Origin of the sequence: Micromonospora sp. CA-248260 (assembly GCF_050942205.1) — a bacterium.
Classification (GTDB): domain Bacteria; phylum Actinomycetota; class Actinomycetes; order Mycobacteriales; family Micromonosporaceae; genus Micromonospora; species Micromonospora antibiotica.
In genome coordinates, this window is record NZ_CP192021.1 from 3079212 (window position 1) to 3136258 (window position 57047).

General features: G+C 74.1%; 50 protein-coding genes, 2 pseudogenes and 1 riboswitch (1 of these 53 only partly in view). Of the genes and pseudogenes, 26 read left to right on the plus strand and 26 right to left on the minus strand.

Translation table 11 applies throughout. The annotated features are described in order from the left end of the window. Positions 1-30 precede the first annotated feature (30 nt). Positions 31-2409: an ATP-binding cassette domain-containing protein gene (locus ACQP2H_RS13625; RefSeq protein ID WP_433233057.1), complete on the plus strand. Its 2379-nt coding sequence runs from the start codon at positions 31-33 to the stop codon at positions 2407-2409. A gap of 248 nt (positions 2410-2657) precedes the next feature. Here the strand turns inward: ACQP2H_RS13625 and ACQP2H_RS13630 are convergent, their stop codons facing one another. Further along, positions 2658-3839 carry an ROK family protein gene (locus tag ACQP2H_RS13630; protein WP_219461234.1) on the minus strand — a complete coding sequence of 394 codons (1182 nt, stop codon included), beginning with the start codon at positions 3837-3839 and terminating at the stop codon, positions 2658-2660. A gap of 79 nt (positions 3840-3918) precedes the next feature. On the opposite strand from ACQP2H_RS13630, the gene ACQP2H_RS13635 reads away from it, so the two are divergent. After that, positions 3919-5256, plus strand: a complete 1338-nt coding sequence (locus ACQP2H_RS13635; protein WP_219461236.1) for a glycoside hydrolase family 43 protein — start codon at positions 3919-3921, stop codon at positions 5254-5256. A gap of 56 nt (positions 5257-5312) precedes the next feature. Here ACQP2H_RS13635 and ACQP2H_RS13640 read toward each other — a convergent pair whose 3' ends face one another. Next, complete coding sequence (locus ACQP2H_RS13640) at positions 5313-6344, minus strand: sigma-70 family RNA polymerase sigma factor (protein ID WP_219469930.1); 1032 nt, start codon at positions 6342-6344, stop codon at positions 5313-5315. Positions 6345-6424: 80 nt separating this feature from the next. Here ACQP2H_RS13640 and ACQP2H_RS13645 point away from each other — a divergent pair, with 80 nt between their 5' ends. The 13 genes from ACQP2H_RS13645 to ACQP2H_RS13705 all read left to right on the plus strand — a co-directional run bounded on the left by ACQP2H_RS13645 (position 6425) and on the right by ACQP2H_RS13705 (position 23175). Further along, entirely contained in the window at positions 6425-7255 is an 831-nt protein-coding gene (locus tag ACQP2H_RS13645) for an alpha/beta fold hydrolase (RefSeq protein ID WP_219461240.1), read from the plus strand. Between the two features lie 128 nt (positions 7256-7383). Then, on the plus strand, positions 7384-10464 hold the full coding sequence (locus ACQP2H_RS13650) for a VWD domain-containing protein (protein ID WP_433233060.1): 3081 nt from the start codon (positions 7384-7386) through the stop codon (positions 10462-10464). Between the two features lie 359 nt (positions 10465-10823). Continuing rightward, positions 10824-11654, plus strand: coding sequence for a DUF1684 domain-containing protein (locus tag ACQP2H_RS13655; RefSeq protein ID WP_219461243.1), 831 nt, complete (start codon positions 10824-10826; stop codon positions 11652-11654). A 31-nt stretch (positions 11655-11685) separates the two neighbouring features. Then, entirely contained in the window at positions 11686-12225 is a 540-nt protein-coding gene (locus ACQP2H_RS13660) for a flavin reductase family protein (RefSeq protein WP_219461248.1), read from the plus strand. A gap of 523 nt (positions 12226-12748) precedes the next feature. After that, complete coding sequence (locus tag ACQP2H_RS13665; protein ID WP_219461252.1) at positions 12749-14380, plus strand: ABC transporter substrate-binding protein; 1632 nt, start codon at positions 12749-12751, stop codon at positions 14378-14380. Beyond that, positions 14377-15306, plus strand: a complete 930-nt coding sequence (locus ACQP2H_RS13670; protein ID WP_357533775.1) for an ABC transporter permease — start codon at positions 14377-14379, stop codon at positions 15304-15306. Before ACQP2H_RS13665 ends, ACQP2H_RS13670 begins: the two co-directional genes overlap by 4 nt. Positions 15307-15308: 2 nt before the next feature. After that, positions 15309-16202: an ABC transporter permease gene (locus ACQP2H_RS13675; RefSeq protein ID WP_357533773.1), complete on the plus strand. Its 894-nt coding sequence runs from the start codon at positions 15309-15311 to the stop codon at positions 16200-16202. After that, positions 16202-17836, plus strand: coding sequence for a dipeptide ABC transporter ATP-binding protein (locus ACQP2H_RS13680; RefSeq protein ID WP_433233063.1), 1635 nt, complete (start codon positions 16202-16204; stop codon positions 17834-17836). The genes ACQP2H_RS13675 and ACQP2H_RS13680 overlap by 1 nt, the downstream gene beginning before the upstream one ends. Before the next feature lie 15 nt (positions 17837-17851). Further along, on the plus strand, positions 17852-19060 hold the full coding sequence (locus tag ACQP2H_RS13685; RefSeq protein ID WP_219461260.1) for an LLM class flavin-dependent oxidoreductase: 1209 nt from the start codon (positions 17852-17854) through the stop codon (positions 19058-19060). Between the two features lie 17 nt (positions 19061-19077). After that, positions 19078-20433 carry an NtaA/DmoA family FMN-dependent monooxygenase gene (locus ACQP2H_RS13690; RefSeq protein WP_219461274.1) on the plus strand — a complete coding sequence of 452 codons (1356 nt, stop codon included), beginning with the start codon at positions 19078-19080 and terminating at the stop codon, positions 20431-20433. After that, complete coding sequence (locus ACQP2H_RS13695) at positions 20430-20954, plus strand: GNAT family N-acetyltransferase (RefSeq protein WP_219461277.1); 525 nt, start codon at positions 20430-20432, stop codon at positions 20952-20954. The genes ACQP2H_RS13690 and ACQP2H_RS13695 overlap by 4 nt, the downstream gene beginning before the upstream one ends. Then, positions 20951-22018 (plus strand): LLM class flavin-dependent oxidoreductase, encoded by a 1068-nt coding sequence (locus ACQP2H_RS13700; RefSeq protein ID WP_219461281.1) that lies wholly within the window; start codon positions 20951-20953, stop codon positions 22016-22018. Before ACQP2H_RS13695 ends, ACQP2H_RS13700 begins: the two co-directional genes overlap by 4 nt. A gap of 17 nt (positions 22019-22035) precedes the next feature. Next, positions 22036-23175: an LLM class flavin-dependent oxidoreductase gene (locus tag ACQP2H_RS13705; RefSeq protein ID WP_433233066.1), complete on the plus strand. Its 1140-nt coding sequence runs from the start codon at positions 22036-22038 to the stop codon at positions 23173-23175. 69 nt (positions 23176-23244) lie between these two features. On the opposite strand, the gene ACQP2H_RS13710 is transcribed toward ACQP2H_RS13705, so the two are convergent. Continuing rightward, on the minus strand, positions 23245-23811 hold the full coding sequence (locus tag ACQP2H_RS13710) for a hypothetical protein (protein WP_433233068.1): 567 nt from the start codon (positions 23809-23811) through the stop codon (positions 23245-23247). Between the two features lie 171 nt (positions 23812-23982). On the opposite strand from ACQP2H_RS13710, the pseudogene ACQP2H_RS13715 reads away from it, so the two are divergent. From ACQP2H_RS13715 to ACQP2H_RS13725, 3 genes and pseudogenes are all read left to right on the plus strand, one after another. Then, positions 23983-25050 (plus strand): annotated as a pseudogene (locus ACQP2H_RS13715) (PQQ-dependent sugar dehydrogenase); the annotation flags it as partial. A gap of 207 nt (positions 25051-25257) precedes the next feature. Next, positions 25258-25515, plus strand: coding sequence for a cellulose binding domain-containing protein (locus ACQP2H_RS13720; protein WP_308290707.1), 258 nt, complete (start codon positions 25258-25260; stop codon positions 25513-25515). 119 nt (positions 25516-25634) lie between these two features. Beyond that, on the plus strand, positions 25635-27338 hold the full coding sequence (locus ACQP2H_RS13725) for a hypothetical protein (protein WP_219461290.1): 1704 nt from the start codon (positions 25635-25637) through the stop codon (positions 27336-27338). Positions 27339-27355: 17 nt separating this feature from the next. Here ACQP2H_RS13725 and ACQP2H_RS13730 read toward each other — a convergent pair whose 3' ends face one another. The 5 genes from ACQP2H_RS13730 to ACQP2H_RS13750 are packed head-to-tail and all read right to left on the minus strand — an operon-like array spanning position 27356 to position 33070. Further along, positions 27356-28771, minus strand: coding sequence for a DUF6297 family protein (locus tag ACQP2H_RS13730; protein ID WP_433233070.1), 1416 nt, complete (start codon positions 28769-28771; stop codon positions 27356-27358). Position 28772: 1 nt separating this feature from the next. Beyond that, positions 28773-29390, minus strand: a complete 618-nt coding sequence (gene ccmA, locus ACQP2H_RS13735; RefSeq protein WP_307799071.1) for a heme ABC exporter ATP-binding protein CcmA — start codon at positions 29388-29390, stop codon at positions 28773-28775. A gap of 58 nt (positions 29391-29448) precedes the next feature. After that, positions 29449-30372, minus strand: coding sequence for a carbohydrate ABC transporter permease (locus ACQP2H_RS13740; protein ID WP_357533764.1), 924 nt, complete (start codon positions 30370-30372; stop codon positions 29449-29451). Beyond that, complete coding sequence (locus ACQP2H_RS13745) at positions 30369-31394, minus strand: ABC transporter permease (protein ID WP_357533762.1); 1026 nt, start codon at positions 31392-31394, stop codon at positions 30369-30371. Before ACQP2H_RS13745 ends, ACQP2H_RS13740 begins: the two co-directional genes overlap by 4 nt. Further along, positions 31391-33070 (minus strand): extracellular solute-binding protein, encoded by a 1680-nt coding sequence (locus tag ACQP2H_RS13750; RefSeq protein ID WP_219461303.1) that lies wholly within the window; start codon positions 33068-33070, stop codon positions 31391-31393. The genes ACQP2H_RS13745 and ACQP2H_RS13750 overlap by 4 nt, the downstream gene beginning before the upstream one ends. A 231-nt stretch (positions 33071-33301) precedes the next feature. On the opposite strand from ACQP2H_RS13750, the gene ACQP2H_RS13755 reads away from it, so the two are divergent. Next, the gene (locus ACQP2H_RS13755; RefSeq protein ID WP_433233073.1) at positions 33302-33832 is read left to right on the plus strand and encodes an adenylate kinase; all 531 of its coding nucleotides are present in this window, start codon (positions 33302-33304) and stop codon (positions 33830-33832) included. Between the two features lie 67 nt (positions 33833-33899). On the opposite strand, the gene ACQP2H_RS13760 is transcribed toward ACQP2H_RS13755, so the two are convergent. From ACQP2H_RS13760 to ACQP2H_RS13770, 3 genes are all read right to left on the minus strand, one after another. After that, on the minus strand, positions 33900-34727 hold the full coding sequence (locus tag ACQP2H_RS13760) for a hypothetical protein (protein ID WP_357533759.1): 828 nt from the start codon (positions 34725-34727) through the stop codon (positions 33900-33902). Beyond that, positions 34717-35229 carry an RNA polymerase sigma factor gene (locus ACQP2H_RS13765; RefSeq protein WP_208566224.1) on the minus strand — a complete coding sequence of 171 codons (513 nt, stop codon included), beginning with the start codon at positions 35227-35229 and terminating at the stop codon, positions 34717-34719. The genes ACQP2H_RS13760 and ACQP2H_RS13765 overlap by 11 nt, the downstream gene beginning before the upstream one ends. 128 nt (positions 35230-35357) lie before the next feature. Further along, positions 35358-35996 carry a hypothetical protein gene (locus ACQP2H_RS13770; RefSeq protein ID WP_219461313.1) on the minus strand — a complete coding sequence of 213 codons (639 nt, stop codon included), beginning with the start codon at positions 35994-35996 and terminating at the stop codon, positions 35358-35360. A gap of 286 nt (positions 35997-36282) precedes the next feature. Between ACQP2H_RS13770 and ACQP2H_RS13775 the strand changes: the two genes are divergently transcribed. Continuing rightward, positions 36283-36804, plus strand: coding sequence for a GNAT family N-acetyltransferase (locus ACQP2H_RS13775; protein WP_357533754.1), 522 nt, complete (start codon positions 36283-36285; stop codon positions 36802-36804). A 117-nt stretch (positions 36805-36921) separates the two neighbouring features. Then, on the plus strand, positions 36922-37536 hold the full coding sequence (locus ACQP2H_RS13780; RefSeq protein WP_433233076.1) for a dihydrofolate reductase family protein: 615 nt from the start codon (positions 36922-36924) through the stop codon (positions 37534-37536). A 118-nt stretch (positions 37537-37654) separates the two neighbouring features. On the opposite strand, the gene ACQP2H_RS13785 is transcribed toward ACQP2H_RS13780, so the two are convergent. The 11 genes from ACQP2H_RS13785 to ACQP2H_RS13835 all read right to left on the minus strand — a co-directional run bounded on the left by ACQP2H_RS13785 (position 37655) and on the right by ACQP2H_RS13835 (position 46594). Continuing rightward, entirely contained in the window at positions 37655-38437 is a 783-nt protein-coding gene (locus ACQP2H_RS13785; RefSeq protein ID WP_357533751.1) for an ankyrin repeat domain-containing protein, read from the minus strand. Between the two features lie 10 nt (positions 38438-38447). Next, positions 38448-39107 (minus strand): TOPRIM nucleotidyl transferase/hydrolase domain-containing protein, encoded by a 660-nt coding sequence (locus ACQP2H_RS13790; RefSeq protein WP_308290708.1) that lies wholly within the window; start codon positions 39105-39107, stop codon positions 38448-38450. Positions 39108-39176: 69 nt separating this feature from the next. Beyond that, positions 39177-39794: a histidine phosphatase family protein gene (locus tag ACQP2H_RS13795; protein WP_357533747.1), complete on the minus strand. Its 618-nt coding sequence runs from the start codon at positions 39792-39794 to the stop codon at positions 39177-39179. Next, positions 39791-40606, minus strand: a complete 816-nt coding sequence (locus ACQP2H_RS13800) for a CbtA family protein (RefSeq protein ID WP_219461329.1) — start codon at positions 40604-40606, stop codon at positions 39791-39793. Before ACQP2H_RS13800 ends, ACQP2H_RS13795 begins: the two co-directional genes overlap by 4 nt. After that, the gene (locus ACQP2H_RS13805) at positions 40597-40800 is read right to left on the minus strand and encodes a CbtB domain-containing protein (RefSeq protein WP_208566216.1); all 204 of its coding nucleotides are present in this window, start codon (positions 40798-40800) and stop codon (positions 40597-40599) included. Before ACQP2H_RS13805 ends, ACQP2H_RS13800 begins: the two co-directional genes overlap by 10 nt. A 60-nt stretch (positions 40801-40860) precedes the next feature. Further along, positions 40861-40929: riboswitch (cobalamin riboswitch) on the minus strand. 161 nt (positions 40930-41090) lie between these two features. Continuing rightward, positions 41091-42572 carry a PepSY-associated TM helix domain-containing protein gene (locus ACQP2H_RS13810; RefSeq protein WP_357533744.1) on the minus strand — a complete coding sequence of 494 codons (1482 nt, stop codon included), beginning with the start codon at positions 42570-42572 and terminating at the stop codon, positions 41091-41093. A gap of 94 nt (positions 42573-42666) precedes the next feature. Beyond that, a complete protein-coding gene (locus ACQP2H_RS13815) occupies positions 42667-43224 on the minus strand; it encodes a copper resistance CopC family protein (RefSeq protein WP_357533742.1) in 558 nt (185 codons plus the stop codon). Between the two features lie 19 nt (positions 43225-43243). Then, on the minus strand, positions 43244-44455 hold the full coding sequence (locus ACQP2H_RS13820; RefSeq protein WP_219469933.1) for a Dyp-type peroxidase: 1212 nt from the start codon (positions 44453-44455) through the stop codon (positions 43244-43246). 23 nt (positions 44456-44478) lie between these two features. Next, positions 44479-45078: a copper chaperone PCu(A)C gene (locus ACQP2H_RS13825; RefSeq protein ID WP_357533740.1), complete on the minus strand. Its 600-nt coding sequence runs from the start codon at positions 45076-45078 to the stop codon at positions 44479-44481. Between the two features lie 94 nt (positions 45079-45172). After that, on the minus strand, positions 45173-45958 hold the full coding sequence (locus ACQP2H_RS13830) for a zf-HC2 domain-containing protein (protein WP_433233080.1): 786 nt from the start codon (positions 45956-45958) through the stop codon (positions 45173-45175). Positions 45959-46024: 66 nt separating this feature from the next. Beyond that, the gene (locus tag ACQP2H_RS13835) at positions 46025-46594 is read right to left on the minus strand and encodes a sigma-70 family RNA polymerase sigma factor (RefSeq protein WP_208566211.1); all 570 of its coding nucleotides are present in this window, start codon (positions 46592-46594) and stop codon (positions 46025-46027) included. Positions 46595-47020: 426 nt separating this feature from the next. Between ACQP2H_RS13835 and ACQP2H_RS13840 the strand changes: the two are divergent. From ACQP2H_RS13840 to pdxY, 3 genes and pseudogenes are all read left to right on the plus strand, one after another. Then, positions 47021-47296, plus strand: a pseudogene (locus tag ACQP2H_RS13840) (copper resistance protein CopC); the annotation flags it as partial. Positions 47297-47814: 518 nt separating this feature from the next. Beyond that, positions 47815-48924 (plus strand): hypothetical protein, encoded by a 1110-nt coding sequence (locus tag ACQP2H_RS13845; RefSeq protein ID WP_433233082.1) that lies wholly within the window; start codon positions 47815-47817, stop codon positions 48922-48924. A 192-nt stretch (positions 48925-49116) separates the two neighbouring features. Next, a complete protein-coding gene (gene pdxY, locus ACQP2H_RS13850) occupies positions 49117-49968 on the plus strand; it encodes a pyridoxal kinase PdxY (protein WP_433233084.1) in 852 nt (283 codons plus the stop codon). A gap of 47 nt (positions 49969-50015) precedes the next feature. Here the strand turns inward: pdxY and ACQP2H_RS13855 are convergent, their stop codons facing one another. After that, positions 50016-50501 carry a hypothetical protein gene (locus ACQP2H_RS13855; protein WP_433233086.1) on the minus strand — a complete coding sequence of 162 codons (486 nt, stop codon included), beginning with the start codon at positions 50499-50501 and terminating at the stop codon, positions 50016-50018. A 337-nt stretch (positions 50502-50838) separates the two neighbouring features. After that, positions 50839-51396 (minus strand): hypothetical protein, encoded by a 558-nt coding sequence (locus ACQP2H_RS13860; RefSeq protein WP_433233088.1) that lies wholly within the window; start codon positions 51394-51396, stop codon positions 50839-50841. A 738-nt stretch (positions 51397-52134) separates the two neighbouring features. Between ACQP2H_RS13860 and ACQP2H_RS13865 the strand changes: the two genes are divergently transcribed. Beyond that, positions 52135-52887, plus strand: a complete 753-nt coding sequence (locus ACQP2H_RS13865) for a hypothetical protein (protein ID WP_219461353.1) — start codon at positions 52135-52137, stop codon at positions 52885-52887. On the opposite strand, the gene ACQP2H_RS13870 is transcribed toward ACQP2H_RS13865, so the two are convergent. Then, a complete protein-coding gene (locus ACQP2H_RS13870; protein WP_433233089.1) occupies positions 52833-54971 on the minus strand; it encodes a hypothetical protein in 2139 nt (712 codons plus the stop codon). The two genes, ACQP2H_RS13865 and ACQP2H_RS13870, sit on opposite strands and share 55 nt — an antisense overlap. Before the next feature lie 282 nt (positions 54972-55253). Between ACQP2H_RS13870 and ACQP2H_RS13875 the strand changes: the two genes are divergently transcribed. After that, complete coding sequence (locus ACQP2H_RS13875) at positions 55254-56744, plus strand: S8 family serine peptidase (protein ID WP_433233090.1); 1491 nt, start codon at positions 55254-55256, stop codon at positions 56742-56744. A gap of 129 nt (positions 56745-56873) precedes the next feature. Here the strand turns inward: ACQP2H_RS13875 and ACQP2H_RS13880 are convergent, their stop codons facing one another. Then, positions 56874-57047 carry the 3' end of a ricin-type beta-trefoil lectin domain protein gene (locus ACQP2H_RS13880; protein ID WP_363819342.1) on the minus strand. The gene runs 1305 nt beyond the window's last position, so only the last 174 of its 1479 coding nucleotides appear in the window; the start codon falls outside the window, past its right edge — the gene reads right to left on this strand; its stop codon occupies positions 56874-56876.

Here is a 57047-nt window from a genome sequence, read left to right on the forward strand (position 1 = left end):
GGTGGCCCGTCCGATGGTGGGAGAGACGCGATGACGGACGACCGCTCGCCCGGGCCGTACGGTGCCGACAGCCATGATCTGATCCGGGTGCAGGGCGCGCGGGTGAACAACCTGCGCGACGTCGACGTGGAGATCCCGAAGCGCCGGCTGACCGTGTTCACCGGGGTCTCCGGGTCGGGCAAGAGCTCGTTGGTGTTCGGCACCATCGCCGCCGAGTCCCAGCGGTTGATCAACGAGACCTACAGCGCCTTCGTGCAGGGCTTCATGCCGACGTTGGCCCGACCCGAGGTCGACGTGCTCGACGGGCTGACCACGGCGATCATCGTGGACCAGGAGCGGATGGGGGCGAACGCCCGCTCCACCGTCGGCACCGCCACCGACGCCACCGCCATGCTGCGCATCCTGTTCAGCCGGTTGGGGCAGCCGCACATCGGCCCGCCCAACGCGTACTCGTTCAACGTCCCCTCGGTCCGGGCCAGCGGCGCGATCACGGTCGAGCGGGGCGCGGGCCGGACGAAGACCGAGAAGGCGACCTTCCACCGTCTCGGCGGCATGTGCCCGCGCTGCGAGGGGATGGGCGCGGTCACCGACATCGACCTGTCGGCGCTCTACGACGACAGCAGGTCGCTCAACGAGGGCGCGCTGACCATCCCCGGTTACAGCATGGACGGCTGGTACGGCCGGATCTTCCGGGGCTGTGGCTACTTCGACCCGGACAAGCCGATCCGCAGGTACACGAAGACCGAGCTGCACGACCTGCTGCACCGGGAGCCCACCAAGATCAAGATCGACGGCATCAACCTGACGTACGCCGGGCTGATCCCGCAGATCCAGAAGTCGTACCTGGCCAAGGACGTCGACACCCTGCAACCGCACATCCGGGCGTTCGTGGAACGGGCGGTGACCTTCACGACCTGCCCCGACTGCGCCGGCACCCGCCTCGGCCCGGAGGCCCGGTCGTCGAAGATCGGCGGGAAGAACATCGCCGACGTCTGCGCGATGCAGCTCAGCGACCTCGCCGGCTGGCTGCGCGGCCTCGCCGAACCCTCGGTGGCCCCACTGCTGGCCGGGCTGCAACGGCTGCTCGACTCGTTCGAGGAGATCGGCCTCGGCTACCTGTCGCTGGACCGCCCCGCCGGCACCCTGTCCGGCGGGGAGGCGCAGCGGACCAAGATGATCCGCCACCTGGGGTCCTCGTTGACCGACGTCACCTACGTCTTCGACGAGCCCACCGTCGGGCTGCACCCGCACGACATCCAGCGGATGAACGGTCTGCTGCTGCGGTTGCGGGACAAGGGCAACACGGTGCTGGTCGTGGAGCACAAGCCGGAGACCATCGCGATCGCCGACCACGTGGTCGACCTCGGCCCGGGTGCCGGCTCGGCCGGTGGCGAGGTGGTCTTCGCCGGCACCGTCGCCGGGCTGCGCGCCAGCGGCACCCTGACCGGGCGGCACCTGGACGACCGGGCCGCCGTGAAGCCGGCGGTGCGCACCCCGTCGGGCGTCCTCCCGGTACGCGGCGCGGACACCCACAACCTGCGCGACGTCGACGTCGACATTCCGCTGGGCGTGCTGGTGGTGGTCACCGGGGTGGCCGGGTCGGGCAAGAGTTCCCTGATCCACGGCTCGGTGGCGGGGCGCGACGGGGTGGTGGCGATCGACCAGGGGGCGATCCGGGGGTCGCGGCGCAGCAACCCGGCGACGTACACCGGACTGCTCGACCCGGTCCGCAAGGCGTTCGCGAAGGCCAACGGGGTGAAACCCGCCCTTTTCAGCGCCAACTCCGAGGGGGCCTGCCCCGGCTGCAACGGCGCCGGTGTCATCTACACCGACCTGGCGATGATGGCCGGGGTCGCCACCGTCTGCGAGGAGTGCGAGGGCCGACGGTTCCAGGCCGCCGTGCTGGAATACCGCCTCGGCGGTCGGGACATCAGCGAGGTGCTCGCGATGTCGGTGACCGAGGCGGCGGAGTTCCTCGGTGCGGGCGAGGCGCGTACCCCGGCGGCGAGCGCCGTCCTCGGCCGGCTCGCCGACGTCGGGCTCGGCTACCTGCGCCTCGGCCAGCCGCTCACCACGCTCTCCGGCGGTGAGCGGCAGCGGCTCAAGCTCGCCACCCGGATGGCCGACAAGGGCGGCGTCTACGTCCTCGACGAGCCGACCACCGGGCTGCACCTCGCCGACGTGGCCCAGCTGCTCGGCCTGCTCGACCGGCTGGTCGACGCCGGCACCTCGGTCATCGTCGTGGAGCACCACCAGGCGGTGATGGCACACGCCGACTGGATCATCGACCTCGGTCCCGGCGCGGGCCACGACGGCGGGCGGGTCGTCTTCGAGGGCACCCCCGCCGATCTGGTCGCCGCCCGCTCCACCCTGACCGGCGAACACCTCGCGGCCTACGTCGCCCGCTGACGCCGCCCTGCCCTGCCGGGACCACCCCCGGCCGGCTCGCCCTGCGCCCGCCGGGCCGCGCGTGACCGGGGCCTGCCGGGCTGGGTCGCGGGGACGGTCCGGCCGGTGCGGGTCGCGGGGACGGTCCGGCCGGGGCGGGCGGGGCGCGGACCCGACGGTGCCGGGGGCGGCGGGGAGCAGCCGCCTCCGGCACCGGGGGCGTCAGGGCATCGACGGACCTGGTCGACGCGGCGTCGCCGCGCGGCGGGCTAGCGTCCCCTGGTGAGGAAGCCCTCCAGGGCGAGGGTGGCCGCGCCGAGGCTGACGGGGTTGCCGGCGACGGGGGAGCGGACGATTTCGGTGGCGGCGAGCGGGCGGCGCAGCGCGTGCTGGGCGACGACGGTGCGGACCTCGTCGCGCAGCCGGTCGCCGAGCCGGTCGGCGACCCAGCTGCTGAGCACGACGACCTCCGGGTTGATCAGGTTGACCAGGTCGGCGACGGCGACGCCGAGGTAGCGGGCGGTCTCGGCGACCACCTTGGCGGCGGTGGGATCGTCGGCGGCCAGTGCGGCGGCGAGGGCGTCGAGGGTGGCGGTCTGGTCCTCGGGGTGCAGCAGCGGGCTGGTCGGGGCCAGGTCGCGCAGGGTCTGCATGATGCCGGGTGCACCGACGTACGCCTCCACGCAGCCCCGGCTGCCGCACCGGCACAGCCGCCCGTCGAGGACCAGGGTGGTGTGCCCCCACTCGCCGGCGCTGTTGCTGCCACCCCGGTAGAGGGTGCCGCCGAAGGCGAGGCCCGCGCCGACCCCGGTGCCCAGGTTGATCACGGCGACGTCGTCGCGGCCCCGGGCGGCCCCGGCCCACAGCTCGGCGAGCACCGCCGCGCGCAGCGGGTTGTCCAGGTGCAGCGGCAGTGCCAGGCCGTCGGCGAGCAGGTCCCGCAGCGGTACGTCGTGCCAGTCCCAGTTCGGTGCGAACACCGACACGCCGCCCTCCCGGTCGACCTGCCCGGGGACGCTGACGCCGACGCCGAGCACCCGGGCGTCGGTGCCGGCCAGGACGGCGTCGACACCGCTGACGATGTGCCGGACCACCTGGTGGGGGCGGCGTTCCAGCGGGTGCAGTGGCTCCTCGGCCCCGGCCAGCCGGGTCAGCGTGGTGTCGAAGAGGTCGACGTGCACGTACGTCTCGGCGACGTCGACGCCGACGAGCAGTCCGCCGTGCGGGTCGGCGGTGACCAGGCCACGGGGCCGGCCGCCACCGGAGTCCTCCCGGCCTGCTTCGGTGAGCAGCCCGAGGGCGGTGAGTTCGCCGACCAGGGTGGCGACGGTGCCGAGGCTGAGGCCGGTGTCGGCGGCGAGGCGTTGCCGGCTGGTGGTGCCGGCGGCGACGACCTGCTGGACGACGGTGAGGCGGTTGGCGGAGCGGATGTCGCGGGAGGTCCGGGCCATGGCTTATCGCAACACTTACGAAAACCCTTGGCAATAGTGCAGGATGACAACCGTCGATTTATGGGGAAGAGGTGTGTCGATGGGACGTCTCCGTTACGCCGCTCTGGCGGCGGTGCTCTGCATGCTCGGTGGCCTGCTGGTCGCCGCACCCGCGCGGGCCAACGCCGCCGGGCCGGTCCCGCACTACCTGATGACCGCGTTCACCAACAGCAGCGAATCCAACATGTACGTCTACGACTCGGCCGACGCCACCCGGTTCACCCTCCAGCGGGCCAACGCCTACACCCCGCCGTCCGGGCTGGTCCGCGACCCCAGCGTCATCCGGCACACCGACGGCTACTACTACCTCGTCTACACCACCGGCTGGACCGGCAACACCATCGGCATCGCCCGCAGCAGCGACTACCTGACCTGGACGTTCCAGCGCAACGTCACCATCTCCGTCGCGCCGGCCAACGGCAGCACCTGGGCCCCGGAGTGGTTCGTCGACAGCGACGGCAGCGTGCACGTCGTCGTGTCCGTCTCGCAGACCGGCACGGCCGGGCAGTTCCAGCCGTACCGGATCACCGCGACGAACGCGGCGCTGTCGGCGTGGAGCGCCCCGGCGGCACTCGCCGGCATCGGCACCAACCACATCGACAGCTTCATCGTCAAGGTCGGCAACACCTACCACAACTTCATGAAGAACGAGACCACCAAGTACATCGAGCACGCGACCGCCCCCGCGCTGACCGGCCCGTGGAGCTGGGTCGGCACCGGCAACTGGGCCGGTTGGGGCTCCGGCCTGGAAGGCCCCGCCCTGGTCCGGCTGCCCGACAACCGGTGGCGCATCTACTTCGACCAGTACGGCGCCGGCCGCTACTACTCCGCCGACAGCAGCGACCTGTACGGCTTCACCGGCAAGACCGAACTGGCCGGGCTGTCCGGCACGGTGCGCCACTTCACCGTGCTGAGGGAGAGCGTCGGGGACAGCTCCGCCCCGCCCACCGGCAACCGCTCGCTGCGCTCGGCGAACTTCCCCGACCGCTACGTCCGCCACCGCGACAACGTCGCCCGCATCGACGTGCTGGGCAGCGGCAGCCCGCTCGCCGACCGGCAGGACGCCACCTTCCAGATCGTCCCCGGGCTGGCCAACGCGTCCTGCTACTCGTTCCGCGCGGTCAACGGCTCCTACCTGCGGCACTGGGACTTCACGATGCGGCTCGCCGGTAACGACGGCAGCGCCGTCTTCGCCGGGGACGCCACCTTCTGCAGCCGCACCGGGCTGGCCGGGGGCGGCAGCTACTCGTTCGAGTCGTGGAACCACCCCGGCCGCTACCTGCGCCACTACGACTACGTGCTGCGGGTCGACCCGTACGCCGCCGGCAGCACCTTCGCCGGGGACGCCTCGTACACCCTCACCACGCCGCTGGCCTGAGCCCGGCGCGGGGCCGGCCGGTGGGCGCAGCCACGTCCACCGGCCGGCCCCGGCCGTCAGCGGGTGGCGGGCAGGCCGAACGCCGGGAACAGGGTGTCGTCGAGGAACGAGACGAGCTGGGCGATCCGGCCGTCGCGCACCGTCAGCACCGTGATCGACCACGGCAGGTAGGGGCCGGTGTCGCCCGTGCGCAGATAGTTGGCCACCGCCGGTTGCCCGTTGGCCGCCACCGACACGTGTCGCCAGCTGCCACAACTGCCCAACGGCATGGTCCGGGCGAAGTCCAGCACCGCGTCGCGGCCGGCGTACCAGTGCGGCAGCGGTGGCATCGACCAGGTGACGTCCTCGGTGAGCAGGGCGACCAGGGCGTCGGCGTCGCCGTTCTCCAGGGCGGCGGCGTAGCCGGCGGCGACCTCCCGCAGCCGGGCGTCACCGAGCGTGCGGAGGGTCCGCTGCTGGCTGCGGGCCGGCACCCGCTCGGCGACGACCCGGCGGGCCCGCGCCAACGCCGAGTTGACCGAACCGGTGGAGGTGCCCATCATGGCGGCGATCTCGGCGGCGGTGAAGCCGAGCACGTCGAACAGCAGCAACGCGGCGCGCTGGTTGCCGGGCAGGTGTTGCAGCGCGGCGACGAACGCCAACTCGACGGCCTCCCGCTGCTCGTAGCGGGCGTCGGGGGCGGCCGGGCCGGCGACCAGGGCGGCGTCGGGATACGGGCCGAGCCACCGGACGTGGTCGGCGGCGGCGCTGCCCGGCACGGCGTGTTCGCTGGCCGGCCCCAGGTCGACAGGCAACGCCCGCCGGCCCCGCCCGGTGGACAGGTCCAGGCAGGTGCGGGTGGCCACGGTGTAGAGCCAGGTCCGCAGCGAGCTGCGCCCCTCGAACCGGGGCAGCGCCCGCCAGGCCCGCAGCAGCGCCTCCTGCAACGCGTCGTCGGCGTCGTGCGGGGAACCGAGCATCCGGTAGCAGTGCGCGTGCAGCTCCGGCCGCAGCGGCGCGACGAGCGCGGTGAACGCGGCGTCGTCCCCGCCCCGGGCCCGGGTCAGCGTCGCCTCGTGGTCGTCGGCCGTGATGTCGGCGAGAATCATGCTCACGACCGACGATTCTGCCCCACGCCGGGAGTCTGCACCGTGTAAGAGCCGCACGTCACGACCCGGAGGACCCGATCATGAGCAGTCCCACCACCATCCCGGTGACCACCGCCACCCTGTCCGTCCCCGACGGGACCCTGCACTTCGAGGTACGCGGCCAGGGCCCCCTGGTGGCGCTGGTCGCCGCCCCGATGGATGCCCGGGCGTTCGCCCCGCTGGCCGACCTGCTCGCCGCCGACCACACCGTGCTCACCACCGACCCGCGCGGCATCCGCCGCAGTCGGCTGCACGACCCGGAGCAGGACTCCACGCCCGAACTACGCGCCGACGACCTGGCCCGGCTGCTGGCCCACCTCGACGCCGGCCCGGCGACGGTGCTCGGCTCCAGCGGCGGCGCGGTCACCGTGCTGGCGCTCGCCCACGCCCACCCGCAGGCGGCGCACACCGTGATCGCCCACGAACCGCCGCTGCTGCTCCTGCTCGACGACCGCGAGGAACTCCTCGCCCGGGAGGACGACATGGTCGCCACCTACCGGCGCGGGGACCGGCTGGGCGCCTGGCGGAAGTTCCTCGCCAACGCCAACATCGCCATGCCGGAGGAGATGATCCAGGGCATGTTCGGCCGCGACCCCGACCCGCAGGACGCCGCCGACGAGCGCTACCAGTACCTGCACACCCTGCGCGGCACGACCCGCTACCAGCCGGACGTCGCCGCGCTGCGCGACGGACCCACCCGGGTGCTGGTCGGCCTCGGCGAGGAGTCGGCCGGGGAACTGTGCGACCGCAGCTCCCGGGCGTTGGCCGCCGCGCTGGGGGTGCCACCCACGATGTTCCCCGGCGGGCACATCGGCTTCACCGACGACCCCGCCGGCTTCGCCGCCCGGCTGCGCGAGGTGATCGCCTCGTGACGGTGGGGCGTCCGTAGGTCGACGGTCCGGCCGGAGTGACCCGCGTACCGTAGGACCGGCCGGGGCGGCGGCGACCGATGCACGACAGTGGCGCGGGCGGTGGGCGTCGCGGTCCTAGAGTGCCGCGCATGAAGCTGATCGTGCGACTCGCCGGCGGGTTCGCCGTCCTCGTGGCGGCGTTGGCGGCGGGGCCGGGGGCGGCCTGCGCCGCGCCGGCCGACGGAGGTCTCGGGCTGGACCTGCGGACCACCGCCCCGCGGTACGCCCCGGGCGAAGCGATCCGGTTGACGCTCACGGTCACCAACGCCACCGGCGCGGCCTGCGGCCTGGCCACCGTGGCCGACGGCACCGTGCAGGTGACCTCGGTCCGCCGCGACGGTCAGGAACTGGTGCCGGCGCTGGGCCGCAGCTTCTACGGCGACGGCATCGGTGCCGCCGCCACCGCCGGCACGACGACCGTGGAACCCGGTGCGAGCGTGGCCGTGCCGCTGGCCGGCACCCGGATGCACGACGGCACCGACGCCGGTGCCGTCGTGCTGCGGTCGGTGGCGGCGACCCCGGACGGCGGCGGGTTGGACACCCTCTGGCCGGTCGGGGCACCCGGGGTTTACGAGGTGACGGCGAGCTGGACGGCGCTGCCGGTGACCGGTCTCGACACCCCGTGCACGGGCGCGACGGCGCTGCGGACCACCAGCTTCACCGTCGGCGACGACCCGGCCGGCCGGGGGTGGTGGCCCTGGCTGCTCGGCGGGGCGGTGCTGCTGCTGGTCGTCGTGGGCGGGCTGGCCGTCCTGCTCCTGCGGCGTGGTCGCCGTCGCCCGACGCTCGTCGTGGCGCTGCTGCTCGTCGGCGTCGGGACCGCCGTCGGGGGCACCGGTGGGCCGGCCCGGGCCGACTACCAGGTCGACCCGAGCGCCGGGGTGCCGGTCAGCGGCGTCGACTTCCAGGCGGCGGTCGACGGCTGCCTCCAGGGGTTCGCGGCGGCCGGCGGTGACCCGGCGGGCATCCTGCCCCGGCTCAAGGACACCAAGACCCCCCGGGTGCGGATCATCCCCACCCCCGGTGGGTCGGGGTCCTTCGAGACTCCCACCAGCAAGGACGGCAAGGGCTCGTCCACGGTGACCTGGAACCCGACCTCGGTCGACCCGTACGGCGACGGGATCGCCCGGGACCCGTGCGCGGCGCTCTACCACGAGCTGAACCACTCCGACGACATCTCCCGCGACGCGGTGCCGCAGGGCGACTGCGGTGGCACCGGGATCAAGACCGCCGAGGTCAAGGCGACCCTGGCGGAGAACAGGTACCGGGCGGCCAAGGGTCTGCCGGCGCGCACCGAGTACGACGGCAAGACCCTCCCGAAGAGCCTCGACGAGTGCAGGAAGCCCGCGAAGAAGACTCCACCGCCGAAGGGCCCGGTCAAGCTCTGCGAGGACGGGGGCGACTGCGGCGGCACCAACGGCGACCCGCACCTGGTCACCTTCGACCGGCACTACTACGACTTCCAGGCCGTCGGCGAGTTCGTGCTGGTCGGCTCCACCTCGGGTGCCCCGCTGGCGGTGCAGGTCCGGCAGACGCCGATGGGCGACTCGCGGACGGTGTCGGTCAACACCGCCGTCGCCGTCCGGATCGGCGCCCACCGGGTCGCCCTCACCCTGGTCGACGGCGACACCGAGGTACGCGTCGACGGTGCCGTCCGCGTCCCGCCGCCGGGGGAGACGGCCCTGCCCGGCGGTGGCACGCTCACCCGCCGTGACTCCGACACCGGTGCCGCCGACGGCTACGACCTGGGTTGGCCCGACGGCTCCGCCGCCGCCGTCGACCAGATCGGCCCCTACGGCTACCGGGTGCTGACGAAGCTGGCGGCGAGCCGGGCGGGGAAGGTCCGGGGACTGCTCGGCGACTTCGACGGCGACCCGACCGACGACGTCGCCGCGCCGTCCGGTGCCGCCCTGCCCCAACCCGCGCCGTTCGCGAAGCTCTACCCGTCGTACGCGGACAGTTGGCGGGTCACCCGGGACAGTTCCCTGTTCAGCTATCCCGACGGCCAGGACACCGGGTCGTTCACCGATCGCGGCTTCCCGGAGCGGGCGGTGACCCTCGACGACCTCGACCCGGCCCGGCGGGCCGCCGCCGAGCAGGTGTGCCGGTGGGCCGGGATCACCGATCCCTGGCAACTCGCCGAGTGCGTCTTCGACGTGGCCGTGACCGGCCGTCCCGAGTTCGCGGTCAGCGGCGTCGGCACCGAGCGGATCGCCCCGCCGGCCGACGCGCCGATCGCCGCGACACCGATCGCCACCGGCGCGCTGACCCCGGGCGGCGACCCGCTGACCTTCCGCGGCCGGGCCGGCGACGCCGTGTTCGTCGACGTCAGCGCGCCCGGCCTGGCGGACCGCTGCTCCCCGTACCGGCTGCTCGACCCGACCGGGACGGAGCTGGCCAGCGGCTGCAACATCGACGGACGCGGCCTCGTCGACCGCACCGAACTCACCCGCGACGGCAACTACACGGTGGTGGTCGACGCCGCCGCCGGGGGCACCGGTCGGGCGGCCGTGCGGGTCTACGCGGCCCGGGACGTCACCGGCACCCTGCGACCGGACGGGCCGGCGGTCCCGGTGACGATCGCCGGGCCGGGCGGCCGGGCCCGGTACCGGTTCACCGGCGTCGCCGGCCAGCGGGTCTTCGTCGAGGTGCCGGAGAGCACCCTGCCGGACCAGTGTTCCCCGTTGGAGCTGCGCGATCCGGACGGACAGCGGCTCAGCAGTGGCTGTGTCGTCAACGGCACCGGCGACATCGACGGCACGGTGCTGCCCGCCGACGGCACGTACACCGTGCTGGTGGACCCGGTGGACCGTACCGTCGGCACGGTGGCGCTGCGGCTGTTCGTCACCGGGGACCGGTTCGACCCGATCGCGCTCGACGGACCGCCGGTCGTCGCCACCGTCGACCGGCCCGGCGCGGTGCTCGGCTACCGGTTCACCGGTACGGCCGGCACGTCGGTGACCGTGACGGCCACCGACGCCACCCTGCCGGACCAGTGCTCGCCGCTGGAGCTGCGCGACCCCGACGGGGTGCCGGTGGGCACCGGCTGCGTGGTCAACGGTGCCGGTGGCATCGACGCGACCGTCCTGCCGGCCACCGGTGTCTACACCGTCGTGGTGGACCCGTCCGGGGCGGCCACCGGCACCGTCACCCTCACCCTGCGACAGTGACCTGAGGGCGAGGGTCGGCAGGTGAGGGTGGCGTGGACCGCGTGACGCCCACGGAGCGGACGGCTCTGGGCCGGGGCTTGAAATCCTATCGCATTGATAGGAAAATGAGGCCATGCTGCGCGTTCGGCTATTCACCTCCCGCCGGGTCGTCGACCTGATGCGGGTCGCCGCGCAGCGCTGTCCCGGCACGCCCGTCGCGGCCTGACCGGCCGCGCCGCCGCCGTGCCGGTCATCCGCTGCCGGCCCCGGTCACCGGCCGGTGACCGGCTTCAGCCCCGTCAGCCCTCCAGCCCGCGCGTGGCCGCCCGGCCCGCCCGGCACTTCTTCCACGACCTCGTCGTCCGACCGGGGGAGTCCCGATGACCGACACACCGACCGACACCGCCGCCTTCGTCCGCGACTGGCAGGACTGGCACCGACGGCACGAGGAGGCGTTGGCGGCCCCGCACGGTTTCCTCGCCGTGACCGGGCTGCACTGGCTCACCTCCCGGCCGCAGCGCTTCCCCGACCTGCCGGGGCGCTGGCACACCGGTGACGAGGGGGTGGTCGTCGAGCTGGCCGACGGCGAGCAGCTCACCATCGACGGGCAGCCGGTGCGGGGCCGGCACGGGTTCGCGTCGATCGCCGAGCGCGGCGGGCTCACCGTCGGGATCGAGGGCGGGGTGCTGGAGGTGGCCCGTCGGGGCGGCCGGGACATCCTGCGACCCCGCCGCCCCGACCACCCGCTGCGCACCGGTTTCCGGGGCACCCCGGCCTACCCGCCGACGCCGCGCTGGGTCCTCGACGGGCGGTACGTGCCGTTCGACGCACCCCGGCCGACCACAGTCGGCGCGGCGGTGGAGGGGTTGGCACACGTCTACGACGCCCCCGGTCGGATCGAGTTCAGTGTCGACGGGGTGCCGTTGAGCCTGACCGCGTTCGACGGCTTCACGCCGGGCAGCCTGTCGGTGCTGTTCACCGATGCCACCTCCGGGGTCACCACCTACCCGGCGAACCGGTCGCTGGCCGTCGACGCCCCCGACGCCCAGGGGTGGGTGACGCTGGACTTCAACCGGGCGACCAACCTGCCCTGCGCCTACACCGACTTCGCGACCTGTCCGCTGCCGCCGGTGGAGAACCGGCTGCCGGTCGCCGTCGACGCCGGCGAGAAGCTCCCGTACGAGCGGCACGCGTCCGCCGGGCAGCCGTGACCCGCCGATCCGCGCGCAGGAGGTCCCCCCGATGACCGAGCCCGACAATCGTCCACCGCCCGTCGACGCCGATGCCGACGCGCTGCGTACGCTGCTGCGCCATCAGGCCAGCACCGTCGTGGTGGTCACCGCACCCGGTGCCCCGGCGGTCGGCTTCACCGCCACCTCGTTCACCTCGGTGTCACTGGCCCCGCCGATCGTCTCGTTCTGTCTGAATCTCGGCGCGTCGAGCTGGCCCACGGTGGCCCGGAGCCGGCACGTGGTGGTGCACCTGCTCGCCCACCACCAGCAGGAGCTGGCCCGTACCTTCGCGACCAGCGGCATCGACCGGTTCGCCGCGCCGACCCGCTGGCGGACCGGGCCGGAGGGTGCGCCGATTCTCGACGACACCCTGGCCTGGCTGCTCTGCCGGGTGGTCGAGCGGGTGGTCGTCGGCGACCACGCGATCGTGCTCGCCGAGCCGGAGCTGATCCAGCACGCCGACGTGGGTTCGCCGCTGCTCTACCACCGGGGTCGTTACGCCGGCCTGGCCGGTGGTCCGGACGGCGTGACCCGCCGCCCCGCCGCCTGACCGGCGCGGGCCCGACCGGGGTGACCGGCCGGGCCCGGGTCGCGGCCGATGGCTGCCGTGCCGGGTGCCGATGGCGTCCCTGCCGCTGGTCCCGGTGTCGGCGTCACCCGTCCGGGACCCGGGGTGGGTCCCGCCTCGGGTCGTCGCACGAGACACAATCCCCGTAAATCCTATAGCTTTAGTAGGGTATGCGTCAACGGATCGACACCTCCGGGTGCGATAGCCGACATCCGCCGCGCGATTCGTTGACACCGGCGACGCCCGACGGTGGACTCGGCCCATGTCCAGCGAGCTGCGGTTGACGATCCGCGGCCACATCGACTTCGGTCGGGTGTGGTCGAGTTCCTGTCTGGCCTGACCCGGCACCCACACCCGTACCCGACGCGCCGCACCGGCCCGCCGAGGTGGGGCTCACCGCCGAGCTGACCGCCGCACCCCTTCCCCGACACCCCACCGGCCCGCGCACCCTGCCCGGCCGGATGTCGGCGTACCCCTCCCGCCTGTCTGGACAGGAGACCCCGCCATGTCCGTCCGCCCCCTGCGGACCCTCGCCGCCGTCGTGCTCGTCCTCGCCGCCGGCTGCGCCACCACCACCGACCCGGCCGTCGAGGCCGTCGGACAGCCCCGCTCCGGCGGCGCCCTCACCTGGGCCGTGGAGACCGAACCGATCACCCTCAACCCGCACCAGTACGCCCAGGCCAAGGCCCGCCTGCTGGTGTGGAACAGCTTCGAGTCGCTGCTCACCTACGACGACCGGGGCGCCCTGGTGCCCTGGCTGGCGACCGGCTGGCAGGCCACGCCCGACGGGCTGAACTACACCCTGCCGTTGCGCGCCGGAGTGACCTTCACCGACGGCACCCCGTTCGACGCCGTCGCCGTCAAGGCCAACATCGACAAGCTCCGCGAACCCGGGTACGCGCCCGCCGTGGCCGCCGTGCAACTGCGCCACCTCAAGGCCGTCGAGGTCGTCGACCCGCGCACCGTACGGCTCACCCTGACCGCCCCCGACGTGCTCATCCTCGACTTCCTCGCCTCCCCGCAGGGCGCCCAGGTGTCTCCGAGGTCGCTGCGGGAGGCCAGGAACCTCAAGGCCGGCGGCGTCGACGTCGTCGGCACCGGACCGTTCGTGCTGGACCGCTACGTCCCCGGCCAGGAACTGCACTACCGGCGTAACCCCGGCTACGACTGGGCGCCACCCACCGCCGCCCACACCGGGCCGGCCCACCTCGACGAGATCACCTACCGGTTCCTCAAGGAGTCCGCGGTCCGGGTCGGCGCCCTCACCGCGCAGCAGGTGCAGCTCATCGAGGGGGTGCCCGCCACCGACCAGCCACTGATCACCGGCAACCCCCGGCTGCGGCTGACCCGTCAGCTGAACTCCGGCTCCGCCTACTCGTACTACCTCAACGTCTCCCACGCCCCCTTCGACGACCTGCGGGTCCGACAGGCGTTCCGGGAGGCCCTCGACGTCGACACCGTGCTGGCCTCGGTCTACCGGGACACCGCCACCCGGGCGTGGAGCGTGGTCAGCCCGTCCAGCCCGCTGTACGACAAGCGGCTGGAGGGCAGCTTCGGCGGTGACACCGCCAGGGCCAACCGCCTGCTCGACCAGGCCGGCTGGGGGGCCCGCGACGCCGACGGCTACCGCACCCGGGACGGCCGGCGGCTCACCGTACGGCTGGTGCAGGCCGCCCCGTACGTGCGCGACCGCCGCGACGTGCTCGCCCAGGCAGTGCAGGCGGCGGTCAAACAGAGCGCCGGCATCGACCTGAAGGTCGCCGTGGTCGACCAGGGCACCGCCCAGCAGGCGTTCGAGCGCAACGAGTACGAGGTCTTCGACAACTCCCGCGCCGACACCGACGCCGGCGCGGCGCTGAACCTGCTGCTGCACTCCGGTGGCGGCATCAACCGCACCCGGATCAACGACCCGCAGCTCGACCGGCTCCTGGAAGCCGGGCAGGCCACCGCCGACCCGACCCGTCGGGCCGCCGGCTACGCCGACCTGCAACAGCGGGTCGTGGCCGACCAGGCGCTCGCCCTGCCGCTCTACGCCCCGGCCGACCAGATCGCCGCCAGCACCGCCGTGGGTGGGGTGCGGTTCGAGCCCACCGCCGGGGTGCCCGCCAGCGCGTACGACCTGTGGATCGCGCGATGAGCCTGCTGCGGGCGGTGGCCCGCCGTGTGGTCGCCGGTCTGGTCGTGTTGTGGGCCGCCGCCACCGCCGCCTACCTGGCGCTGCTGGCCGCGCCGGGGGACACCGTGGACAGCATCGTGGGCGACGGCGCGGACACCCCGCAGATCCGGGCCCAGGTCATCGCCGAGTGGGGTCTGGACCGGCCGGCGGTCGGGCAGTACCTCGACTACCTGTGGCGGCTGGCCGGGGGTGACCTGGGCCGCTCCTACCTGCGGCAACGCCCGGTCGCCGAGGTCATCGGCGAGCAGCTCGCCCCCACCGCGACGCTCGCCGTCGCCGCCGCCGGCCTCGGGGTGCTGCTGGCCGTGGCGGTGGTGGTCGGCACCGCCGGCCGTCGTCGCCGGTGGCCGCGCCGGGTCAGCTCCGCAGGCGAGCTGCTGCTGGTCTCCACCCCGCCGTTCCTGATCGGCCTCGTGCTGCTCAGCGTGCTGTCCTTCCGGTACGGGCTGTTCCCCGTCTCCGGCGACCAGGGGCCGGCCGCCCTGGTGCTGCCGGCGGTCACCCTCGCGCTGCCCATCGCCGGTCTGCTCGCCCAGGTGCTGCGCGACGGCCTGGACCGGGCACTGGACGAGCCGTTCGTGCTGACCGCCCGGGCCCGCGGGGTGCGGGAGCGGACGGTGCTGCTGCGGCACGCGCTGCGGCACGCGCTGCTGCCGGCGGTCACCCTCGCCGGCTGGCTGTTCGGCATCCTGCTCGGCGGCGCGGTCATCGTCGAGCAGGTGTTCGGTCGACCCGGCCTCGGTCAGGTCACCCTGAGCGCCGTGACCGGCAAGGACATGCCGGTCGTGCTGGCCGTGGTGACGCTCTCCGCCGCCGTCCACGTGCTGGTCAACACCGCCGCCGACCTGACCTACCTGCTCGTCGACCCGCGCCTGCGAAGGAGCTGACGATGACCGTCACCCTGGGCACCACGCCCACCGCCGAGAAGGCGGCCACCCTCGCCGCCCACCCACCCGCACCGGTACGCCGACGCCGGGGCCGACCCCGACCGGGACTGCTCGTCGCCGGGGCGTACCTGGGCCTGCTGGTCGTCGCGGCGGCCGTGCCGGCGCTGCTGGCCCCCGGCGACCCGATCGCCGCCGACCCGCGCGCCGCGCTGGCCGCCCCGGACGCGGCGCACTGGCTCGGCACCGACCACCTCGGCCGGGACGTCTGGACCCGGGTGGTGCACGGCGCGGGGCACTCGCTGACCATCGGGCTCGCCGCGACCGCGATCGCGGTCACCGGCGGGGTCCTGCTCGGACTGCTCGCCGGGCTGGCCCACCGGTTCGCCGACGAGACGCTCAGCCGCAGCTTCGACGCGCTGTCGGCGTTCCCGCTGCTGCTGCTGGCGCTGCTGCTGATCACGGTCGCCGGCCCCGGTACGGCCAGCCTGATCGTCGCCATCGGCATCGCCACCCTCCCGCACCACGCCCGGGTGGTACGCGCACAGACCCTGCTGGTCCGTCGGGCCGGCTACGTCGAAGAGGCGGTCAGCTTCGGCCTGTCCCGGCCACGTCTGGTGCTGCGGCACGTGCTGCCCAACGTGCTCGGCCCGGTCCCGGTGCTCGCCGTGATCGGGCTCGGCGAGGCGATCCTGGCCGCCGCCGGCCTCAGCTTCCTCGGCCTCGGCCCGCAACCGCCGTCACCCGAGTGGGGCGCGATGCTCTCCGAGGGGCGCAACTACCTCCAGGTGGCCTGGTGGATGACGGTGCTGCCCGGTGCGGCGGTCACCGCGACGGTGGTGGCGTTGACCGTCGTCGGCCGGCACTGGCAGGCCCGCTTCGACGGGCGGCGACCCTGATGGCCGCGCTGCTCGCCGTCGAGGACCTGCACGTCACCTTCGACACCCCGACCGGCCCGGTGGAGGCGGTCCGGGGCATCGGCTTCACCGTCGGGGCCGGCGAGTGTGTCGCCGTCGTGGGAGAGTCCGGCTCGGGCAAGAGCGTCACCGCCCGTACCCTGGTCGGCCTAGCCGGTGCCGGCGCCCGGGTCCGCGCCGCCCGGCTCGACCTCGCCGGCCGGGACGTGCGGGGCTACCGACCACGGGACTGGCAGCGGGTGCGGGGCCGGCTCGCCGGGCTGGTGACACAGGACGCGCTGGTCTCCCTCGACCCGCTGCGCACGGTCGGCGCGGAGATCGGCGAGGTGCTCGCCGCGCACGACATCGTCGGTCGGCGGGAACGCGTCGGCCGGGCCATCCACCTGCTCGACCAGGTGCACGTGCCCGAACCCGGACGGTGGGCCCGGCAGTACCCGCACCAGCTCTCCGGCGGGCTGCGGCAGCGGGCGCTGATCGCCTCGGCGATCGCCGGGGAACCCGCCCTGCTCATCGCCGATGAGCCGACCACCGCGCTCGACGTCACCGTGCAGGCGCAGATCCTGCGGCTGCTCGCCGAACGGCGGGACACCGGCGTCGGCCTGCTGCTGATCAGTCACGATCTGGCGGTGGTCGCCCAGGTGGCCGACCGGGTCCTCGTGATGCGGGACGGCCGGATCGTCGAGCACGGTCCGACCGGCCGGCTGCTGCGGGCCCCGCAGCACCCGTACACCCGGCAGTTGCTCGCGGCGGTGCCGTCGGCCTCGTCGCGGGGACGTCGACTCGGCGAACCGGCCCGGGTCCGCGACGACTGCGCCGTGCCGGTGCTGCGGCGCACCCCGCTGCCGGCGCGGCCCGTCGTCCGTCCCGACGACACCGTGCTCGACGCGGTCGGCCTGACCCGGCGGTACGGCCCGCACACCGTCGTGCGGGACGTCTCGTTCAGCGTGGCCCGGGGCGAGACGCTGGGGCTGGTGGGCGAATCGGGCTCCGGCAAGAGCACGATCGCCCGGCTGGCCGCCGGACTGCTCACCGCCGACGCCGGCGCCGTCACCTTCGAGTCGGCCCGGTGGTCCGGGGTGCCGGAGCGGGCCCGCCGTCCGCTGCGCCGCCGGTTACAGCTGATCTCCCAGGACCCGCTGGGCTCCTTCGACCCCCGCTACACCGTCGGCCGGGTGGTCGCCGAGAACCTCGACCCGGGTCCGGACCGGACCGACCGGGTGCTCGCCCTGCTGCACCGGGTCGGCCTCGGCCCGGACCTGCTCCACCGGCACCCCCGGTCGCTGTCCGGCGGGCAACGGCAGCGCGTCGCCATCGCCCGGGCCATCGCCCCCCGACCCAGCCTGATCATCTGCGACGAGCCGGTCTCCGCCCTCGACGTCTCGATCCAGGCCCAGGTCCTCGACCTGCTGGCCGAGTTGCGCGCCGCCGACGGCACCGCCCTGCTGTTCATCTCCCACGACCTCGGCGTGGTGCACCACCTCGCCGACCGGGTGCTGGTCCTGCACGACGGTGTGGTGGTCGAGCAGGGCCCGGTCGGTGACGTCTTCAGCTACCCCCGGCACGACTACACCCGGTCCCTGCTCGACGCGTTGCCCACGCTCGTCACCGCCGGCTGACCGTAGGAGGAACCCATGCCCGATCCCACCCTGCACCTGGCCGTGGCCCTCGACGGTCTCGGCTGGCACCCCGCCGCCTGGCGGCTGTCCCACGCCGACCCGGCCGGGCCGCTGTTCCCCCGCTGGTGGTCCGCCCTGGTCGGACAGGCCGAACAGGCCGCCCTGGACCTGGTCACCATCGAGGACTCGCTGGACCTGCAGTCGTCGCTGCCCGACGGGCCGGACGGTCGGACCGACCAGGTCCGGGGTCGCCTCGACGCGCTGCTGGTCGCCGCCCGGATCGCCCCGTCGACCCGGCACATCGGGCTGATCCCGACCACCAGCGTCACCCACACCGAGCCGTTCCACGTCTCCACCGCGGTGGCCACCCTCGACCACGTCAGCGGCGGGCGGGCCGGCTGGCGGCCCCGGGTCTCCGCCCGCCACAGCGAGGCCGCGCACTTCGGCCGGCGTGACCTGCCCCCGCTGGACCCGACCCGGTCCGACGACCCACGGACCGTACGCCTCGTCGGTGACCTGTTCGCCGAGGCCGCCGAGGCCGTCGAGGTGGTCCGGCGGCTCTGGGACAGCTGGCAGGACGACGCGGAGATCCGGGACGCCCCGACCGGCCGGTTCATCGACCGGGACCGGCTGCACCACACCGACTTCACCGGCCGGTGGTTGTCCGTCAGAGGACCGTCGATCGTGCCCCGGCCGCCGCAGGGGCAGCCGGTGGTCGCCGTGCTGGCCCACTCGACGGTGCCGTACGCGTTCGCCGCCCGGCACGCCGACGTCGTCTTCGTCACCCCCACCGACGCCGCACACGCCGAGGCCGTCGTCACCGAGGTCCGGGCGACGGAGGAGACCGTCGGCCGGTCCGGCCCACCCCTGCGGATCCTCGCCGACCTGGAGGTGCTGCTCGACGACACCCCGCAGCTGGCCCGGCGTCGGCGGACCCGGCTGGACGAGTGGCACGGCGCGGAGTTCTCCTCGGACGCGGCGAGCTTCACCGGCAGCCCCGGACAGCTCGCCGACCTGCTCGCCGACTGGCGGCGGGCCGGGGTGCAGGGATTCCGGCTGCGGCCCGCCGTGCTGCCCGACGACCTCACCACGATCACCCGGGCGCTGGTGCCCGCGCTGCGGGACCGGGGCCTGTTCCGTGCCCGCTACCCCGGCGGAACGCTGCGCGACCTGCTCGGCCTGCCCCGGCCGGCCAACCGGTACGCCGTCGCGGGCCCCCGCTGATCCCAGGAGACGACCCCGTGCCCAAGCAGATCATCCTCGCCGCGCACTTCCCCGGCGTGAACAACACCACCGTGTGGAGCGACCCGGCCTCCGGCAGCCACATCGACTTCGCCTCCTTCGTCCATCTGGCCCGCACCGCCGAACGGGGCCGGTTCGACTTCTTCTTCCTGGCCGAGGGGTTGCGGCTGCGCGAACAGCGCGGCCGGATCCACGACCTGGACGTGGTGGGCCGGCCGGACACCCTCACCGTGCTGGCCGCGCTCGCCGCCGTCACCACCCACCTGGGGCTGGCCGGCACCCTGAACACCACCTTCCGGGAGCCGTACGAGCTGGCCCGGCAGTTGGCCACCCTGGACCACCTCTGCGCCGGGCGGGCCGCCTGGAACGTGGTCACCACCTCCGACGCGTTCACCGGGGAGAACTTCCGCCGGGGCGGCTACCTCGACCGGTCGCTGCGCTACGAACGGGCCGCCGAGTTCGTCCGGGTCGCCCGGCGGTTGTGGGAGTCGTGGCCGGCGGACGCGATCGTCGGCGACCGTGCCGCCGGCCGGTACGTCCGCGCGGCCGACCCGGGGGCCTTCGTCCACCACGGCGACCAGTTCGACATCGCCGGGCACTTCACCGTGCCGCGCAGCCCGCAACTGCACCCGGTGATCCTCCAGGCCGGCGACTCGCCCGAGGGCCGGGAGTTCGCCGCATCCAGCGCCGACGCGATCTTCTCCCGGCACGGCACCCTGGAGGACGGTCGGGAGTTCTACCGGGACGTGAAGGCCCGACTGGCCCGGTACGGCCGCACCCCCGACGACCTGAAGATCATCCCGGGGGTGACCTTCGTGCTCGGCGACACCGACGCCGAGGCCCAGGAACGCGCCCACCACATCCGCCGCCAGCAGGTCAGCCCGCAGACCGCGATCCTGCTGCTGGAACAGCTGTGGAACCGGGACCTGTCCGGGTACGACCCGCACGGCCCGCTGCCGGCCGAGGACCCCGACGTGGACGGCGACGCGATCAGCCGGGGCCGGGCCGGCATGTACCCGGACCCGGTCGGCACCGCCCGGCAGTGGCGGGCGCTGGCCGAGGAGAAGGGACTCGGCATCCGCGACCTGATCATCGAGGTCACCGGCCGGCAGTCCTTCATCGGCACCCCGCAGCGGGTCGCCGAGCGGATGAACCACTTCGTGCAGTCCGACGCCGCCGACGGGTTCATCCTGGTGCCGCACCTGACCCCGGGCGGGCTCGACGAGTTCGTCGACCGGGTCGTCCCGCTGCTCCAGGAACGCGGCGTGTTCCGTACCGAGTACACGTCCACCACCCTGCGTGGGCATCTCGGCCTGCGGCCGGCCCGACCGGCCACCCGGGTCGGCGCGGCGTGACCGGCCCGGTGGCGTCGACGCCGGTTACCGTCTGCCGGCTGCGCTGGGACGACCCGGACGCCGTGGCGCTGCGCGCGGCGATGACCGGGGAGCTGCGCCAGCGCTACGCCGACCGTCCGCACGACCCGATCCACCTGCCCCCGGCACGGGTGCTCCTGCCGGGCTCGGTGGCCTGGACCGGGGTGGCGTACACCGCCGACGCCACCCCGGTCGGGCACGCCGCGCTGCGCTGGTGCGGCCCCGACCTGGAACTGAAACGGATGTACGTGGCGCCCGCCCACCGGGGGCGGGGCATCGCCGACCAACTCCTGGACGCCGCCCGGGAGGCGGCCGGGCGGTTCGGTGCCGGCCGGATCGTGCTCCAGACCGGCGACCGGCAGCCCGACGCGGTCCGCCGCTACCTTCGGGCCGGCTACCGACCGGTCCCGGTCTTCCCGCCGTACGACGCGTTGCCCTACTCCCGTTGCTACGCCCTGGTGGTCCACCCCATCCCTCCCCGGAAGGCCCCGGTCCCGGCATGAAGTTCCTGCTGATCACCCTGATCACCCACCTGCCCGACCCCGTCACCGGGCGACGCCGCAGCACCACCGAACGGTTCCGGGAGGTGGTCGACACCGCCGTGCTGGCCGAGGAACTGGGCTTCGACGGCTACGGCGTCGGCGAACGGCACGAACGCCCCTTCATCTCCTCCTCGCCGCCGGTGGTGCTCAGCCACATCGCGGCGCGGACCAGCACCATCCGGCTCTTCACCGCCGTCACCACGCTGAGCCTGCTCGACCCGGTCCGCGCCTACGAGGACTACGCCACCCTCGACCACCTCTCCGACGGTCGGCTGGAGCTGATCATCGGCAAGGGCAACGGCGCCGCCCAGGCCCAGCTGTTCCACGTCACCGCCGAGGACCAGTGGGACCGCAACCGGGAGAGCTACGAGCTGTTCCGCCGGCTCTGGCGGGAGGACCGGGTCACCTGGTCGGGCCGGTACCGCCCGGCGCTGACCGAGGCCGAGACCTGGCCCCGTCCGCTGCAACCGGCGATCCGGGTCTGGCACGGCAGCGCCACCAGCCGGGAATCGGTCGACCTGGCCGCCCGCCACGGCGACCCGATCTTCTCCGCCAACGTCACCAACCCGGTCGAGCCGTACGCCGAGCTGGTCCGGTACTACCGGCAGCGGTGGGTGCACCACGGCCACGATCCGGCGGACGCCCTCGTCGGGGCCGGCACCGCCGGGTTCTACGCCGCCCGCACCTCGCAGGAGGCGGTCGAGACGTACCGGCCGATCTTCGACGCCCGGCTCGCTGCGTTCCGCCGGCTCGGCGTGGAGCCGGTCTTCCCCACCATCGCCGACGCCGTCGCCCGCAGCTCCCTGCTGGTGGGCAGCCCGCAGCAGATCGTCGACAAGGTGCTGCGCCACCACGAGCAGCTCGGGCACGAGGTGATCCACCTCCAGGCCGACCCCGACGGGCTGACCGACAAGGCCCACCGGCAGAGCCTGGAGCTGTTCCAGGCCGAGGTGGCGCCGGTGCTGCGTCGGGAGATCCCCAGCCGCCCCTTCCGCCCGCCGGCGACCGCCGTCGCGTCGCGCTGACCAGAAACGGGACCCCCATGTCATCGACCGCGCTGTCCGTGCTCGACCTGTCGCCGGTGCCTGCCGGCGGCACCGTCACCGACGCCCTGCGGCACACCGTGGACCTGGCCCGCCGGGTCGAGCAGTTCGGCTACCGCCGCTACTGGCTGGCCGAGCACCATCTGGCCGCCGGGGTGGCCAGCTCCGCCCCGACCGTGCTCATCGGGCAGGTCGCCGCGGCCACCAGCGTGCTGCGGGTCGGCTCCGGCGCGCTGCTGGTGGGGCACCGTACCGCCCTGTCGGTGGTGGAGGAGTTCGGCACCCTCGCCGCCCTGCACCCGGGCCGCATCGACCTCGGCATCGGCCGGTCCGGACCGCCCCGCGCCGACGCCACCCGGGAACCCGTCCCGCCACCGACCGGGGCCCGGGTGGTCGACGGGCTGCTGATCCCCGCCCCGTTCTCCTACGCTCACCTCGTCGGCGCACCCCGGTACGCCCTCGCCACCGCGCTGCTGCACCAGGCCGGTGCGCAACCACCCGCGTTCGCCGGACAGCTCGACGACATCCTCGCGTTGCTGCGTGGCGACTACCGGGACGCCGACGGCCTCGACGCGCACGCCGTGCCGGGGGAGGGGGCGGATCTGCAGGTGTGGCTGTTGGGCAGCAGCGGTGGGGAGAGCGCTCGGCTGGCCGGGGCGTGGGGCCTGCCCTTCGCCGCGAACTACCACGTCAGCCCCGCGGCGGTGCTCGACGCGGCCGAGGCGTACCGGGCCGCGTTCCGGCCGTCGGCGGCGCTGGCCGAGCCCTACCTGGTGGTCTCGGCCGACGTGCTGGTCGCCGACACCGACGCCGAGGCGCGTCGGCTGGGCAGCCCGTACGGGCACTGGGTGCGCAGCATCCGTGGCGGCGACGGCGCGATCCCGTACCCGAGCCCCGAGCAGGCCGCCGCGCTGCCGTGGAGCGACGCCGACCGGCAGCTCGTCGCCGACCGGGTGGACACCCGGTTCGTCGGCGCGCCGGAGACGGTCGCCGCCCGGTTGCGCACCCTGCGGGACGTCACCGACGCCGACGAACTGCTCATCACTACGATCACCCACGACCACGCCGACCGGGTGCGGTCCTACCAGCTGCTGGCCAAGGAGTGGGCCCAGTCCGGCGACACCGGCCGGGCCCGGTAGCACGACGGTGCGCTCACCCCGGCCCGGACGGGGACCACGGATTGGGGGTGTCCGGGTCGGGGTGTCGCGTCAGGTCATCGTGCTGAGCAGCCCGACCTCCGGATGCAGGACGCCGTCCTGGCCCAGCGACCGGAAGTCGGCCTCGACGGCGGCCCGCTCCAGCCGGCCCGCCCGCACCGCGTGGTAGCGCACGACCGACCAGAGGAAGACGTCGAGGGTGTCGAAGCGGGTGCCGCCCTCGACGACCTCCTCCTCGTGGAACCAGAGGCCGACCTGCCCGTCGGCGAGGACCACGTGCAGGTTGCCGCCGCCGTCGGCACCGACGGAGTAGACGTCGTCGTCGGCGAGCGTCGGTTGGTAGTCGGCGTCGAGGAGTTGGCAGTCGTTGCCGGCGAAGTCGAACCCGTAGGACCAGTCGTAGATGTCGAGGAACTGGGGCATCCGCCCGGACCGGACGCGGTGGTCGAAGGCCGCCAGCGCCGTGGCGGCCGGGGATGGGAGGCGGGCGAGCAGCGACGTCACCGGGCGGGTCCCGGCGGGAACGGTGACGGGCGGCCGGTCGGCGAACCACCGGGCGAGATCGGCGTCGAGGTCCCGCTCGACGTAGCCGGTCAGATCGTCAGGGGTGAGGGTCACCGGCGGATGCTAACCGCCGACCCCCGACAGGCTCGCCCGCCGGACCCGGGGCCAGCGGCAGGGTCGTCGACGAGCGTCGGTTTCGTCCACCGCTGCGGCTTTCACCGAGGTCGGGCTATATTGACGCAAGTCACTACTGCTCTGGAGGTGCCCGACGTGAGAGTCCGTTCGATGGTGGCGGCAGCGGTCGCGGCGGGGCTGGCGGCCACCGGCGTCGGCACCGCCACGCTCGCCGGGGCCGCGCCGGCCGACCCGGCCCCGGCCGCCCCGACCCTGGCCGTCGGCGACTTCGACTTCACCCGCCCCCAGGTGGTCGCCACCGGCCTGACGGTGCCCTGGGGGATGGACTTCCTGCCCGACGGCAGCGCCCTGACCGCGCTGCGCAACTCCGGCCAGGTGGTACGGGTCCGACCCGGTCAGGCCCCGGAACAGGTGGCCCAGATCTCCGGCGTGAACGCCAGCGGCGAGGGCGGCCTGCTCGGCCTCGCGGTCTCCCCGGGGTACGCCCAGGACGGCTACGTCTACGTCTACCTCACCACCACCACCGACAACCGGATCGTCCGGTTCCGGCTCAGCGCCCCGCAGAACCAGGAGCCGGTCCTCACCGGACTGGCCCGCTCCACCATCCACAACGGCGGGCGGATCGCCTTCGGCCCGGACGGGATGCTCTACGCCGGGGTCGGTGACGCGGGGCAGACGGCCAACGCGCAGAACCCGCAGAGCCGCAACGGCAAGATCCTCCGGATGCGTCCGGACGGGTCCGCGCCGTCGGACAACCCGACGGCCGGCTCCCTGGTCTACAGCCTCGGGCACCGCAACGTGCAGGGCCTGACCTGGGACGCTCAGGGGCGGCTCTACGCCGCCGAGTTCGGGCAGAACACCTGGGACGAGGTCAACCTCATCGTGGCCGGCGGCAACTACGGCTGGCCCACGGTCGAGGGGCGGGCCAACGACCCACGGTTCCGGGACCCGCTGCTGGTCTGGACGACCGCCGAGGCGTCCCCGAGTGGCGCGGCGGTCGCCGGCAACCGGCTCTTCGTCGCCGCCCTGCGCGGCACCCGGCTGTGGACCGTGCCGCTCACCGGCACCGGCGGGGTCGGCACCCCGGCCGCCGAGCTGACCGGCGCGTACGGTCGCCTGCGTACCGTGGAGTACGGGCCGGACGGCTGGCTCTGGGTCACCACCAGCAACCGGGACGGGCGTGGCACCCCGGCGTCGACCGACGACCGCATCCTGCGCTTCCCGCCGAAGGACACCACCCCGCCCCCCACCAGCCAGCCACCCACCACCCCGCCCCCGACGACGCCTCCGCCCACCACGCCTCCGCCGACCACGCCCCCGCCCACGACGACGCCGCCTCCGCCCACGACGCCGGGCACCCCGCCGCCCGTCTCCTGCCGGGTCGTCTGGCAGCCCAACCAGTGGAACGGCGGGTTCACCGCCGAGGTGTCCATCACCAACCTGGGTTTCCCGGTCACCAGTTGGACGTTGACCTGGTCCTTCGCCGCCGACCAGCGGATCACCAACGCCTGGAACGCGCAGGTCACCCAGTCCGGGTCCGCGGTCACCGCGCGTAACGCCGCCTGGAACGGCAGCGTGCCGCAGAGCGGCACGGTCAGCTTCGGCGTCCAGGGCACCTCCGGCGCGAGCAACCCACGCCCGGCCGCGTTCCAGTTCAACGGGGGAGTCTGCCTGGTCCAGTGATCCACGACGGGGCCGGTCCGGGGCACCCCGGACCGGCCGCCGTCCGCCGTGCCACCCGGCCCGTCCGGGCGACGCGGTCGCGTCGTCGCCGACACCCCGGCGTCGGTCGGACCGGGGCAATGTGCCGGATTCGCCGACGCCGGCCGTCGTTCCGGTGGAGCCTGCGAGGGACGCTATCGCGCACGGTGCGGCGGAACGGGGTGGTCTTGAACCGAAGGTTCGTCGGGCTGCTGCTGGTGACCAGCCTGGTGCCGATGATCGAGGCCACCGTGCTGGTCGCCCTCGGATTCCGGGCCGCCCAGGGCATCCCCCCGCAGCTCACCGCCCTGTGGCCGTACGACACCTACCACGACCTGCGGTGGCTCTACGTCTACCACCGGTCGTGGTGGGAGTTCGCGCTCTGGCTGACCTACGTGCTGGTCGCCCGGGGCCTGTTCACCACCGGCCTGGTGCTGCTGGCCTGGCCGGCCGGGGTGCCCCGGCCGCCACTGGGCTGGCTGCTGCGCCGCAACGTCGTGCTCGGCGTGCTGGTCGGCGGGTTCGTCGCGCCCTGGGCGGCGATCTCGGTGGCGGCGTCGGTGGTCGCCCTGTCCTGGGTGCTGCTGGCGTCGCTGCTGCCGATGTTCCTGCTCGCGCCGTTCCTGCAACGGGTGGCCGTGGTGGAGCACTGGTGGCGGGGGCTGCCGTCGATCTCGCTGGTCGGCTGGTCACTGCTGAACTTCGTGGTGCTCACCGTGGCCGGCGCGCTGTGCTGGGTGGTGCCCGGCTGGTGGACGGTGCCCGTGGCCGGGGCGGCGGGGGCGCTCAACGGGGTGCTGTGGAACCGGACCGTACGGGCGGCGCTGCTGCCCTCACGGGTGCGTTGGGCGCGGGTGCCGGTGACCCCGCTGGCGGCGCTGCTGGCCGTCGCCGTGCCGCTGGTCATCCCGCCGGTGACCGAGCTGGTCCCGGGAAACGAGCAGTGGATCAGGACGGCGGTGCTGGAACGACCGCTGCCCGCCGCGGTCACCCACGCGGTGATCGTGCTCACCGGCTACGGCTCGGACTACGGCGGTGAGCAGCCGTCCGACCCCCGGGTGCAGCGCTTCTCCTACCGGGGGCTCGACTCCGACGGGAAGCCGCTCGCGTACCGGTCGGCGGACACCACCCGGTCGATGGCGGACAGCGTGGCGCTGCTCGCCCGGCAGGTGGAGCTGCTGCACCGGCGCACCGGACGGCGGGTGGCGCTGATCGGGGAGAGCGAGGGGGCGATGGTGGCCCGCACCTATCTGGCCCGGCGGCACGACGCGACGGTCGACATCCTCGTCATGTTCAGCCCGTTGATCTATGCCGGCCGGGCCTACTACCCGCCCCCGCACCACGACGAGGGCTGGGGGGTGGTCACCGGCTGGCAACTGCGGGCCATCTTCGGGCTCGCCGACGTCGGCGGCGGCCCCGACGAGCCGTTCATCCGGTCGTTGCTCGACGACGCGCCGTTCTACCGCAACCAGTTGATGTGTCCCGTGCCCGGGGTCCGGATGGTCGCCTTCCTGCCCACCGCGACGGCCACCGAAGCGCCACCGGGGGAGTACAGCCGGATTCCGGTCTACCAGATCCCCGGCGTGCACGGTGGCCTGCTGGACCGCAGGCTGCTCCAGGACCGGCTGATCGACTTCCTGACCGGCAAGCCGATCGCCCACACCCGGGCCGAGTACCCGCTGATGCAGAGCTTCGCCGCCGCCTGGCAGGCGCCGCCGCTGCCGATCGCGGCGAACCCGGCCTGGGCGGGCAACCGGCAACCCGACCCGGCGTTCACCGGGAAGGTCTGCCTGCCGGCCCGCTGAGCGCCAGGCCGCCACCGTCACCCCGCGAGCAGTTGGACGACCACCAGCACGGCGACCAGGTCCGGGCCGCGCAGCACCTGACGGACCAGGTCCACGGGCACCATCGCGAACGGCGTGTTCACCACCGCCCCGCCGTACCGCATGGGTGGGCGGGTGCCGGCCCAGAAGGCCGCCGCTACGACCCCGAGCAGCAGCACCGCGTCGAGCGGGACGGGCACCGGCCGCAGGGCGGGCAGGGTGGCCAGATACCAGAGGGTGGCGCCGACGCCCGGCACGACGAGATGCGTCAGCCGCAACAGGGCGTCGTTGCCGCCGAGGGACCGCCGCAGGCCCGGTGCGCGACTGACCGCGCGGAGCCCGCCGGTGAGCCCGCCCGTCGCCAGGTACGCCAGCACCAGGTGCGCGGGACCCGCGATCGACGGCAGCGCCACCGCGACGGCGTACATGGTCAGCAGCGCCCCGACCCAGCCGACGAGGGCACCCCGGCGGCGCGACAACCGGCGTACCTCCGCCTGGAGCAGCACCCGCAACCGACCACCGGCACGGAAGGGCCGCCCGCGCACCAGGCCGATCCCGCGCCACCGGCGGCTCTCCACCAGCGCGGCGAGCAGCGACGGATCCAGCAGCACGGCGGCGGTGGTGGCGGCGTTGGCGAACTGCGCGCCCGTGGTCAGCGCCGCCCGGTCCACCCGGGCGAGCCGCCGGTGCGCACGGACGGTGGACGCCACCGCGACCGGCAGCAGCACCAGGCCGACGCCGGCGGTGAGCGGCACCGGCGGCAGCGGGAGGGACCACCCGGCGGCGTGCCCGAGCACCACCAGCACCGCGATCGTCGCCCCGGCGGCGGACAGACCGACGCCGAGCCGTCCCGCCCAGCGGGGTGTGGGGCGGACGCTCTGGGCGACGACGGCCCACCCGGTCGCGGTGGCCCCGCAGGTGAGGCCGGCCAACGCCGCCCAGCCCAGGTCGACGGGGCGGTCGAGGCCACCGGCGTACGCGGCTGCCACCGCCAGCAGCCCGACACCGACGGTGCCGCCGCCGACCAGGCCCCCGAACCGGGGGAGCAGCCACGCCCGGCGGTCCACCGGTGAGCTGACCAACCAGGTCTGCGCGGCCGGGGTGACCAGCAGCGGCCCGGTCAGCCGCAGGCCCCACCAGGCGAGCCCGGCCCCCGCCGTCACCGCGGCGACGGCGATCCAGTACCTGTCGCCCGGGTCGGTCCGGGTCACCTGCGGGGCCGCCAGGTGGTCGCGGATCGCGGCGACCGCGAACCAGCCGTACAGGGCGACGGACAGGACCACGACGTAGGCGTCGGTGAGCACCTCGCCGAGCGAGCCGGGATGGTGGCGGCGGCGGGCCCGTCGCAGCCCGGCCCGCAGTTGCCGGGGCGTGGGCCCGACCACCGGTGGTGGGGAGGTCCTGGTCGACGTCACCTCAGCCGCCGATCTCGATCCGCCGGTCGGCGACCGCGTCGATCAGTTCGGTGTCGTGCGACGCCATCAGCACCGCCGTGCCGGCTGCCTTCTCCCGCAGCAGCCGCTGCGCCAGCCAGGCCCGGCCCCGGACGTCGAGGCGCTGCTCCGGTTCGTCGAGGACGAGCAACCGGCGCGGGCGCACGAAGCAGGAGGCGAGGGCGAGGCGGCGGCGCTGGCCGCTGGACAGCGTCGCCGGAAGCTGGTCGCGGGCCGGTTCGAGACCCAGCTCGGTGAGCACCTCCTCGACCGGGTCGGCGGTGCCGCCGTGAGCGTAGGCGAGCAGTTCGAGGTGTTCGACGACGGACAGGTCGGGAAAGAAGTCGATGTCGTCGAGGGCGGCGGCGACCGCCGCGCGGACCCGGGGGTCGGTCTCGTCGCAGCGTCGGCCGTCGAGCAGGACCTCGCCCTCGTCGGGGCGGTCCGCCCCGACGACGCAGCGCAGCAGGGTGGTCTTGCCGGAGCCGTTGGGCCCGACGACGACGGCGACCTGCCCCGCGTCGAGCTGGAAGCGCACGTCGTCGAGGACGACCAGCGCGCCGAACCGGCGGGTCAGCCCGCGTACGGCAAGTGTGCTCACAACCAGCCACTGTCGCACGCGGGCCGGTGTGGCCGTCGACCCGGTCCCGCCGCAGCGGTCAGCCCTTGACGGCGCCGATCAGCACACCCTTGATGAAATGCCGCTGGATGAACGGATAGACCGCGACGATCGGGGCGACGGTGAGCACGACCACCGCCATCTTGATCGCCTCGGTCGGTGGCATGGACACCCCGGTGCTGCCGCCGGAGGTGTGCGGGGCCTGGCCGGCCAGCAGGTAGCTCTGCAACACCCGCTGGATCGGGTACATGTCGTTGCGGTCGATGAACAGCAGCGCGTCGAACCAGACGTTCCAGTAGCTCACCGCGTAGAACAGCCCCACCACGGCGATGACCGCCCGGGACAGCGGCAGCACGATCCGCACCAGGGTACGGAAGTGGCTCGCCCCGTCGACCCGGGCGCTGTCCAGCAGTTCCTGCGGGATGGCCTGGAAGAAGCCGCGTACCACCACCAGGTTGAACACGCTGATCGCCGGCGGCAGGATCAGCGCCCAGATGGTGTCCTTGAGGCCCAGCCCGGTCACCACCAGGTATTTCGGCACCAACGGCGGGTACACCAGGAACGGGACCAGGAAGTAGATCAGCAGCCAGCGGTAGCCCACCGAACGCGGCTGGGACAACCCGTACGCGGCGAGGACGGTCACGGTCAACGCCAGCGTGCTGCCGATGACGGTGACCAGCGTGCTGATCCACAGCGCCCGGGTGACCGCCCCACCGGCGAAGATCGTCTCGTAGGCCGCGGTGTCGATGCCCCGGGGGATGACGACGATGCCGCCGGCCTCGGCGAGGGTCTCCCGGGAGGACAGGCTGGTCACCAGGATCACCCAGAGCGGGAAGAGCACACTGAGCACGAGCAGACCCAGGAAGGCGGCCTTGAACCCCTGGCCGATCCGGGTCGGTGGCTCCTCCCACACCGGCCGGCGGTCGCGCCCGGAGCGGGCCCGCAGTGCGACGGTCTCGGTCATTTCGAATAGATCCCTCGTTCGCCGAGCAGGTGGGCGACCCGGTTGGCGGCCAGGATCAGGCCCAGCCCGATCGCGGCCTTGAACAGCCCGGCCGCCGCGCCGTAGCCGTAGTTGCCGGTGGCGATGGAGAAGTGGTAGACGAAGGTGTCGAGCACCTCGGCGGCCTGCCGGCCCACCGCGTCACGTTGCAGCAGGAACTGTTCGAACCCGACCGAGAGCGCGTCGCCCAGCCGCAGGATGAGCAGCAGCACGATCACCGGGCGCAGGCCGGGCAGGGTGATGTGCCACAGCCGCCGCCACCGGCCGGCGCCGTCGGCCGCCGCCGCCTCGTAGAGGCTGGTGTCGATGGTGGACAGCGCGGCGAGGAAGACGATGGTCCCCCACCCGACGTCCTTCCAGACCGCCTCGGCGGTGACCAGGATGATGAAGGTGTCCGGGTTGGTCATCACGTTCCACGGCTGCATGCCGGCGTCGCGCATGGTCTGTGCGAGCAGGCCGGCGCCGCCGAGCATGGCGACGAAGAAGCTGACCACCAGCACCCAGCTGAAGAAGTGCGGCAGATAGACGACGGTCTGCACGAAGCCGCGCCACCGGCTGGAGAGCAGGTTGTGCAGCATGATCGCCAGGAAGATCGGCAGCGGGAAGAAGAAGACCAGCTGGAACGCGGTGATCGCCAGGGTGTTGCGCAGCGCTTCCCAGAAGGCCGAGTCCTCGAAGAGCAGTTGGAACTGGCCGAACCCGATCCAGTTGCTGCGCGCGAACGCCTGCAACGGGTTGTCGCCCAGGTAGGGGTTGTAGTCCTGGAAGGCGATGATGTTGCCCAGGATCGGCAGGTAGCTGAAGACCAGCAGGACGAGGAAGCCGGGCGTCACCATGACCAGCAGCTGCCAGTCCCGGGCGAGCCGGGTGCGCAGCGGCACCCGGCGACGGCGGGCGGGACGGCGCCCGCGTGGCGTCCCGGTGGGCCCGTCGGGCCGGGTCCGGTCGGACCCGGCCGCGACGGTGGTGTCGCGAGTGGTCATCGCCCGGCCTTGGGCAGGGACTTGGCGAGCAGTTCCCGCGCTTCCTCGCCCCCGTTGGCCTTCCACTCCTGCACGATGGCGTCGACGTCGGAGAGCGGCCGGCGGCCGCGCAGGAGGTCGGTGAACTTGTCCTCGGTGGGCACCTGGTTGGCCTTGTACGCGGCCGGCATCTCCAGCTTCACCCCGTCCCAGGGGTCCTTCTCCAGGAACTTCACCATGGCGTTGGAGTAGTTCAGGAGGTCCGGCACGTAGTTCGGGGTCTCCGGGTACGGGCCGATGGTGGGGTTGCGCCCGCTGATGAAGAAGTACTGGTTGGCGATCTCCTTGAACGCCAGGTCGGTCTTGACCGGCCCGTTCGGGGTGCTGTTGTGGTGCTTGCCCGCCAACCCGTAGTCGCGCAGCTGCGCCTCCTGCGAGCCCAGCGGCGCGGAGCACCAGTTCATGATCCGCAGCAGCTCCTCGACCCGCTCCTTGCCGAGTCCCTTCTTGACGAAGGTGAAGGAGATCGGCTCGTCGTCACCCCAGACCAGCGGGTCACCGCCGGTGGCCGAGAAGACCGGCACCGGCTGGATGTTCAGCTTGGGGTTGACCTTCTGGTGCTCGGCCTGGGCGCCCTGCCAGAAGCCCACCCCGTTGCGGGAGAAGACGATCGCGCCGTTCTTGGCGAACAGTTGGACGTTGTCCGCGCCCTTGCTGGCGACGATCTCGGGGTGGACCAGACCGTCCTTGTAGATCTTGGCCATCACCTCGACGGCCTGCCGGTACTCCGGGGTCTCGTACTTGAACTCCGGGGTCCCGTCGGCCTTCAGCCGCCAGCCCTGCTTGGAGGCCGGCACCTTGTGGTACATCTGGATCATCTCGAAGACGTTGTCGAACGCCCACACCTTCTTGGCCGGGTCGGTGACCTGCCTGGCCACGGTGAGCAGGTCGTCGAGTGACGCCGGCACCGCCAGCCCGCGCGCGTCGAGCAGGTCCTTGCGGGTGAACAACGCCCAGGGGAACGGCCCGTCGGTCGGGTTGGGCACGGCCATCAGCCGCTCGTTCCACAGCGAGTTGCGCCAGGCGCCGGTGGGAAACGAGGCCAGCATCGGGTACGCGTTGGCCGCGTCGCCCTTGAGGTAGTCGGTGAGGTCCTCGAAGAGCACCTTGATCGCCTCGGAGAAGCGCGGGATCTTCTGCACCTCCCAACCCGGCACGCAGAGCAGCTCCGGGACGTCCCGCGCGCCGAGCATCGCGTTGAGCTTGTCGGCGTAGGTGTTGCCGTCCTGGATGGTGAAGTTCACCGGCGTGCCCAGCTCGGCGTTGACCGCCTGGAGGTAGGCGTTCTGGGCGACCCCGGGTGGGGCCGGGCCCCAGGCCGGGGTCATCGCGGTGATCTCCTTGCCGCTGGTGCCGGGCCGCTCGGTGATCGCGTCGACCAGCGAGGTCGGGTACTTCGTGTAGCCGTCGGGCACCGGCCGGGTGCCGATGATGTCGGGCTTGATGCTCTGGGCGAGGTCCTTCTGCGTCGGCAGCAGGTTGGCGTACGCGTCCAGGTTCTGCGCGGCACCGGAGCCGGCCGGCTTCTCGGAGCACCCGGCGAGCAGCGGGCCGCCGGCGATGGCTGCCGTGCCGAGGCCGACCAGGCCGAGGAAGTGTCGGCGCGAGCCTGTCGAGCCGGGTTGCTGGGGTGTCATCGGTCCCCCTTCGAGAAGGGCTAGGTAGTGGGTTCGCAGGTTGGGGTAAAGCTAGTTGGTCTGGATGTTAAACAAACTAATGGACGGCGGGAGATTCCGACAAGAGGCATCGACGGTCGCCGTACCGGTACCGGCGGCGCGTCGGGTCGCCGTGACGTCGGCGTGCCCGCCGGGCCGAACCCCACCCGGAGACGACGAGCGGCCCCCGCACCCGCTGCGTAGGCTGCCCGGATGAGCGCACCGTCCCGGATCCTGGTCTACGGGGTGTACGGCGCGGGAAAGTCGACCCTCGCGGCGGTGCTGGCCGACCGGCTGCGGTTGCCGTGGCACCCGGTCGACGACCTGCTGTGGCAACCCGGCTGGGTCGAGGTGCCGGTCGCCGAGCAGCGCAACCGCATCACGCAGGTCTGCCGGGGCGACCGGTGGATCCTCGACGGGGCCTACCACGGGTGGCGGGACGTGCCCCTGGACCGCGCCGACCTGGTCGTCGCCCTGGACTACCCCCGCTGGCGTTCGTTCGGGCGGCTGCTGCGGCGTACCCTCCGCCGGCTGGTGACGGGAGAGGAGATCTGCAACGGTAACCGCGAGTCACTGGGCAGTGTGCTGTCCCGGGACTCGATCCTGGTGTGGCACGTCAGCGCGTTCGGTCGTGCCCGGCGGCGGATGCGGGCCTGGCAGGCCGACCCGTCGGGACCACCGGTGCTGCTGTTCCGCTCCCCGACCGAGCTGGACCGCTGGCTTGCCACACTGCCCCGACGGTGAGCGGCCGGGACAGGTGAGCGGCCGGGACAGGTGAGCGGCCGGGACGCCGCCGCGCCCCGGACCGTCGTCACTTGGGCGCGGGTCCGTTGTCCACGAACCGGAACACCGTTTCCAGGGGAGCGTCGCCGAGCTCCTCCAGGATCAACCCGCGCTGGTCGGAGTACTGGAGATAGGCGGAGTTGTTGCTGAGGGCGTAGGTCCGCTGGCCCCCCTCCGAGCTGTGCACCACGATCGAGAACAGTTGCCTCGGCTCGTCCGGCGAGCAGGCCGCCGCGACGACGGTGAGCGGGTCGGAACCCGCCGACCGGACCTGCCAGCAGTCCCGGTTACCGTCAGCGTTCGGTTCGGCGGTACGGACCAGATAGGTGCCGGACCCCTGGGGCACGAACACGAACAGGCTGCGCCCCTCGTCGCCGTCGACCTCGCCGAGACTGCCGTCGTCGAGCAGGGACACCACGGACTCCATCGCGGCGGACCGCAGGACGACGTAGCGGCGCTGTCCGAGCCGTAGCGGGTCGGTGGACGCCGAACTCTTCGACCCGCTGGGCGTGCCCCTGGGGGTGGCCCGGGGCGACCCGGACGTCGGATCCCCGGTGGTCGAGGTGTCCGGGGTCGGCCCGGTGGACGGGGTGGCCCCCGGTGTCGGGCCCGACGTCGTACCGCTCGGGCCGGCGGGCAGGGTGGTGCGCGCAGTGCCGGCGAGGTGCACCACGGTGGCACCGGCACCCACCGCCCCCAGCAGGGCGATGCCCAGCGCGGCGGTCGCGACGTGCCGACGCCGACGCCGGCTGTCACCGCGTCGACGGACCTCGGCGACGGTGGCGAGCCGACCGGTCTGCCCGGCCTGTCGGGCCAGCCCGCGCAGGGCCTCGTCGAGCATGTCGTCAGGCCCCATGGCTCCTCCCGGCCGTCGTCTGATGTCCGTCATCGCTCAGGTACCTGGCCAGGGCCTGGCGGCCCCGGGCCAACCGGGTCTTGACGGTGTTCGGATTCGCCCGGGTCTCCGCGGCGATCTCGGCCACGCTGAGGCCGACCAGATGATGCAGCACGATGGCCCGGCGCTGCTCGGAGGGGATGTGCCGTAACGCGTCGACCAGCACCACGTGGTCGACGGAGACCGGTTCCACCTGCTGTCCGGTCGCCTCCCGCCGGTGCGCCGTGACCCGGTTCACCGCCTTGCGCCACGCGCTCACCGCCACCCGGTAGGCGACCTTGCGTACCCACGCCTCCGGGCTGTCGCACTCCCGCACCGTCGCCCACCGGCTCCAGGCCCGGGCGTACGCCTCGGCCACCGCGTCCTCGGCCTCGGTACGGCTGCCGAGCATCGCGTACACCTGCCCCAGCACCCGTTGCGCCGACGAGGCGTAGAAGGCGTCGAACTCCTCGGCGTCACGCATCGATCACGCTCTCCACCTGACCGGTCGCCTCTGCACCCGCAGCGCCCGGCCCGGGGGCCGCCCCGCCCCGCGCGGGCCCGGTCGGATCGGACGGGACGTCGGTCCAGTCCGATCCGACCGGCCTGCCGTCAGCGGTTGGCGGGCGCCGGTCCGTTGTCGTTGAACCGGAAGCTGCTCGTCGGCGGGGCGTCACCCAGCTCCTCGAGGATGAGGCCGGAGCGTGCGGAGTCCCGCAGGAACGCCCCGGCGTTGCTGATCAGGTAGGACGGCGTGGTGCCGGTCGCGGCGAAGATCTCGAACTGCTGGCGGGGATCATCGGCGTTGCACGTGGCGGCCCGAACCTCCAACGGTTTGCTGTTGCCGGGATTATGCACCCGCCAGCAGAGCGGGCCGGCACTGGCCCGGGAGTACGACTTGACGAGGTACTTCTGCCCACCCAGCGGGGTCGGCACGAACAGCTGCCGGCCCTGGTCGTCGTCGACCTCGGCCAGCCGCCCGGAGTCGGTCAGCGACAGGCCGCTCTCGAACGCGCCGACCCGGACGATCGTGTACTGCCGGGTGCCGGTGAACCCGCGTGGGGCCCTGGTCGCCGTCGGCGGCGTGGCCGACAACCCCACCGGTACGCTGTCCGCCACGGCCGTGGTGTCCCGTTGCGCCGGGGCCGCCTGCCCACCGTCGGCCCCGGGCCGGGTGTCCACCGCACAGGCCGCCAGCGCCCCGGTCAGCGCCAGCAACCCGGCACCCGCGAGCCATCGTCTCATCGCCATTGTCCGCTCCTTCACCTGGGGACGTGGTCGGCAGGTCCGTCGTCGCACCGGCCCGGTGCCGACGTCGTTGCCCGACTCACCTCTCAGGACGTTCGGCGTGGCCGCCAGGTTTCAGCCCCACCCCACGATCTTTTCGGCACCGCCGACATCGTCCTGGCGGCGGGACCGGGGCGTCAGGCCCGCATGCCCGCATGCCCGCATGCCCGCCCGGCCGCCCGGTCGCCCGGTCGCCCGGTCGCCCGGTCGCCCGGTCGCCCGGTCGCCCGGTCGCGGGTATCGTCGTCGGGTGCCCGAACTGATCGCACCTGCCGTCGAGCGGTACGACGCCTGGCGGGAGGCGCACCTGGAGTGGGGGCCGGGGCGGCACGAGGACGGCTTCGGGCTGCGCCCGTGCGACGAGGTGGACTCGCCGGACGGGTTCGCCGCCTGGGTGGCGCGGTTGACGCGACAGCCTGGTCCGGCCGGGCCAGCCGAGGTCGACCGCTGCACGTACCGCTGGATCGTCGCACACGAGCGGGTGCTCGGCGGGATCGCCCTGCGCCACGACCGCGACGAACACGCGCAGTGGGCCGGCCACCTCGGGTTCGGCATCCGCCCGTCCGCCCGGGGCCGTGGGCTGGCAAGTTGGGCGCTGGGCCGGATGCTCGACGAGGCGCGCGCGCTCGGGCGGGAACGGTTGCTGGTCGTCTGCGCAACCGGCAACGTCGCCTCGGCGCGGACGATCGAGCGGTGCGGCGGAGTCTTCGAGGGCATCGGGGAGACCCGGTTCGGTCCCACCCGACGCTACCGGATCACGCTGCACGGGTAGGGCCGGCGGCGTGCGGCGCGACACGCGGTGCCGGCCGACGGGCGGTGCCCGGCCGGCGACTTTGGGATGCTGTGACGGTCCAGCAAGTGATCCATCCGACTCGAAGGGACCTTTCCGATGGCAAAGGTCATCTCCACGCTTTTCATCTCGGCCGACGGCGTGGCCGAGATCGACCCCGACTGGCACTTCCCGTACTTCGACGACAACATGGGTCGGGCCGTCAGCGAGGACTACGACGCCGCCGACGTGCTCCTCATCGGCCGGGAGACCTACGACAGCTTCGCCGGGGCGTGGCCCGGCCGGGAGACGGCGGGCGGCGACGACGCGCCGTTTGCCAAGCAGCTCGGTGACCTGCGCAAGGTGGTCGTCTCGCGGCAGTCCCGGGAGTTTCCCTGGCGCAACTCCGAGCTGCTCGACGGCGATCTCCTCGAGGTCGTCGCCGCGCTCCGGAACGACGCCGGCATCGGTGGCGTCCTCATCCCCGGGTCGATCTCCGTGGTGCAGCAGCTGCTCGCCGCCGGGCTGGTCGACGAGCTGCGGCTGCTGGTGCACCCGGTGGCGGCGCGGAAGGGCCGCAGACTGTTCGACGACGGTGACGCGCCCTACCACCTGCGGGTGACGACGACGGAGGTGTTCCCGACCGGGGTGATCCGGGTGGTCTACGCGCCGGTCGAGACGCCCGCCCCGGCCGGCTACGACGAGGCCAAGGAGCAACTGTCCGCAGGGGAGTAGCCGCGCCCCGCGCGGGCCGCCTCGGCCGTCGTCACCCGCAGGTGGCACACCGCGCCACCATCGTCGCGTGGTGCCCGTCCGGCCGGTGGTCCGCGCGGCGACGCGGTCGGCGTACCGGCTAGGGGGTTGGTCCGGGCGGTTGCCGGTCCCGCTCGGCGGCGGTGACGCCGCCCCGCGCCCGCAGCCAGACGACCAGCTCGGTGGCGCCGCGCCGGACGGCCGCGTCCAGGGCGGTGCGGTGCTCCCACGGCGGTATCCAGTTGAGCCGGGCGCCCCGCTCCCACAGGTACCCGGCGCAGGACTGCCGGCCGCCGTGGCAGGCGCCCCAGAACGCCGCGTCGATCTCGTCGGCCGACGGCGGGACGACGTCGGTGCAGGCCCGCTCCACCCGGTCGAGCAGGCCGAGGGTGGCCGCGTCGGTGAGGGTGGTGCGGGCCCCCCGGACGACGAGCCGGTACGCCGCCCGCCACTGGGCGAAGGCCCGCGCGTCGGCGAGCGGCGTACCGCCGGCGATCACGCCCCCGGCAGCCTCGATGTCGGCACCCGCGTCCAGCAGGGCGTCGACGACGTCCACGTCGTCGCAGCTGGCCGCCCAGTGCAGCGGGGTCTCCCGGTGCGGTCCGACGAACCGGGCGTCGACGTCGCTGCCGGCGGCGACCAGGGCGGCCACGGTGGCCGCCCCGTGCGGAAACCGGCCCGGCCAGTCGGTGACGACGTGCAGCAGCGTGCGGGACGTCGCACCGGAGGCCCCACCGACGTGGTCGACGAGGTGCGCGGTGGCCAGCCCCGGATGTGCGGTGAGCAGCCGGCGCAGCGTGGTGAGGTCGCCGCTGCGGATCGCCCCGCTCGCCGTGACCGCCAGCGGGTCGTCGACCGCGAGCAGCAGGAGGTCACCCGTCACCTTGGCGACCCTACCTGCCGCCGGGGAGCAGCCGGTCCAACGGCCGGGGGACGTGCTCCAGATCGAGGGCGTGCACCAGTGCGGCGGCGTACCTCGCCTTACGGCCGCTGGTGGTGCCCAGGAACCGGCGTAGCTGCCGCTGCACGGACCGACCGCGCTGGGCGGGCTGGTTCTGGAAGACCCGGAATCTGGGCAGGTCGCCCTCGGTGTCCAGGACGTCCTCGACACCGGCGGGACCCAGCGCGCGGATCAGCTCGTCCTCCAGGTCGGCGACGCACACCGGGAAGCCGAGCGCCTCCATCGCGGGGCGGTTCAGGTCGACGCCGAGGCCGACCTGCTCCAGAGCGCGCCGGAACCACCCCTCCTCGGCCTCGTCGCAGAGACCCCGGACGGCCAGGCCGAGACCCGGCGGGCCGAGCAGCCGCAGGAACCGGCCGGCGCTCATCGCGCCCCCGATCGACAGCACGCAGACGCCCTCGTCGGCCAGGTCGCGGCCACGCCGCACGGCCAACGCCTCGACCGCGCTCCGGTCACTGACCCCCTCGACGAGGACGACCGTGGCCACCACGTCACCGGCCAGGCGGCGGGCGGTCACCGCCGCCGCCGCCGCGTCCGCGCCGCCGGCCGCCCAGGTGCCGACGGCGGCGCGGAAACGGTCGGGCTCTCGCACGGGTGGCAGTCTCGCAACCACCGGCCGGGACTGCCACCGGGATTCGGCGGCGGTCGGCGGCCCGGATGATCACCCTTGCGGCCGGCGCTGCGAACCTGGTCCGACCCGCGGCGCGGTGAACTGGAGCCGCCACCGGGAGCCGTGCCGGCTGAGCCGCACCACCGCCAGCGGGGCGACGTCCAGTCGGGGCAACACGGCCGTCGGAAGTCGCAACGCGTGCACGATCGCCACCCGGACCACCATCGGATGGGTCACCGCGGCGATCCGGACACCCGGGGCGAGCCGACCGTCGAGCCAGCCCCCGACCCGGTCGCGCAGTGCGGCGAGGGACTCCCCGCCGTGCGGTGCCGCCCCGGGGTCCTCCCACCACTGCCGCAACGCCTCGGGCTCCCGCGCCCCCACGTCCGCCAGGCTCCGCCCGGCCCAGGCGGCGTAGTCGCAGTCCGCCAACGCGGCCTCGACGGTGGGATGCAACCCGAGGGCGTACGCGGTCTGCGCCGCTGCCGCCGCCGGGCTGGTCAGACAGACGTCCACCCGGCCCAGAGGGGTGCGCCGGTCAGGGCCGACGAGGGCGAGAGCGGCCTGCCGGCCGCCCTCGTCCAGGTCGTCGTCACCCGCGCCGAACACCGCCTGCCGCAGGGCGGCGGTGTGCGCGTGGGCGACCAGCCGCAGGCTGGTCGTGCTCACGGGTGAGCCGGTGTGCCCTGACCGATTGCCGGCTCACCGGGGCGGTCGCCTGCGTGCCGCTCGCTCTTCGGCCGTCCGCCGCCCCGACTCATCAGGGCGCTGAACAGCAGGCCGATCGCGGTCCAGAGCACCACCTGGGTGCCGAGCGAGGCCAACCGGAAGTTCCACAGCAGGGTCGCCGGGAAGTCGTCCGGAACCTCCTGGAACGACGGCAGGACCACATAGCCGACGACGGCGACCAGGAGGAATCCGCCGACGCCCGCCCCGAACCGTTGCCAGACCGGCGCGTCGGCGCGCACCGACCGGTAGCCGAGGGTGCCCGCCCAGACCGCCACCAGGCCGAGGACCACCAGCGCCAGGTAGGCGACGGTGCGCTGGTCGATGGTGTCGGGATCACCGACCGCCGGTGGATTGGCCGGGTACTTCCCGAACGGCACGAGCACCGCGCCGACCAGGGTGCCACCGGCGAGCAGCAGCACCGACCGGCCGTCGTCCGTGCTGCGCAGGCGACGGCGCAGCAGCACGTACGCCGTCGCCAACAGGCCGCCCATCGCGGTCCCGAACAGCCCGGTGGCCAGGAACAGGCCGGCCCGCTGCCCGCCCCGACCGACCAGGTCGTCCGCGTGGTGGTCGTCGGCCACCGGCCCGGTGTGGGTGGCCGACTCCTCGATCGCGATGGCCGCCTCGATGCGCGGCTCACCGACGAGATAGCCGAACGCCCCCGCGAGCAGGCCGGCGACGAGACCGGCGAGTAGACCGCGGAGCAGGACGGTCGCGAACGTGGGTGGACTGTGGGGTGTGGTCAGTGGCACGGGACACCGAGCAGGTGCCGCCCGTCGTGCATGAGTTCGTGCAGGTACATGCCGCTGCGCGAGATCGCGCCCTGATCGAAGGCGACCAGGTAGGTGAGCAGGAGGAGTACGCCGACGACGACCAGGGCCGTCCCCCACACGCGGGCGGACCCGACGGGTTGCACCAGCGACTGGGTGGGAGTGGAACTCGACATGGGACACGAACCTTCCCGGGGATGACGCGTCCCCATCGCAAGGCTGCGGACGACCGAGCGTCCTGGCTCGTGGCACCGTCGACGACGGGACCGCTCACAGTGGCGCGACCGCGCCGGAATCTCACCGGCTTACCTCGCGACGCCGCAGATAGTAGGTCGACCGTAACGGCGCGACCCCCGACTGGTCAATCGTCACCCTGACGAATGTGAGCCACCCCGGGCGGAAGCCCGACGCCTTTGACGGGTCGACGGTCCCGGCCGGCCGTCGCGCGACAACCGGCCGGGACCGGTCATCGACCGGCGGGTGCGGGTGACGTGGGGGTGGTGGTGCGCCGACGCCGTCGCGAGGTCGCGCCCAGGACGACGTCGATGGTGAGGAAGGCCAGGAGGGTGAGCCCGAACAGGGGCAGCGCCCAGCCGATCGCCACCGTCGACGGCACGCCGACGAGCAGGACCCACCGCGGTACGGCCCGCACGCCGCCCCGGGCCGGTGGGGTGCCGACGAGCGCGCGCCGGTCGGTGCGGGTGGGTCGCCGTTGCCACCACATGCGGTAGCCCCACACGATGACGCAGAGCAGCCCGAGAGCCAGCGCGGCGAGCAGGAGTTGGTTGACCGGGCCGAAGAGCACGCCCATGTGGGCCTGGATGCCGAGACCACTGAGCTTGGCCAGCAGCGGCCAGTCGGCGAAGTCGCTGCGGGCGGTGACCGTGGTCGTGGCGGGGTCGACGGCGACCCGGTCCTTCGCGACCGGCCAGGTGTTGTCGACCTGGGTGACCGTCCAGGCTGAGCCCGGCTCCGCAGCCGGGGCGATCTCGACCGGGCCGACCAGCCCGGCCGTCCGGGCGGCGGTCAGCACCCGGTCGAAGGCGGCCGACTCGACCACCCCGCCCGCCCCGGACGCACCGTGGTGACCACCGCCGTCGGCATCGGCCGGGTCGCTCGGCGTCGCGGTGAGGGCGGTGGACAGCAGCGGGGCGCGGGCGTCGAGGGAGTCGAGGCCGGCGCCGAAGTTCGCTCCGGCGTACCGGGACCAGGTCAACCCAGTCGCCGAGAGGAACAACAGGCCGACGGTGAGCCAGACCCCGAGGGTGGCATGCCAGCCCCGGGTCCGGCGGACCCCCCGGGCGGCGGACAGGTCCGGCACGAGCAGGTGCCGCACGGTGGCCCGGGAGGCCCGGCGGCGTCGCCACCACAGCACGACCCCTCCCAGCGCGATGATCCACAGCCAACTCGCGGCCAGCTCCGAGTAGTGCCGGCCGACCTCCCCGAGGTGCAGGTTGCGGTGCAGGTCGTCCAGCCAGGTGGTGGCCGGGGTGGACCCGAACCAGGTGGTCAGCTGCCCCTGCACCCGTGCCGTGTACGGGTCGACGTACACGGTGTGCTGCTTCTCCCCGTACTCCGGGGCCGCGAACACCACCCTCGTGGCCTGGTCACCCGTTCCCGGCTGCACCGAGGCGACACCGCCTTCGGGGTGGGCGTTGCGGGCCGCCCCGACCTGGTCGGCCACCGGTAGTGGCCGCTCACCCACCTCGGCCACCGTCATCCGGTCGCCGTAGAGCACCCCGTCCACCTGCGGCGCGACCGTGTACGCCAACCCGGTCAGCGCGGCGACCACCAGGAACGGCGCGACCAGCACACCCGCGTAGAAGTGCAACCGCAGCAGCAACGCGCCGAACGGGGAACCACCCCGGGTGGACCGGACGGGCGGGTCGGCGGGTGGGGCGGGTTCCGGCCTCGACGGGCCGGGCAACTCAGTGACAGACATACTCATCCGATCGAGATCGTCGGGAGGTACCCGATGGTCGTCCCGTGCCTACGGGCGGATCAGCCCGCGTTCGTGGTGCCGGCGTCGCGCCGGCCCGCCCTCAGCGGCGTGCCGACCGGCGTCGCCACCGGAGCGCGCCCGCCGCCACCGCCAGCGCGGCCACCGCGCCGCCGGCCACGCCCAGGACCGTGCCCCGGCCGCCGTCGTCGTCCCCGGCCGGGGCCGCGGCGGTGGCGGCGGCCGGGGGGGCCGACGCGGTGCTGGGGGCGACGGTCGGCGCGGCGGGGTCGGCCACGGTGAACGGGTACGACCCCTGCACCGGGTGCCCGTCGGCGGACACCACCCGGTACGCGACGGTGTACGTCCCGTTGGGCAGGGTGTCCGTCACCTGGACGGTGCTCTTCGTCCCGTCGACCACCGGATCGCCGGTGGGGACGCGTCGTTTCGTCCCGTCGGTGAGCACGATGGTGGTGAAGGCCGGGTCCAGCCGGGCCAGGAACTCGAGCGTGATCTCGGTGGGCGCGCGGGACAGGGTCGCCTCCCGAGCCGGTGAGGCCGAGGTGAGGCTGTTGTGTGCCCAGGCCGGCGTTGCGGCGACGAGGAGCGCCAGCGCGGCGGCCAGCAGCGCGGCGGCGAGCCGGCAGGTCGAGGTGATCATGACGCTCTACCGGGCCGGCTCATCCGAGCACCTGCTGACCGATCCAGCCGTCGGGTGGGCAGCCGGGCGGGACGGCGAACACGGCGGAGCCGATCGGGGTGGTCCATTCGTTGAGCAGGTCCCGGTCGGCGAGTCGTCGTTGGATCGGCAGGAACTGGGTGGTGATGTCGGCCTGGTAGGCGGCGAAGATCAGTCCACTGTCGGCGTGCCCCTGCGGGGTGGGTGTGCCGTCGTAGTTGTAGGGCCGGCGCAGGATCTTCAGCCGGTCGTCGGTGACGTGTGCCCGGGTGAGGTGGGAGAAGTCCGGGATGACGGTGAGGCCGTCGTCGCCGGTGGCGGCGAAGTTGGGTTCGTCGTGTTCGGCGGTGCCGGTGAGCGGGGCGCCGGTGTCGAGGCGGCGGCCGATGGCGAGTTCCCGGTCGGTGCGGCCGAGCAGGTCCCAGGTCTCCAGGTTCATGCTGATCCTGCGGACCACGAGGGTGGTGCTGTCCTTGAGCCAGGCCGGGCCGTCGGGCACCCACACGGCGGTGTCCGACGGTGGGCCGGGGCGAGGGTTGGCGGTGCCGTCGAGCTGACCGAACAGGTTGCGTTGGGTGTGGCCGGCCGGCTCGACGCCGGGGCTGCGCCGGAAGCCCTGCTGCACCCAACGGACGGTGGCGAAGGGCCGGCTGTCCTTGATCAGTACCCGTTGGGCGTGGGCGACGGTGACCGCGTCGTCGGCGCAGATCTGCACCAGTAGGTCCCCACCGGACCAGGCCGGCTGGAGCCGGTCGACACGGAACGCCGGCAGGTCCACCACGGACGGCGGCCGGCGGTCGTCGACGCCTGCGGCCCGGTAGAGGCCGGGGCCGAAACCGAAGGTCACGGTGAGCCGGGCGGGCAGCAACCCGAGTTCCGCCTCGGTGTCGGCCAGCGCCGGCCGGCCCTGGGTGAGCCGGGCGGCGTCGTCGCTGAGCAGCCGCAGCAACCGGCCCAGCGCCGCCCGGTCGGTGCCCGGTCGCAGGGTGAACGCGACGAAGGCACCGTGCGCCTGTGGCTCGGTGGTGACCCCGGCCTGCCGGGGACCGTGGAACGGCTCGACCAGCGCACCGACGGCCGCCACCGGGCTCGGCGCAGCCGTCGCAGGCGGGCCACCGGCCTGGTCACCGGTAGCGGCGGCGACCACCGCCGCGCCGGCCACCGCGCCACCCGCAGCCAACGCCCCACCGGCGAGCAGACCCCGCCGGCTCACCGCCCGGGCGGGCGGGGTCGTGGTCACGACGCCGGACTCGTCGTCGGCTGCCCGCTCATGCTCGGCATGGGGGCGCCGTGGTCGGGGGCGTAGCTCTCCTGCGCGCCGGTGAACGGCTTCGCCACGGCGGTGAACTGCTGGGTCCGACCATCGCCGAAGGTGAGGGTCACGGTGAGGGCGTCACCGGCCCGCACCGGCTGACGCAGGTCCATCAGCATCAGGTGATCACCGCCGGGCTCCAGGACATGGGTGCCCTTCGCCTTGATCACGATGCCGCCCTCCTTCTGTCGCATGACCATCTTTCCGTCCTTCATGGTCATCTCGTGCAGCTCCATCGGCGACACCGACGTCGTGGCACCGGTGAGCGTCACGTCGGCGTCGCCGCTGTTGACCAGGGTCGCGAAGGCCGCCGTCATGCCCTTGTCGGCCGCCTTCACCCACGGGTCGCGAATGTCGACCACCCCCGTGACCGCGCTCGCCGGGGCCGAGGCGCTCGACTGCGGAGCTGCGGCCGGATCGGCCGGGCCGCAGCCGGCGGTGCCGAGCGCCAGCAGCGCTGCGGCGGTGGTGGCGAGGACGACCGACGGGCGTCGATACGAGCCGAGTGGACGGGTGGGGCGCATGGGTTCTTCCTCCGTTGTGCTGGTGCTCTGTCCCGTTGGTCGGTCACCGGGCCCTGGAAGTTCCGGCCGGTCGGCATCGACGTTTCGTGGTCGGTCAGGCCGCCGACCGGTCGCGGATCCGCGCCGAACCGACGTGCGGCGGCACCAGGCGCAGGGGCGGCGTGGCGGTCGGTACGTCGTGCGCGGCCAGCCGCCACGCGGGACGGTCGCGCTGGTCGCGGCCCGCCGGCCCGTCGGGTCGCAGTCGGGGTCGGGACAGGGCGACCACGATCAGGTAACCGGTGAGCAGGAAACCGTGACTGACCAGCCGGGCCGGTTCCACCCGCCCGGTGACCAGGTCGTTGGCCGAGAGCAGCACCAGGGCCCCGACGAAGGCGCTCAGGGTCGGCAGGAGCCCGCTGGTCGGGGTGCGCCGGGCCGCGACGAACAGGAAACCCGCGCCGACGGCGATGTTCCAGGCGGCGGACTCGTGCCACAGGTGCCCGGAGGTCAGCGTGTCGAGCGCGCCGTGGGCGTGACCGGCAGCCGGGCCCCGCCCGACCTGGGCCAGTCCCAGCACCAGTTGCAGTGCGCCGATGAGGGCCAGCCCGGTGCGCAGGGCGAACACGAGCCGGTCGCGGAGCCGGCGGGGTGCGGGGAGCGCGGCCAGGACGGCGTCGGTGAGATCGGGGCCGGGCACCGCCCGACGCCGCCGGCCGGGGGCGGGGGCGGGGGCGGAGAGGGCCAGTCGGGACCGTCTGGTCACCGTCGCGGCCTGGTCACACCAGTCCCGGCAGCCCGTGCACCCGTCCAGGTGGGCGTCGACCGCGATCCGCTCGGCGGGGGTCTCCTCGCCGTCCAGCTGCGCCGACAGGATCTCACGCCACTGCTCACACCCCATGTACCGGTAGTCGGACCGGGGTGCCCGCTGGTTCCCGTGGACCGTGGTCGCGACCCAGGTCAGCGGTCAGCCGGCGGCGCTTCCGGGCCGGCGGCGGATCGAGCGGGGGTTGCCCTCGACCAGCACGACGAGATCCTCCCGGGCCCGGGCGACCCGGGACCGGATGGTGCCGACCGGACAGCCGCACACCTCGGCCGCCTCGGCGTAGGACAGGCCGAGGACCTGGGTGGCGACGAACGCCTCCCGACGGTCGGCGGGCAGGGCCAACAGCAGGTCGTTGAGGACCACCTCGCCGTCGAAGCCGCTGCCCCGAGTGTCCGGGGTGTCGTGCCACTCGGACAACGGCACGGTGCGCGGGCGCGACGTGGCGGCCCGTACGTGGTCGACGGCGGTGCGCCGGGCGATGCCGAGCAGCCAGGTCCGGGCCGACGACCGGGCGGCGAACGACGGCAGCGACCGCATCGCCCGCAGGTACGTCTCCTGGGTGAGGTCGTCGGCCTCGGCCGGACTGATCAGGTGGGCGACGAACCGTCGTACGTGCTGCTGGGTGGCCCGGATGAACCGGGCTGCTGCCTCCCGGTCACCCCGACCCGCGGCCAGCGCCCACGCGGTGACCTCCGCGTCGTCGTCGCTCACCTGCTACCTCCGTGTCCGGTCGCGCACGCCCGCCAACCGTAACGACGGGGTGTAGTAGGTCTCGGGTGAGCGTACGGCACACCCGGCGTCACCCTCGCCCACTGGTACGGACGGAAGCCGGCAACGGATCACCTCGTCCTTACCCGGTGGCGCGGTCCTGCGTCGGGCGGTGCCGTCGCCGCGGCGAGTTTTGATCATCCGGGGTCGGGATCGGGGCGTCCTGGCCAAAACTTTTGCCATCTGCGTAAAAAGTTGGTGAACTATTGATCGAAGTCCACTCTTCGTGAGGATGATCCGATGCGCTGTCCCCCTCCAGCCACCGGGCCCACCGGGCGTGCCCTCGCGGGCCTCCTCGCGTTCGTGCTCGCCTCGGCGGTCGTCCTGCTCCCCACCGCCCGGCCGGCCCAGGCACACGGCACGCTGGCGATGTCCACCCCGGCGGCCGACGCCACGGTGACCGAGGCGCTGACGGAGGTGGAGCTGTACTTCACCGAGCAGGTCGCCGCCAACGCCTACTTCACCGTCACCGGCCCCGGGGGTGGTCGGGTCGACAACGGCTGGCGGCAGGGCTCACCCCGGCCCCTGGACAAGCCGGTCCGCGAGTACCTGCTGGTCGACGGCAAGTTCGAGCCGAAGGAGTACAGCACGGGTTTCCCGGCGGTGGTGACCCTGGCCCACCTGCCGGCGGCGGGGCAGTACGCGGTGAGCTACCTGTCGGTGGCCTCGGACGGCGAGCCGGTGCGGGGCACCATGAGTTTCCGGTACACCGGGCGGGCGACGGCCGCCCCGCAGGGCTGGCGGCCACCGGTCGACCAGCCGGACCCGGCGTTGGTGGCCGCCGCCGAGCAGCACGCCACCTCCGGCCACACCGGCGGCGCAGCTCCGGGCGGGCCGGCCTCCGCGGTCCCACCGGCCCCCTCGACGGCCGCCACCGCCGCGGCCCCGCCGGCCGCCGCCACCCCCGGCAGCGACGGGAACGACCTCGGGTGGCTGGCCTGGGCCGGCGGTGCGGTGCTGGTCGTGGCGGCGGTCGGCTTCGCAGCCTGGCGGCGTCGCCCGGTCCCGGCTGCCCGGGCCGCCGGCCGCGCCGGTGGCCGGCCCCGCAGCCGGGGGTCGGTCGCCCGGTCCGCCGCCGGGGCCCGCCCGACCCGGTCGACGACGGCGCGCGGTCGCCGGGGGCGAACCGTCCCGCTGCCCCGCGCGCGGGGGCCGCCGAGCCGGTGCCGGCACCCCCCGCCACCGAGGTGGTACCCGCCAAGGCCGCCCCCGCCGCCAAGGCGGCATCAGGCGTCAAGGCGGCAGCAAGCACCAGGGGAGCCGCAGCCAGCACGGTCGCGCCCGCCACCGAGGCGGTACCCACCACGGCCGAGGAGGGACCCGCCGTGGCCGGGCCGGCAGCGGAACGGGGCACCCGGCTGGGCAACACCGGCCTCGCGCTGCTCGTCGGGGGGCTGGTGGTCGCCCTGCTGGCCGGGTTCGGGCTCGGCCGGCTCGGCTCCGGCACCCGGCCCGCCGACCGCAGCGCGACAGCGCCGCCGGTCACCGGGGCGGCGCTGTCGGCGGGGGACGGGCACCAGCACGGACCCGGCACCGGCGCGCACACCCATCCCGGTGACGGCGCGACACAGGCGCAGGTGACCGGGTTGTCGGTGAACTCCGGCGGCTACACCGTGCAGCCGCAGGCCAGGACCCAACCAGCGGGGGTACGCACGGACTACCGGTTCCGGATCGTCGGTGCCGACGGTCAGCCGGCGACCCGCTTCGCGGTCGTCCACGACAAGCAACTGCACCTGGTCGTGGTGGGTCGCGACCTGAGTGGCTACCAGCACCTGCATCCCACCATGGCGGCGGACGGCACCTGGACGGTCCCGCTGACGCTGGCCCGGCCCGGCGGCTACCGCATCTACGCCGACTTCTCGGTGACCGGCGTCGACGGCAAAACGGTGCCGCTGGTGCTGGGCGTCGACCACCAGGTGCCCGGCGCGCACACTCCGGCCCCGCTGCCGCCCGCCGCGCAGCAGTCGACGGCCGGCCCGTTCACGGTGACGATGACCGGTACGCCGACAGTGGGCGTGACGGTGCCGCTGTCCTTCCGGCCCGACGGGGTCGAGCCGTCCCGGCTGGAGCGCTACCTGGGGGCGTACGGGCACCTGGTCGTGGTGCGGGAGGGTGACCTGGGCTACGTGCACGTCCACCCCGAGCCGGAGCTGGTGGACGGGACGGTCCGGTTCTGGCTGACCGCCCCGAGCACCGGGCGGTACCGCGCGTTCTTCGACTTCCAGGTCGATGGGCAGGTGCACACCGCGCAGTACACCCTAGACCTGGGCTGAGCGCCGGCCCCGGCGACCGGTCCCCGGATTGCCGACCCGGCGGGTGGTCCCGGCCGCCGGGCCCACAGGCGTCAGCCGGCCGGTCCGTCCGGCGGGGGCCGGCAGCCCGGCGGGGGTGAACCGGTGGGCCCGGCCGGGACGAATCGGAGGGCCCGTACCCGGGGTGTCGGTGGCAGCGGCCATGATGGGCCGGTGAAGATCCTGTCCATCCAGTCCTCGGTCGCCTACGGTCACGTCGGCAACTCGGCGGCCGTGTTCCCCCTCCAGCGCCTCGGGCACGAGGTCTGGCCGGTGCTCACCGTGCACTTCTCCAACCACACCGGCTACGGTGCGTGGCGCGGGCCGCTGCTGGCCCCGGCCGACGTGGCGGAGGTGATCGAGGGCATCGCCGACCGTGGGGTGCTCGGCACCGCCGACGCGGTGCTGTCGGGCTACCAGGGCGACCCGGCGATGGGCGCGGTGATCCTCGACGCGGCCGAGAGGGTCCGGGCCGCCAACCCGGACGCGGTGTACTGCTGCGACCCGGTGATGGGCGACACCGGCCGCGGGATGTTCGTCCGGCCGGGCATCCCGGAGTACCTGCGCGACGTGGTGGTCCCGCGGGCCGACATCATCACCCCGAACCACTTCGAGTTGGACTTCCTCGCCGGCCGGACGACCACCTCGCTGACCGCCGTGCTGGACGCCGTCGACGTGGTCCGCGCCACCGGCCCCCGCGACGTCCTGGTCACCAGCGTGCTGCACGACGACGTGCCGGCCGGCTCGCTGGAGGTGGTGGCGGTCTCGGACGAGGGTGCCTGGGCGGTGACCACGCCCCTGCTGCCGATCAGCCCCAACGGCGGTGGCGACGTCACCGCCGCGCTCTACCTGGCCCACCTGCGCACCACGGGCTCACCGGCGATCGCCCTGGAACGGACCATCGCCTCGGTCTTCACCGTGCTGGAGCGCACCCTCGCGGCGGGCACCCGGGAGATCCAGCTGGTCGCGGCCCAGGACGCCATCGCCGACCCGCCGACCAGGTTCGTCGCGCGCCGGCTGCGCTGACCCCGGTACGGGTTGCGACCCCGTACCGGCCCCGGCCGGCGCGACGGTCAGGGCGACGTGGAGAACGCCGCGACGAGGCCGAAGCCACCGCAGCAGAGCACCCCCAGCACGGCCAGCGTGACGAGCATGATGCTGTAGTTCGACCACATGCCGAACTTCGTCACGTCGGTGCCCTGCCCGTCGTGGACCCGGTTGCGCCAGCCGCCGAAGCGGAACGACAACGGGTACACCACCCCCGGCTGGGTGACCAGCGCGGTGGTGATGACGGGGATGCCCATGAAGTCGGTGTAGCGGACGTCGTGCGGCCCGGCCGGGACGGCCACGTACCAGGTGCCCTCGCCCGGGATCGCCACCAACCGGCCGTCGACCTTGAACCGGCTCGTGGAGGGGGCGGGCACCAGGTACGGCCCCCGGTTGACCGAGACGGTCAGCACCGCGTGCCCCGGGGGCGGCGGGATCGGGTGGGGGTAGGCGATCATCGGCGTGACGCCGCCGGGCGCGGCCGGGTACGACGGCTGAGGGGGATACGACACCGCCACATCCTGGCACGGCCCCCGGACCACGTCCGCCCGGGCGGCGTACCACCGGTGGAAGTGGGATGGTCCGGCGGCCCGTCCGTCCCGGCGCGCAGGCCGATCGTCCTCCGGTTGAACCGTCGGCACCCCGGTTCGTAGAAGGGGACCGGGACGGGAGGATGTCGGTGGGACCGAGGGTGTGGAGAGCAATGGTGGGGATGCGGCGAGCCTTTGTCACGGTGCTGCTGGTCGGGATCGTGCTGGTCGTTGCGGCGGGGCCGGTACGTGCGGTGCCCGCCGAGACCGGCCGGTACTACGTGGTCGGGCCACCCGTCGACGGTCAGCGGGAGTACCTCTACGCCATCGCGCTGCGTACCCTCGGCAACGGTAACCGGTTCCGGGAGATCGTCGAGCTGAACGCGGGGCGGGCCCAACCGGACGGCGAGACGTTCACCGACGGTGTGGTCCTGCGCCCCGGCTGGCAGCTCGTGTTGCCCCGGGACGCGAAGGGCCAGGGGGTACGGATCGGACGACTGCCGCAGCTCGGCCCGCCCGCCCCACGGCCACCGGGTCCGAGCGCCCCGCCCTCGACCCCGGTGCGTCCCAGCCCGCCCCCCCGGACGACGACGTCCGCTGCGCCCCGGCCCGCCACCACCCCGGCGCAGGCGGGCACCCGGGCGGTCGCCCGACCCCCCGACGGCCCGGTGGCGGCCGGCCCGCTGAGCCCGCTGCTGATCCGGGGTACCGCCGGGCTGCTGGCGGTCTTCTTCGCGGCGGTGGCGGTGATGCTGCTGCGGCGGGGTGGGAACCGCCGGGTGGTGCTGGAGGACGACGGGCCGTGGCCGCCGCAGCGGCACCACACCCCGACCCCCGCCGAACTCACCGCCGGCCCGGCGGTCGGCGACGTGGACATCCCACCACCGCCTCCGACCAGTGGACCGGCCCCGGCTACGGCACCCCGAGCGGCTCCGGTGGCCGCAGCGCCCCGGCCGGCTCCGGTGGCCGTGGCGCCCCGACCGACCCCGCCGCTGCCACCGCCGGTCACCCGGCCGATCCCACCGCCGCCCGTCACCCGGCTGGCCACGCCATCCCCGGTCGCCGGGCCGCTCCCACCGGCACCGTCCTTCGCTCCCCAGCCGGCCCCCGCCCCCCAGCCGCCCCCCGCCCCCAGCCGCCCCCCGCCCCCCAGCCGTCACCGCTCCCACCGGCACCGTCATCCCCGGCCCCGGCGGCACCGTCACCAGCGTCCCCACCGACCCTGGCGGTCCCGGCACCATCACCGGCCACCGCGTCACCGGCCACCGCGTCACCGACCACCGCGTCACCGACACCGTCGCTGCCGATCCAGCCACCGATCCCGGCGTCACCGGCGTCACCGGCCCCGGCGTCACCGGCGTCACCGGCTTCGGCGTCATCAGCCGTGGCGTCACCGGCCCGGACGTCGCCCCCGCGGCTCCCAATCCCGGCGTCACCGGCCACGGCTCCGCCGGTGCCATCGGAGCCGACAGTGCAGCGTGCGCCCGGCACCGGCGCTGCGGAGCCCGAAGGGGCCACACCCCCCGCCGCACCGGCACTCCCGGTTCCGGCGCTCCCGGCGAAGCCGGTCTGGCCGCCCCGGTCACCGCAGTCGGCACCGCCCCGGCCGACCCCGGTGGACCTGGCGACGGTCGAGCCGTCGGGGCCGTCGGGGCCGTCGGGTGCGTCGGGTGCGTCGGAGCCATCAGGGCTTCCGGAGCCGTCGGGTGCGCCGGCCCCGGCCCGTCCGGTCACCGGCACGCCGGTCGCCCCGCCTGCCGTACCCGAGCTGCCCCGGCCGACGGTGCCGGGCGGCAACGAGGTCCCCTACCTCAGCACCGAGCTGGAAACCGAACTCGGGCCGATCCAGGTCCGGTTGGTCGGGGTGGCGGCGGGCCGGGGTGCGCCCCCCTACGCCTGGCTCGGCCCGGACGAGGCCGCGCCGCCGGCGACCCTGCCGCTGGTGCTGGGGCACCGGGGACCCTGGCGGCTGCACGTCGACCTGGGCCGGGCACCCGACGTGCTCACCCTCGTCGGCGGGACCGACGACTGCCGAGACACCGCCGCCCTCTTCGCCCGCCGGCTACGGTCCGCCGGGATCGGGGTGGCCACGGTGGGTGGGGTGCTCGGTGCGCAGGCCCCGGAGGGCTGCCGTCCGCTGCCCGGGTTACCGGCGGCCCCCGCTCCCGACGTGGACCCCGCCCCGCCGTACGTGGTGTTCACGCCCGGTCTGGCGGGTGCGGAACTGGCCGGGGCGCGTCGACTCGCCACGGAGAGCGGGGGACGGTGCGTACCTGTGGTGATCGGGCCGGTGCCCGCCGGCCGGTGGTCGGTTCAGGTGGCGTCGACCGGCGGCGGGTCGACCACCCGGGCCGGTACGGCGGACTGAAGGTCGGCGACGACGGACGGCAGCGGGCCGGGGGTGAGATCCCCGATCCGTTGCCACCCGCCGCCCTGCGCACGGTAGGCGCGCTGCACCACGATCCGGTCGTACGACCGGCTGCCGAGGACCAGCGCCACCCCCGCGTGGTGCAGCCGCGCGACCCTGGTCCGGGCCAGGGGCAACCCGGTCAGCGCGGTGTGGGTGGCGTCGACGTCGACGGTGCGGCCCGCCGGCACCCGGACCTCCACCAGCAACCGGCCCGGGCGGGCCACGGGCCGCTGTTGGTGCAACGGCAACCAGCCCCGGGGCAGCCCCCGTGACCTGGCCGGCAGCAGGGCGTACGCCGTCCGGGTGCCGAATCCGGGCCAGCGGCGGACGTCGTGGGGTAGCCCGGCGACCGAGCGGCTGGTGGGCGCGGGCCGGATCCGCAGTGGTTCGCCGTCGGCGTCCACGGTGGGCAGCAGCCGGCCGTGGCCGTCGGACCGGAACCCGCCCACCAGCCAGACCCGGTCCAGCCGGGCGGCCGGCAGCAGGTAGGTGTCGGGGCTGCCCAGGACGTACTTGAACCGCGCCGGGACGTGGGTACGCAGCACCGCCATGGCGACGGCACCGCCGGGTCCGATCCGGACCCGCAGCAGGTCGCTGCCGGCCGGGGCCGACCGGGGATCGAGGAAGGCGGCCAGGAACAACTCGACGCTCGGCACACCGTCGGTGACTGCGCGGGCCGGATCACCCTCGGCGAGGACGAACGCCTCGAACGCCTCGGCGTTGACCTGCTGGCCCCGCCGCAACCAGGGTGGACCGTAGTCCGCGGCCCGGCGGTTGTCGGTGACGAGTGCGGGGCGGGCCAGGGCCACGGCCGGCTGCTCCGCCGCGGACCCGACGGTGGTGCCGGCCGGTGTCGGGGCGGGTGCGGTGGCGGGGGTCGAGGGCGCGGGACGGTCCGCCGTCGGGCTCCCGGTGTCGACGCCGTCGGGTTCGCCGGTCCGGTCCGCCGGGGGACGGTCGGACACCGGGGTGGTGTCGACGGTCCCGCCGGTGGCCGACGCCACCACGATCCGCTGCCGGTCCAGCCGGGACACCAACAGCCCTTCGGGGGTCGCGTCGAGGGTGGCCGGCCCGTCGGCGTACCTCGGCCGGTGGGCCTGCCAGGCGGCGATCGCGCCGGCCGGGTCGAAAGAGCGCAGGTCACGGCGGTCGTCGATCAGCTCGGCCCGACCACCGGGGGGTGGGGTCCAGACGGTGGCACCGGTCGTCTCGGCCAGCTCGACGACCTGGGTGACGAGCCGGGCCTGTTCGTCGGCGTCGGACGGCCAGGTCAGCCAGAGCCGCAGGTCCGCGCCGTAGAGCGGGAGGTCGCCGAGGACCGCGGCGAGCTGCCCGCCGCTGTGCACGTCCTGGGTGCCGCTGTAGTTGCCGACCAGGAAACCCCCGGACCGGGCCGTGACGGCCACGGTGACCACCCCGGTCGACGCGCCCAGCCGGTGCGCGGTGGCCCGTCTGGTGACGAAGTCGGCCCGGGTGGCAAGGGCGAGACCGTCCGGCAGCGGCAGGCCCACCACCCCGGTACGGGGGCGGACCAGACCGTCGTCCACCGCGAACCAGCCGGGCAGCGAGGTGGCGAGATCCGGTGGTTGGAGCACGAGCCAGTCCATCGGCTGGCGGGTCACCCGGTCCAGCGGCACCGCGTCCAGCGGCCCGCCGTCGCTGGTCGACCGGGTTGCCGGGCCGGTCGTGCGGTCCGTGGCGTGCCGGATGTCGGACCCGTCCGGGCTGACCAGCACGTCGTGGCCGAGCAGGCCGGCCACTTCGGTGAACAGTTCGACGTGCCGGGCTCCGTCGTCGGCGAGGATCCGCACGTCCTGTGCCGCGTCCGCGCCGTGCCGGACCAGGGTGGCCACGGCCCGGGCGTCGAGCGGTCGACCGGGGTCGGTGGGCACCACCAGCCGTCCGCCCGGCCCGGGTGCCAACCACAGGTCGAACAGCCCGGCGATGCGGCGGTGTCGGCGGGGGTCGAAGCGACGGGTGGCCGGCACCCGGTCGAAGCCGTTGCCGCCCGTCGGCCCTGCCGTACGCCCAAGCCCGTTCACCGCCGCCCCACCTTCGTCTCCACCGGGCCTGACGGCCCGGTCCCCTCGGTCGTCGTCGCCACCGTCGGCGGTGGACCATCGGCTGCCTACCGGTCATCCGCTCCCATCGGGGGGACGGCCCGAGGAGATCTTCCCGTCATCGTCGGCCGGTACTCTCGGCAGACCTCATGACGAGGATCATGGAAATCTGGTTCAGATTGATTTGAACGAACTCGCCGCTGATCCGCAATAGACGGTGAAGGCCGGTGACGCTCGGCCATGGTGACTGAAGGGGGACACCCAGTGCTGGCGAAGCGCTCGATCCTTGCCCGCCTGCTCGCGGTGGCGACGGCTGGCTGCGTGCTCATGGCGCTGACCGGGCCGGCTGTGGCGAAGGCCACCAACGATCCGCAGCCCTACGTGAAGTTCTACGTGGTCGCGGCGCAGTACCAGGGCCAGCCGGAGAGCCTGACGGCGATCGCACGGCGGTTCCTCGGCAGCGGTGAGCGGTCCGCGGAGATCTACCACCTGAACACGGGACGGGTGCAGCCGGACGGGTCCCGGTTGACCGACCCGGGGCGGTTGAAGGCCGGCTGGCAGTTGGTGCTGCCGTGGGACGCGGCCGGTGAGGGGGTGACGTACGGCCAGCTCCCGGCGGGGAAGCGGCCCACCCCGAGTGCCCGGCCCGCCGGCACGGCCGGTCCCACACCCGGCGCCGCCAGCCCGACCCCGCCCCCGACGCCGAGCCCGAGCCGCACGGGCGCCAGCCCCCGCCCCGGGGGTACCGGGCCGAAGTGCACCGCCACGACCGGGTCGAGCAGCCGTTCGGACTGGGCGCAGCTGCGGATGGCCGCCGACAGCGCCTGGACCCTGACCCGGGGCAACGGGGTCAAGGTGGCGGTGGTCGACAGCGGTGTCGACGCGAGCGTGCAGCAGCTCAGCGGCCGGGTCGCGGTCGGCGCGGACGTCACGGTCGGCAACGGGCGTGGGGACACCGACTGCCTGGGCAGCGGCACCGCGATGGCGGGCATCATCGCCGGTGACAGCAGTGTCGACGGCAGCCCGGTCGGCATCGCCCCGGACGCCACCATCCTGCCCGTGCGGGTGGTACGCGGGTCGGGTGCCGCCCGGCCGGCCGACGCGGCGAACGCCATCGAGGTGGCGGTCAGCGCCGGTGCTTCGGTCGTCGCGGTCGGCTCGCATGTCGACCTCGGTGACCCGGCGGTGGCGTCCTCCGTGGCCACCGCCCTCGACCACGACGTCCTGCTGGTGGCCGGTGCGCCGACCAAGGCGGTGACGCCGCCGTCCCCGGCCGGCCGGTCCGGAGGTGGGGCGCTGCTGTTCACCGGCGGGGTCGGGGCCGGTGACCAGCTCGCCGAGCAGTACGTGGCGGGCGCGGTCGAGGTGGTCGCGCCCGGGGTGGACGTGGCGAGCCTCGGCGTCGGCGGCGGCCGGGCGGTCAGCAACACCGGCACCGAGTTCGCCGTGGCGTTCGTGGCCGGGCAGGCGGCGCTGATCCGGGCGGCCCAGCCCGACCTGACCGCCGCGCAGGTCAAGGAGCGGATCCGCGGCACCGCCGACGCGATCGGCACGGCCCCCGACGCCAAGTACGGCTCCGGCATGATCAACCCGGCTGCCTCGGTGTCGGTGGCGGTGGACGACCGCAACCAGGTGGCCAGCCAGCAGCAGGGCAGCACCGGCGCGGCGCTGGCCGTCATCCTCGGCATCGCGTTGCTCTGCGGTGCCGGCGTGGTCTTCGGGCTGCGCCTGCGTCGCCGCCGGTTCGCCGGCTGAGCCGATCCCGGGTCCGGTCCGACGTCGGACGGCCGGGTGTCCCGGTCGGGCGGGCACCGCCGGTAGCCGGATGCCCGGTGGCCGACCCCCTCGGGTGGGCCACCGGGCATCCGGTCGTGTCGGGGCCGGTCAGCGCCGGGTGAAGGTCTGCTTGGGGTTGAACACGCAGACCCAGGACATCATCGGGGCGCCCACCCCGTGGCCGTCGACGTCCAGGCACCGGTCGGTCTCCCGGTTGAGCAGGGACGTGCGGCCGTTGTACTCGGTCCACTCCCACTTCTGGGCCGGATTGCCGCTGCACAC

What these genes read in the sequence shown, in the direction of transcription:
- ACQP2H_RS13825 (WP_357533740.1), bottom strand. Translation starts at nt 45,078, where the DNA reads ATGCGCCCCACCCGTCCACTCGGCTCGTATCGACGCCCGTCGGTCGTC.
- ACQP2H_RS13725 (WP_219461290.1), top strand. Translation starts at nt 25,635, where the DNA reads ATGTGCCGGATTCGCCGACGCCGGCCGTCGTTCCGGTGGAGCCTGCGA.
- ACQP2H_RS13755 (WP_433233073.1), top strand. Translation starts at nt 33,302, where the DNA reads ATGAGCGCACCGTCCCGGATCCTGGTCTACGGGGTGTACGGCGCGGGA.
- ACQP2H_RS13815 (WP_357533742.1), bottom strand. Translation starts at nt 43,224, where the DNA reads ATGATCACCTCGACCTGCCGGCTCGCCGCCGCGCTGCTGGCCGCCGCG.
- ACQP2H_RS13660 (WP_219461248.1), top strand. Translation starts at nt 11,686, where the DNA reads ATGACCGAGCCCGACAATCGTCCACCGCCCGTCGACGCCGATGCCGAC.
- ACQP2H_RS13685 (WP_219461260.1), top strand. Translation starts at nt 17,852, where the DNA reads ATGCCCGATCCCACCCTGCACCTGGCCGTGGCCCTCGACGGTCTCGGC.
- ACQP2H_RS13805 (WP_208566216.1), bottom strand. Translation starts at nt 40,800, where the DNA reads ATGTCGAGTTCCACTCCCACCCAGTCGCTGGTGCAACCCGTCGGGTCC.
- ACQP2H_RS13705 (WP_433233066.1), top strand. Translation starts at nt 22,036, where the DNA reads ATGTCATCGACCGCGCTGTCCGTGCTCGACCTGTCGCCGGTGCCTGCC.
- ACQP2H_RS13765 (WP_208566224.1), bottom strand. Translation starts at nt 35,229, where the DNA reads ATGCGTGACGCCGAGGAGTTCGACGCCTTCTACGCCTCGTCGGCGCAA.
- ACQP2H_RS13625 (WP_433233057.1), top strand. Translation starts at nt 31, where the DNA reads ATGACGGACGACCGCTCGCCCGGGCCGTACGGTGCCGACAGCCATGAT.
- ACQP2H_RS13780 (WP_433233076.1), top strand. Translation starts at nt 36,922, where the DNA reads ATGGCAAAGGTCATCTCCACGCTTTTCATCTCGGCCGACGGCGTGGCC.
- ACQP2H_RS13635 (WP_219461236.1), top strand. Translation starts at nt 3,919, where the DNA reads ATGGGACGTCTCCGTTACGCCGCTCTGGCGGCGGTGCTCTGCATGCTC.
- ACQP2H_RS13665 (WP_219461252.1), top strand. Translation starts at nt 12,749, where the DNA reads ATGTCCGTCCGCCCCCTGCGGACCCTCGCCGCCGTCGTGCTCGTCCTC.
- ACQP2H_RS13750 (WP_219461303.1), bottom strand. Translation starts at nt 33,070, where the DNA reads ATGACACCCCAGCAACCCGGCTCGACAGGCTCGCGCCGACACTTCCTC.
- ACQP2H_RS13650 (WP_433233060.1), top strand. Translation starts at nt 7,384, where the DNA reads ATGAAGCTGATCGTGCGACTCGCCGGCGGGTTCGCCGTCCTCGTGGCG.
- ACQP2H_RS13810 (WP_357533744.1), bottom strand. Translation starts at nt 42,572, where the DNA reads ATGAGTATGTCTGTCACTGAGTTGCCCGGCCCGTCGAGGCCGGAACCC.
- ACQP2H_RS13860 (WP_433233088.1), bottom strand. Translation starts at nt 51,396, where the DNA reads ATGTCCACGTCGCCGACCGCCGGGCCGGCGGTGAGTTCGGCGGGGGTC.
- ACQP2H_RS13830 (WP_433233080.1), bottom strand. Translation starts at nt 45,958, where the DNA reads ATGGGGTGTGAGCAGTGGCGTGAGATCCTGTCGGCGCAGCTGGACGGC.
- ACQP2H_RS13640 (WP_219469930.1), bottom strand. Translation starts at nt 6,344, where the DNA reads ATGATTCTCGCCGACATCACGGCCGACGACCACGAGGCGACGCTGACC.
- ACQP2H_RS13770 (WP_219461313.1), bottom strand. Translation starts at nt 35,996, where the DNA reads ATGGCGATGAGACGATGGCTCGCGGGTGCCGGGTTGCTGGCGCTGACC.
- ACQP2H_RS13680 (WP_433233063.1), top strand. Translation starts at nt 16,202, where the DNA reads ATGGCCGCGCTGCTCGCCGTCGAGGACCTGCACGTCACCTTCGACACC.
- ACQP2H_RS13760 (WP_357533759.1), bottom strand. Translation starts at nt 34,727, where the DNA reads ATGGGGCCTGACGACATGCTCGACGAGGCCCTGCGCGGGCTGGCCCGA.
- ACQP2H_RS13670 (WP_357533775.1), top strand. Translation starts at nt 14,377, where the DNA reads ATGAGCCTGCTGCGGGCGGTGGCCCGCCGTGTGGTCGCCGGTCTGGTC.
- ACQP2H_RS13645 (WP_219461240.1), top strand. Translation starts at nt 6,425, where the DNA reads ATGAGCAGTCCCACCACCATCCCGGTGACCACCGCCACCCTGTCCGTC.
- ACQP2H_RS13740 (WP_357533764.1), bottom strand. Translation starts at nt 30,372, where the DNA reads ATGACCGAGACCGTCGCACTGCGGGCCCGCTCCGGGCGCGACCGCCGG.
- ACQP2H_RS13745 (WP_357533762.1), bottom strand. Translation starts at nt 31,394, where the DNA reads ATGACCACTCGCGACACCACCGTCGCGGCCGGGTCCGACCGGACCCGG.
- ACQP2H_RS13700 (WP_219461281.1), top strand. Translation starts at nt 20,951, where the DNA reads ATGAAGTTCCTGCTGATCACCCTGATCACCCACCTGCCCGACCCCGTC.
- ACQP2H_RS13675 (WP_357533773.1), top strand. Translation starts at nt 15,309, where the DNA reads ATGACCGTCACCCTGGGCACCACGCCCACCGCCGAGAAGGCGGCCACC.
- ACQP2H_RS13630 (WP_219461234.1), bottom strand. Translation starts at nt 3,839, where the DNA reads ATGGCCCGGACCTCCCGCGACATCCGCTCCGCCAACCGCCTCACCGTC.
- ACQP2H_RS13655 (WP_219461243.1), top strand. Translation starts at nt 10,824, where the DNA reads ATGACCGACACACCGACCGACACCGCCGCCTTCGTCCGCGACTGGCAG.